57 protein-coding genes (1 of these 57 only partly in view) are annotated in these 54,996 nt (G+C 67.7%); 33 read left to right on the top strand and 24 right to left on the bottom strand.

Annotated features, from left to right (window positions below; translation table 11 throughout):
- Positions 1 to 26: 26 nt before the first annotated feature.
- Together ACKY0W_RS13370 and ACKY0W_RS13365 are read right to left on the bottom strand one after the other, a co-directional pair.
- On the bottom strand, positions 27 to 1,109 hold the full coding sequence (locus ACKY0W_RS13370; protein ID WP_409434447.1) for an IS110 family transposase: 1,083 nt from the start codon (positions 1,107 to 1,109) through the stop codon (positions 27 to 29).
- A gap of 199 nt (positions 1,110 to 1,308) precedes the next feature.
- On the bottom strand, positions 1,309 to 2,463 hold the full coding sequence (locus ACKY0W_RS13365; RefSeq protein WP_409434446.1) for a DUF222 domain-containing protein: 1,155 nt from the start codon (positions 2,461 to 2,463) through the stop codon (positions 1,309 to 1,311).
- A 58-nt stretch (positions 2,464 to 2,521) separates the two neighbouring features.
- Between ACKY0W_RS13365 and ACKY0W_RS13360 the strand changes: the two genes are divergently transcribed.
- The 10 genes from ACKY0W_RS13360 to ACKY0W_RS13315 are packed head-to-tail and all read left to right on the top strand — an operon-like array spanning position 2,522 to position 12,219.
- Positions 2,522 to 2,950 carry a VOC family protein gene (locus tag ACKY0W_RS13360; protein WP_409434445.1) on the top strand — a complete coding sequence of 143 codons (429 nt, stop codon included), beginning with the start codon at positions 2,522 to 2,524 and terminating at the stop codon, positions 2,948 to 2,950.
- Between the two features lie 46 nt (positions 2,951 to 2,996).
- Positions 2,997 to 3,446 carry a hypothetical protein gene (locus tag ACKY0W_RS13355; protein WP_409434444.1) on the top strand — a complete coding sequence of 150 codons (450 nt, stop codon included), beginning with the start codon at positions 2,997 to 2,999 and terminating at the stop codon, positions 3,444 to 3,446.
- Between the two features lie 10 nt (positions 3,447 to 3,456).
- Complete coding sequence (locus ACKY0W_RS13350; protein WP_409434443.1) at positions 3,457 to 4,989, top strand: class I adenylate-forming enzyme family protein; 1,533 nt, start codon at positions 3,457 to 3,459, stop codon at positions 4,987 to 4,989.
- A gap of 37 nt (positions 4,990 to 5,026) precedes the next feature.
- Complete coding sequence (locus ACKY0W_RS13345; RefSeq protein ID WP_409434442.1) at positions 5,027 to 6,274, top strand: DNA recombination protein RmuC; 1,248 nt, start codon at positions 5,027 to 5,029, stop codon at positions 6,272 to 6,274.
- A 9-nt stretch (positions 6,275 to 6,283) separates the two neighbouring features.
- The gene (locus tag ACKY0W_RS13340) at positions 6,284 to 6,940 is read left to right on the top strand and encodes a TetR/AcrR family transcriptional regulator (protein ID WP_409434441.1); all 657 of its coding nucleotides are present in this window, start codon (positions 6,284 to 6,286) and stop codon (positions 6,938 to 6,940) included.
- A gap of 56 nt (positions 6,941 to 6,996) precedes the next feature.
- Positions 6,997 to 7,818 carry an SDR family oxidoreductase gene (locus tag ACKY0W_RS13335; protein ID WP_409434440.1) on the top strand — a complete coding sequence of 274 codons (822 nt, stop codon included), beginning with the start codon at positions 6,997 to 6,999 and terminating at the stop codon, positions 7,816 to 7,818.
- A 13-nt stretch (positions 7,819 to 7,831) separates the two neighbouring features.
- Positions 7,832 to 9,052, top strand: a complete 1,221-nt coding sequence (locus ACKY0W_RS13330) for an acyl-CoA dehydrogenase family protein (RefSeq protein WP_409434439.1) — start codon at positions 7,832 to 7,834, stop codon at positions 9,050 to 9,052.
- Positions 9,049 to 9,822, top strand: a complete 774-nt coding sequence (locus ACKY0W_RS13325; protein ID WP_409434438.1) for an SDR family oxidoreductase — start codon at positions 9,049 to 9,051, stop codon at positions 9,820 to 9,822. Before ACKY0W_RS13330 ends, ACKY0W_RS13325 begins: the two co-directional genes overlap by 4 nt.
- Positions 9,819 to 10,847, top strand: coding sequence for a phosphotransferase family protein (locus ACKY0W_RS13320; protein ID WP_409434437.1), 1,029 nt, complete (start codon positions 9,819 to 9,821; stop codon positions 10,845 to 10,847). Before ACKY0W_RS13325 ends, ACKY0W_RS13320 begins: the two co-directional genes overlap by 4 nt.
- A 1-nt stretch (position 10,848) precedes the next feature.
- Complete coding sequence (locus ACKY0W_RS13315; RefSeq protein ID WP_409434436.1) at positions 10,849 to 12,219, top strand: MFS transporter; 1,371 nt, start codon at positions 10,849 to 10,851, stop codon at positions 12,217 to 12,219.
- Between the two features lie 164 nt (positions 12,220 to 12,383).
- Here ACKY0W_RS13315 and ACKY0W_RS13310 read toward each other — a convergent pair whose 3' ends face one another.
- The gene (locus ACKY0W_RS13310) at positions 12,384 to 13,124 is read right to left on the bottom strand and encodes a dienelactone hydrolase family protein (RefSeq protein WP_409434435.1); all 741 of its coding nucleotides are present in this window, start codon (positions 13,122 to 13,124) and stop codon (positions 12,384 to 12,386) included.
- 42 nt (positions 13,125 to 13,166) lie between these two features.
- On the opposite strand from ACKY0W_RS13310, the gene ACKY0W_RS13305 reads away from it, so the two are divergent.
- From ACKY0W_RS13305 to ACKY0W_RS13295, 3 genes are read left to right on the top strand one after another with little or no spacing between them, the layout of a single operon-like run.
- Positions 13,167 to 13,967: a thymidylate synthase gene (locus tag ACKY0W_RS13305; protein ID WP_409434434.1), complete on the top strand. Its 801-nt coding sequence runs from the start codon at positions 13,167 to 13,169 to the stop codon at positions 13,965 to 13,967.
- Complete coding sequence (locus ACKY0W_RS13300) at positions 13,964 to 14,458, top strand: dihydrofolate reductase (RefSeq protein ID WP_409434433.1); 495 nt, start codon at positions 13,964 to 13,966, stop codon at positions 14,456 to 14,458. Before ACKY0W_RS13305 ends, ACKY0W_RS13300 begins: the two co-directional genes overlap by 4 nt.
- Positions 14,446 to 15,672, top strand: a complete 1,227-nt coding sequence (locus tag ACKY0W_RS13295; RefSeq protein ID WP_409434432.1) for a winged helix-turn-helix domain-containing protein — start codon at positions 14,446 to 14,448, stop codon at positions 15,670 to 15,672. The genes ACKY0W_RS13300 and ACKY0W_RS13295 overlap by 13 nt, the downstream gene beginning before the upstream one ends.
- Positions 15,673 to 15,676: 4 nt before the next feature.
- Here the strand turns inward: ACKY0W_RS13295 and ACKY0W_RS13290 are convergent, their stop codons facing one another.
- Entirely contained in the window at positions 15,677 to 16,402 is a 726-nt protein-coding gene (locus ACKY0W_RS13290; protein ID WP_409434431.1) for a DoxX family protein, read from the bottom strand.
- A 230-nt stretch (positions 16,403 to 16,632) separates the two neighbouring features.
- Here ACKY0W_RS13290 and ACKY0W_RS13285 point away from each other — a divergent pair, with 230 nt between their 5' ends.
- Positions 16,633 to 17,331: a sensor domain-containing protein gene (locus tag ACKY0W_RS13285; RefSeq protein ID WP_409434430.1), complete on the top strand. Its 699-nt coding sequence runs from the start codon at positions 16,633 to 16,635 to the stop codon at positions 17,329 to 17,331.
- Between the two features lie 3 nt (positions 17,332 to 17,334).
- Here the strand turns inward: ACKY0W_RS13285 and ACKY0W_RS13280 are convergent, their stop codons facing one another.
- From ACKY0W_RS13280 to ACKY0W_RS13265, 4 genes are read right to left on the bottom strand one after another with little or no spacing between them, the layout of a single operon-like run.
- On the bottom strand, positions 17,335 to 19,413 hold the full coding sequence (locus tag ACKY0W_RS13280) for an FAD-dependent oxidoreductase (RefSeq protein ID WP_409434429.1): 2,079 nt from the start codon (positions 19,411 to 19,413) through the stop codon (positions 17,335 to 17,337).
- Complete coding sequence (locus ACKY0W_RS13275) at positions 19,410 to 22,586, bottom strand: adenylate/guanylate cyclase domain-containing protein (protein ID WP_409434428.1); 3,177 nt, start codon at positions 22,584 to 22,586, stop codon at positions 19,410 to 19,412. Before ACKY0W_RS13275 ends, ACKY0W_RS13280 begins: the two co-directional genes overlap by 4 nt.
- A gap of 2 nt (positions 22,587 to 22,588) precedes the next feature.
- Entirely contained in the window at positions 22,589 to 23,098 is a 510-nt protein-coding gene (locus tag ACKY0W_RS13270) for a hypothetical protein (protein WP_409434427.1), read from the bottom strand.
- Positions 23,098 to 24,474, bottom strand: a complete 1,377-nt coding sequence (locus ACKY0W_RS13265) for a hypothetical protein (protein ID WP_409434426.1) — start codon at positions 24,472 to 24,474, stop codon at positions 23,098 to 23,100. The genes ACKY0W_RS13270 and ACKY0W_RS13265 overlap by 1 nt, the downstream gene beginning before the upstream one ends.
- A gap of 129 nt (positions 24,475 to 24,603) precedes the next feature.
- On the opposite strand from ACKY0W_RS13265, the gene ACKY0W_RS13260 reads away from it, so the two are divergent.
- From ACKY0W_RS13260 to ACKY0W_RS13240, 5 genes are read left to right on the top strand one after another with little or no spacing between them, the layout of a single operon-like run.
- On the top strand, positions 24,604 to 25,269 hold the full coding sequence (locus ACKY0W_RS13260) for a hypothetical protein (protein ID WP_409434425.1): 666 nt from the start codon (positions 24,604 to 24,606) through the stop codon (positions 25,267 to 25,269).
- On the top strand, positions 25,266 to 26,315 hold the full coding sequence (locus tag ACKY0W_RS13255) for a polyprenyl synthetase family protein (RefSeq protein ID WP_409434424.1): 1,050 nt from the start codon (positions 25,266 to 25,268) through the stop codon (positions 26,313 to 26,315). Before ACKY0W_RS13260 ends, ACKY0W_RS13255 begins: the two co-directional genes overlap by 4 nt.
- A 31-nt stretch (positions 26,316 to 26,346) precedes the next feature.
- Positions 26,347 to 27,099 (top strand): FAD-dependent thymidylate synthase, encoded by a 753-nt coding sequence (thyX, locus tag ACKY0W_RS13250; protein WP_409434423.1) that lies wholly within the window; start codon positions 26,347 to 26,349, stop codon positions 27,097 to 27,099.
- Positions 27,100 to 27,131: 32 nt separating this feature from the next.
- Positions 27,132 to 28,034: a 4-hydroxy-tetrahydrodipicolinate synthase gene (dapA, locus tag ACKY0W_RS13245; RefSeq protein ID WP_409434422.1), complete on the top strand. Its 903-nt coding sequence runs from the start codon at positions 27,132 to 27,134 to the stop codon at positions 28,032 to 28,034.
- A 7-nt stretch (positions 28,035 to 28,041) separates the two neighbouring features.
- Positions 28,042 to 29,718 carry a ribonuclease J gene (locus ACKY0W_RS13240; protein ID WP_409434421.1) on the top strand — a complete coding sequence of 559 codons (1,677 nt, stop codon included), beginning with the start codon at positions 28,042 to 28,044 and terminating at the stop codon, positions 29,716 to 29,718.
- A 13-nt stretch (positions 29,719 to 29,731) separates the two neighbouring features.
- On the opposite strand, the gene ACKY0W_RS13235 is transcribed toward ACKY0W_RS13240, so the two are convergent.
- From ACKY0W_RS13235 to ACKY0W_RS13225, 3 genes are read right to left on the bottom strand one after another with little or no spacing between them, the layout of a single operon-like run.
- Positions 29,732 to 30,598 carry an SAM-dependent methyltransferase gene (locus ACKY0W_RS13235; RefSeq protein WP_409434420.1) on the bottom strand — a complete coding sequence of 289 codons (867 nt, stop codon included), beginning with the start codon at positions 30,596 to 30,598 and terminating at the stop codon, positions 29,732 to 29,734.
- A gap of 3 nt (positions 30,599 to 30,601) precedes the next feature.
- Positions 30,602 to 31,435, bottom strand: a complete 834-nt coding sequence (locus ACKY0W_RS13230; RefSeq protein WP_409434419.1) for a mycofactocin-coupled SDR family oxidoreductase — start codon at positions 31,433 to 31,435, stop codon at positions 30,602 to 30,604.
- The gene (locus ACKY0W_RS13225) at positions 31,432 to 31,746 is read right to left on the bottom strand and encodes a putative quinol monooxygenase (RefSeq protein ID WP_406759143.1); all 315 of its coding nucleotides are present in this window, start codon (positions 31,744 to 31,746) and stop codon (positions 31,432 to 31,434) included. Before ACKY0W_RS13225 ends, ACKY0W_RS13230 begins: the two co-directional genes overlap by 4 nt.
- Positions 31,747 to 31,879: 133 nt before the next feature.
- Here ACKY0W_RS13225 and ACKY0W_RS13220 point away from each other — a divergent pair, with 133 nt between their 5' ends.
- A complete protein-coding gene (locus ACKY0W_RS13220; protein ID WP_409434418.1) occupies positions 31,880 to 34,456 on the top strand; it encodes a DNA translocase FtsK in 2,577 nt (858 codons plus the stop codon).
- 125 nt (positions 34,457 to 34,581) lie between these two features.
- Here the strand turns inward: ACKY0W_RS13220 and ACKY0W_RS13215 are convergent, their stop codons facing one another.
- Positions 34,582 to 35,913 carry a wax ester/triacylglycerol synthase family O-acyltransferase gene (locus tag ACKY0W_RS13215; RefSeq protein ID WP_409434417.1) on the bottom strand — a complete coding sequence of 444 codons (1,332 nt, stop codon included), beginning with the start codon at positions 35,911 to 35,913 and terminating at the stop codon, positions 34,582 to 34,584.
- A gap of 182 nt (positions 35,914 to 36,095) precedes the next feature.
- On the opposite strand from ACKY0W_RS13215, the gene ACKY0W_RS13210 reads away from it, so the two are divergent.
- The gene (locus ACKY0W_RS13210; RefSeq protein ID WP_406759140.1) at positions 36,096 to 36,605 is read left to right on the top strand and encodes a DUF421 domain-containing protein; all 510 of its coding nucleotides are present in this window, start codon (positions 36,096 to 36,098) and stop codon (positions 36,603 to 36,605) included.
- Here ACKY0W_RS13210 and ACKY0W_RS13205 read toward each other — a convergent pair.
- Entirely contained in the window at positions 36,602 to 37,150 is a 549-nt protein-coding gene (locus ACKY0W_RS13205) for an amino-acid N-acetyltransferase (protein WP_409434416.1), read from the bottom strand. The genes ACKY0W_RS13210 and ACKY0W_RS13205 overlap by 4 nt on opposite strands.
- Positions 37,151 to 37,180: 30 nt before the next feature.
- On the opposite strand from ACKY0W_RS13205, the gene pgsA reads away from it, so the two are divergent.
- From pgsA to pspM, 4 genes are all read left to right on the top strand, one after another.
- Entirely contained in the window at positions 37,181 to 37,777 is a 597-nt protein-coding gene (gene pgsA / locus ACKY0W_RS13200) for a CDP-diacylglycerol--glycerol-3-phosphate 3-phosphatidyltransferase (protein ID WP_409434415.1), read from the top strand.
- Positions 37,778 to 37,992: 215 nt separating this feature from the next.
- Positions 37,993 to 38,343: a transcriptional regulator ClgR gene (gene clgR / locus ACKY0W_RS13195; RefSeq protein WP_406759137.1), complete on the top strand. Its 351-nt coding sequence runs from the start codon at positions 37,993 to 37,995 to the stop codon at positions 38,341 to 38,343.
- Positions 38,344 to 38,449: 106 nt separating this feature from the next.
- Entirely contained in the window at positions 38,450 to 39,274 is an 825-nt protein-coding gene (gene pspA, locus ACKY0W_RS13190; RefSeq protein ID WP_409434414.1) for a phage shock protein PspA, read from the top strand.
- 4 nt (positions 39,275 to 39,278) lie between these two features.
- Positions 39,279 to 40,115 carry a phage shock envelope stress response protein PspM gene (pspM, locus tag ACKY0W_RS13185; protein ID WP_409434413.1) on the top strand — a complete coding sequence of 279 codons (837 nt, stop codon included), beginning with the start codon at positions 39,279 to 39,281 and terminating at the stop codon, positions 40,113 to 40,115.
- On the opposite strand, the gene ACKY0W_RS13180 is transcribed toward pspM, so the two are convergent.
- Together ACKY0W_RS13180 and ACKY0W_RS13175 are read right to left on the bottom strand one after the other, a co-directional pair.
- A complete protein-coding gene (locus tag ACKY0W_RS13180) occupies positions 40,112 to 40,534 on the bottom strand; it encodes a DUF5313 domain-containing protein (RefSeq protein ID WP_409434412.1) in 423 nt (140 codons plus the stop codon). The genes pspM and ACKY0W_RS13180 overlap by 4 nt on opposite strands.
- A gap of 10 nt (positions 40,535 to 40,544) precedes the next feature.
- Positions 40,545 to 40,991: a limonene-1,2-epoxide hydrolase family protein gene (locus tag ACKY0W_RS13175; RefSeq protein ID WP_409434411.1), complete on the bottom strand. Its 447-nt coding sequence runs from the start codon at positions 40,989 to 40,991 to the stop codon at positions 40,545 to 40,547.
- A gap of 42 nt (positions 40,992 to 41,033) precedes the next feature.
- On the opposite strand from ACKY0W_RS13175, the gene ACKY0W_RS13170 reads away from it, so the two are divergent.
- Positions 41,034 to 42,206 carry a glycosyltransferase gene (locus tag ACKY0W_RS13170; RefSeq protein ID WP_409434410.1) on the top strand — a complete coding sequence of 391 codons (1,173 nt, stop codon included), beginning with the start codon at positions 41,034 to 41,036 and terminating at the stop codon, positions 42,204 to 42,206.
- Between the two features lie 9 nt (positions 42,207 to 42,215).
- The gene (locus tag ACKY0W_RS13165; protein WP_406759131.1) at positions 42,216 to 42,410 is read left to right on the top strand and encodes a DUF3046 domain-containing protein; all 195 of its coding nucleotides are present in this window, start codon (positions 42,216 to 42,218) and stop codon (positions 42,408 to 42,410) included.
- On the opposite strand, the gene ACKY0W_RS13160 is transcribed toward ACKY0W_RS13165, so the two are convergent.
- Entirely contained in the window at positions 42,401 to 43,051 is a 651-nt protein-coding gene (locus ACKY0W_RS13160; protein ID WP_409434409.1) for a TetR/AcrR family transcriptional regulator, read from the bottom strand. The genes ACKY0W_RS13165 and ACKY0W_RS13160 overlap by 10 nt on opposite strands.
- Before the next feature lie 71 nt (positions 43,052 to 43,122).
- Between ACKY0W_RS13160 and ACKY0W_RS13155 the strand changes: the two genes are divergently transcribed.
- From ACKY0W_RS13155 to recX, 3 genes are all read left to right on the top strand, one after another.
- Complete coding sequence (locus ACKY0W_RS13155) at positions 43,123 to 44,349, top strand: oxygenase MpaB family protein (protein ID WP_409434408.1); 1,227 nt, start codon at positions 43,123 to 43,125, stop codon at positions 44,347 to 44,349.
- Between the two features lie 178 nt (positions 44,350 to 44,527).
- Complete coding sequence (gene recA / locus ACKY0W_RS13150; RefSeq protein ID WP_406759128.1) at positions 44,528 to 45,577, top strand: recombinase RecA; 1,050 nt, start codon at positions 44,528 to 44,530, stop codon at positions 45,575 to 45,577.
- Positions 45,546 to 46,082, top strand: a complete 537-nt coding sequence (gene recX / locus ACKY0W_RS13145) for a recombination regulator RecX (protein WP_409437775.1) — start codon at positions 45,546 to 45,548, stop codon at positions 46,080 to 46,082. The genes recA and recX overlap by 32 nt, the downstream gene beginning before the upstream one ends.
- 9 nt (positions 46,083 to 46,091) lie before the next feature.
- Here the strand turns inward: recX and ACKY0W_RS13140 are convergent, their stop codons facing one another.
- From ACKY0W_RS13140 to ACKY0W_RS13120, 5 genes are all read right to left on the bottom strand, one after another.
- Positions 46,092 to 46,316, bottom strand: coding sequence for a hypothetical protein (locus ACKY0W_RS13140; RefSeq protein ID WP_406759127.1), 225 nt, complete (start codon positions 46,314 to 46,316; stop codon positions 46,092 to 46,094).
- Between the two features lie 63 nt (positions 46,317 to 46,379).
- The gene (locus ACKY0W_RS13135; RefSeq protein ID WP_409434407.1) at positions 46,380 to 47,264 is read right to left on the bottom strand and encodes an amino acid ABC transporter permease; all 885 of its coding nucleotides are present in this window, start codon (positions 47,262 to 47,264) and stop codon (positions 46,380 to 46,382) included.
- The gene (locus ACKY0W_RS13130; RefSeq protein WP_409434406.1) at positions 47,261 to 47,938 is read right to left on the bottom strand and encodes an amino acid ABC transporter permease; all 678 of its coding nucleotides are present in this window, start codon (positions 47,936 to 47,938) and stop codon (positions 47,261 to 47,263) included. Before ACKY0W_RS13130 ends, ACKY0W_RS13135 begins: the two co-directional genes overlap by 4 nt.
- The gene (locus tag ACKY0W_RS13125) at positions 47,935 to 48,756 is read right to left on the bottom strand and encodes a glutamate ABC transporter substrate-binding protein (protein WP_409434405.1); all 822 of its coding nucleotides are present in this window, start codon (positions 48,754 to 48,756) and stop codon (positions 47,935 to 47,937) included. Before ACKY0W_RS13125 ends, ACKY0W_RS13130 begins: the two co-directional genes overlap by 4 nt.
- Entirely contained in the window at positions 48,756 to 49,514 is a 759-nt protein-coding gene (locus ACKY0W_RS13120) for an amino acid ABC transporter ATP-binding protein (RefSeq protein WP_409434404.1), read from the bottom strand. Before ACKY0W_RS13120 ends, ACKY0W_RS13125 begins: the two co-directional genes overlap by 1 nt.
- A 116-nt stretch (positions 49,515 to 49,630) precedes the next feature.
- Between ACKY0W_RS13120 and miaB the strand changes: the two genes are divergently transcribed.
- Together miaB and ACKY0W_RS13110 are read left to right on the top strand one after the other, a co-directional pair.
- The gene (miaB, locus tag ACKY0W_RS13115; protein WP_409437774.1) at positions 49,631 to 51,073 is read left to right on the top strand and encodes a tRNA (N6-isopentenyl adenosine(37)-C2)-methylthiotransferase MiaB; all 1,443 of its coding nucleotides are present in this window, start codon (positions 49,631 to 49,633) and stop codon (positions 51,071 to 51,073) included.
- Positions 51,070 to 51,660, top strand: a complete 591-nt coding sequence (locus ACKY0W_RS13110; protein ID WP_409434403.1) for a hypothetical protein — start codon at positions 51,070 to 51,072, stop codon at positions 51,658 to 51,660. Before miaB ends, ACKY0W_RS13110 begins: the two co-directional genes overlap by 4 nt.
- On the opposite strand, the gene ACKY0W_RS13105 is transcribed toward ACKY0W_RS13110, so the two are convergent.
- From ACKY0W_RS13105 to ACKY0W_RS13095, 3 genes are all read right to left on the bottom strand, one after another.
- Positions 51,626 to 52,339: a phosphodiesterase gene (locus ACKY0W_RS13105; protein ID WP_409434402.1), complete on the bottom strand. Its 714-nt coding sequence runs from the start codon at positions 52,337 to 52,339 to the stop codon at positions 51,626 to 51,628. The two genes, ACKY0W_RS13110 and ACKY0W_RS13105, sit on opposite strands and share 35 nt — an antisense overlap.
- The gene (locus ACKY0W_RS13100; RefSeq protein ID WP_409434401.1) at positions 52,336 to 52,791 is read right to left on the bottom strand and encodes an SRPBCC family protein; all 456 of its coding nucleotides are present in this window, start codon (positions 52,789 to 52,791) and stop codon (positions 52,336 to 52,338) included. The genes ACKY0W_RS13105 and ACKY0W_RS13100 overlap by 4 nt, the downstream gene beginning before the upstream one ends.
- Positions 52,792 to 52,871: 80 nt before the next feature.
- Positions 52,872 to 54,215 carry a DUF349 domain-containing protein gene (locus ACKY0W_RS13095; protein ID WP_409434400.1) on the bottom strand — a complete coding sequence of 448 codons (1,344 nt, stop codon included), beginning with the start codon at positions 54,213 to 54,215 and terminating at the stop codon, positions 52,872 to 52,874.
- Positions 54,216 to 54,576: 361 nt separating this feature from the next.
- Here ACKY0W_RS13095 and ACKY0W_RS13090 point away from each other — a divergent pair, with 361 nt between their 5' ends.
- A protein-coding gene (locus ACKY0W_RS13090) for a DMT family transporter (RefSeq protein ID WP_409434399.1) crosses the window boundary here: on the top strand, positions 54,577 to 54,996 show its start. The gene runs 459 nt beyond the window's last position; the window shows 420 of its 879 coding nt (coding positions 1–420); its start codon is at positions 54,577 to 54,579; the stop codon falls past the right edge of the window.

Below are 54,996 nucleotides of genomic sequence, written 5' to 3'. Positions count from 1 at the left end.
GCGGGTGGGCCACGGCATGGATGCTCCTATGCAGCGTCAAGGGCCCCGTTTTGAGGGTTGAGATCGGCTTGGAGGGCTCGGTATAGCTCACGGACTACCGCTCGTTTGAGGCAGCGCATGATTTCCTTTTTCGACTTGCCCTCTTCGGTGCGGCGGGCTGCGTAGATTCTGGTCGGTTGGTGCCAGCGCAGCCGGTTGACCACGACCAGGTGGATCGAGCTGTTGGCTTGCCGGTCGCCGCCGCGGTGCAGTCGGTGCCGTGTGGTGCTACCAGTGCTGGCCGGGATGGGGGCCACGCCGCACAGTCGGGCCAGCGATGCTTCGGATTTGAGACGGTCGATGTTCTCGCCGGCGGTGGTCAGGATTTGTCCTGCGGCCTCGGTACCGACGCCGTTGACGGCCAGCAGATTCGGAGCGTGGCGGGTGAGGAGGTCGTGAAGTTCATGGTTAGCCTTGGCGATTTCGTCGTCGAGCATCTGGATACGTTTGGCCAGGCGGCGCAGCATGCGGCGGGCGTTCATCGCGGGGTCTTCCAGGGTGGCGCTAGCGGGAATGCGCAGCCGTGCGCATCGCGAAACCAGGGCGGCTCGGTCATAGCTGCCCAGTTTGGCGCGTAGCTCTTCGGGGGCGCACCACAGTAGACCGTGCATCTGGTGCAATGCGGCCCGGCGAGCTTTGGTGGCGCTGCGCCGGGTGGCGCGAATTTGGCGCACCGATTCGACGTACCCGTCGCGGTCTTTCGGGGTAGTGGTTGCCGACTCACTCAACACCGCACGCGCGGCGTTGATCGCATCGATCGGGTCAGATTTGCCTTGTCGGCGTCGATCTTGGCGGTTGGGTCGAGCCACTTCGATCACCGTCACCGCGTGTGTTTGCAGATACCGGTGCAGCCCAGCGCCGTAGGAACCCGTGCCCTCCAGTCCCGCCTTGACCACCTCGCCGTACGAGCGCATCCAGGACAGCATTTTCCGGTAGCCGGCGCGGGTTGCCGGAAACTCCTGTTCTGTCAGTAGCTTTCCCGTGTTGGCGTCGAGGAGGGCGCCATGATGGGTCAATTTGTGGGTATCAACCCCGGCGACGATGTGACGCGACCCTGCCTTACTTGTCATGCTTGTTCTACCGTCCTCAATTTCCGGTGGATGGGTGGCATCACCGGCGTTGGCGGTTGGACAAGACAGAGATGGGTGCTTGTGGCGCAAGCTCCTATGAAGTCACAGCCGTCACGTCGGTGACGTCGAGCGCGTCACCCACGACGGCGGTCGACAGATCCACACAAGGACAGCCCACCGGCGCCAATCGAGGTCAGAGTCAGGCCGCCGTCGCGGGTGACACCTCATCATCTCTGTCAATATCGCAGTGGGTGGCAGGACGGTCGCAGCCCGGGAAACGACAGGTGAGGTCGCGGGCGCGAATGAAGGCAGCCAGCGCTCGTGAGGGACGGTACTGAGGCTCGGCAGGCAGATCAGACGGGTGCCGGAGAGGTTTGACGCCGGCGCCCCGGTTGACCAGGTGCGCCAGTAACTGCGAGGGAACGGTACCCCCGCCGATGATGTGTCCGGAGGCTGCTGTGCGCGTCTGGGATGCCGGAGCGACGGGCCCTTCGCCGTCGCCGAAACGCGAGTCGGCCGCGGTGTTCAGGGCGGCTTGTTCGGCGAGAACGTAGACGGTGACGTTGCTCGCGCGGGCGTCTGCACCGGCGGCGGGGCATTCGGAGTTGCCGCAGGCGCAGGCCAGGGTGTCGGCACCGGTGGCCAGGGCACCGAGGGCGTCGGCGCGGCGCTGGGCGATCGTGCGGGGATCGTCGTCGCAGACGGTGTGGGCCAGTTGCGTCAGGCGCCGATCGAGCGCTGTGCCATCGGTGGAGAGCAACCGGCCCCACAGCGCAGTGGTGCCGTTTTCACTGTTGCGGGTATCGACAACCACTTCGCGCCCTCGGGCACCCCGCTGGTAACGCCGAATGGCTTCGGGGTCGAACCGGTCGATGAGGGCATCGATGGCGGCAGCGGTCTTGGCCGCGGACAGCGGGCCGAGGCTGGTGGCGATCCCGGCGAGTTCGGTGTCCAGGGCTTGCAAGACGTAGGGGTCGGTGATCAAGGTGGTGCGCCAGACAATCGTGGCGACCAGACGGATGCTGATCGCCCCGTCGAGAAACAGTGCGGCGACCTTCGGCAGGCGGTCACGCAATGCGGAGGCGAGATACATCTGCGAGGACGCCATACCGTGGCTGATCTGCTCGGCCGCGGCGACCTCGGAGGCCGCGGCGTCCCAGTAGTCGCACGACCAACGTGACCGGTTGACCGCATCTACCCCGCGGGTGCGCCGCGCCACCAATTCGCCGATGACGGCCAGCCGGCGCGCAGCGGCGGCGGCCTCCAGCCGGGCCCATTCCGAGATGGCCGTCACCAGGGCCTTGTCGTCGGCCTCGGCCAACGACTCCGGCTCCAGCACGTTCGGATCGAACATACGTGCGATTCTACCGAGGGGGTCTGACACGAGGCCCCGCCGTTCTAGGCTCGGCCGCATGGAGCAACAGGTGCACTTCGTCACCATCGCGGCAACCGATCTGGGCGCGACCAGGAATTTCTACGGTGCGCTGGGCTGGCGGCCCCTGCTGGACGTCGAGGGCGAGATCGTCTTCTACCAGGCGGCGCCGGGTCAGGTACTGGGTTTTTTCGACGCCGACAAGTTCAACCAGGACCTCGCGCTGCCCGGTGATCATTCCCGGGTCTCCGGAGTCACCGTGGCACACAACGTCGGCAGTCCCGACGCCGTCATCGCGCTGGCCGACGCCATGGCCGTCGCGGGTGGCACGGTGCTCAAGTCGCCGCAACCGGGCCAATTCGGCGGCGTATTCCACGCCCACATCCAAGACCCCAACGGACTGATCTGGGAGATCGCCCACAACCCGGGCTGGCGGATCGCGCCCGATGGCACGGTAAATCTGGGCTGACGTCGTAGGGTGGCCGGGACGTAACGGGAAAGGAACACCCACCACGATGCCCTCTATGCTGAGCATGGCGTTGGGCGCGGCACCGGTCTTCGGTGGAGCCCTGTTCGCCGCGGCCGCCGGGCAGCTCAAAGGCCCGGACGTACGCGCCCTGATCAAACAGGACCTCGATCTGCTCGACCGGCTTCCCGCGGAGCAGTCGCAGCGGCGCGCGGATTTGCAGCGCACCATCGACGAGCGCATCGACGACTTGGTCGCCGCCTCCGACCGAACGAGGGCGCTGCGGGCCGCGGCGCTCTCCTATCAGGGCAACTGGCGCGACGTGGTCTTCTTCGTGTCCTCGGTGCTGTTCACCTACGTCTGGTGGCATATCAACCACGACCGCGGCAATTGGCTGCCGATGTTCATCGTGCTGATCCTCGCGTCCATGGTGTCCGCGGCCTACGCACTGCGCGGGACGTTGCGGGTGGTGACGCACAACTGGCGACGCCGGCGATGACGGGCCGCTCATGACACACGTCGTCGAAATCGCCCGGCACGACAACCCTTTTCCGGCGACCGGGGTGATCCGCGACCGTGGCGGTGTCGCGCACTACGAGCAGCTGCCGGCGACGCTGCTCGATGTGCTGGCCGAGCAGGTCGAGCAGCGGCCCGACGGTGAGGCCGTGGTCGAACTCGGGGGCGACCGGCTGACCTACCGGCAGCTGTGGCAGCGGGCCGCGCGGGTGGCCGGCGGGCTGCGCGCTGACGGTCTGGCGCGCGGTGATCGGGTCGCGTTGCGCTACCCGGCGGGACTGGACTGGGTGCTGGCGTTCTGGGGAACGTTGATGGCCGGTGGAATACCGGTGGCCGTCAATACCCGTTCGGCCGCACCGGAAGTCGACTTCGTGCTCACCGATGCCGGCGTTCGGGTGGACCTGGCGCCCGGCAGTGCACTGCCCGATGGCCAACCGTATGTGGTGGACGGCCTCGATGCGGGCGACACCGCGGCGCTGTTCTACACCTCCGGCACCACCGGCAGCCCCAAAGGGGTGCCCACCACCCACGAGGCGTTTGTGACCAACGCCGAGAACATGATGCGCACCTTGGGCCGGACCCGGGCCCTGGGTGAGGAGTACCGCACGCTGATCTCGGTGCCGCTGTTCCATGTGACCGGCTGCAACTCCCAGCTGCTGGTCGCCGCCTACACCGGCGGCACGGCGGTCATCATGGGATCCCTGAGTCTTCCCGAGTTGATCGCAACACTTCCCGCGCAACGGATCTCATCGATGGTGACGGTGCCGGCGATCTACTCACTGCTGCTGCGGCATCCCGACTTCGCCAAGGTCGACGTGAGCGGGGTGCGGTGGGTCGGCTACGGCGGGGCGCCGACGGCACCGGCGCTGGTGCGCTCGCTGCGCGAGGCATTCGGCGGGGCAACGGTGTTCAACGGTTACGGCATGACCGAAACCGCCTCGCTCATGACGGTGCTGCCGGACTCCGACGCGGTGGCGCACGCGGACTCGGTCGGCTACGCCGTGCCGTCGGGAGACATCGGCGTCGTCCCGCTCGGGGACGATCCGGGCACCGGTGAACTGGTGGTGCGCGGGGCGAATGTGATGCGGGGCTACTGGAACCGGCCCGAGGCGACCGCCGCGACGATCATCGACGGCTGGCTGCACACCGGCGACGTGGTGCGCGTCGACGACGCCGGCCGGGTGCACATCGTCGACCGGCTCAAAGACATCATCAACCGAGGCGGCGAGAACGTCTCCAGCGTCGAGGTGGAAGCCGCCCTGCTGTCGGCTCCCGGCGTGGCCGACGCGTGTGTGCTCGCGGTGCCCGACGAGGTGATGGGGGAGAAGGTCGGCGCGGTGCTGCTCGGCGACCAGGGCGAGATCGACGTGGCGGCAGTGCTGGAGTACTGCCGCGGCCAATTGGCGGACTTCAAGGTGCCGCAGTACATCACCGTGGTGACCGAGGCGCTGCCACGTACCGCCAGCGGCAAGCTGCTCAAGGCGCAGCTGCGTAACCAGGTGCAATGGGGCTCGCCGCTGCGGTAACGCCGGACTTGTCGGTGGCGCGCGCTACCTTGCCGGCATGGACACAGCACTGCTGATCCTCCTTACCTCGCTGGCGCTGCTGGCGGTGATCCTCCAGGTGGTGGTGCTGGTGCGCCCCGCCGGCGGGGCGATCTCGCCTGCGCAGCTCTCCGCGCTGCGCGGGGACAGCGAGCGCGTGGAGCGGACCCTGCGCGAAGAGCAGCATGCCGGGCGGGCCGAACTCGCCCAGGCCTTTCACCAGTGGCAGCTGACCCTGCACCGCTTCGGATCGACCCTGCAGGGAACGCAGGACAAGCTGGGCGCCACGCTGGATCGGCAGCTGCGGAGCCTGCAGACCGAGAACACCGCGCAACTGGAGAAGATGCGCGCCACGGTGGACGAGAAGCTGCAGGCCACGCTGGAAACCCGGTTGGCGCAATCGTTCACGCAGATCTCCGAGCGACTGGAAGCGGTGCAGCGGGGGCTGGGGGAAATGCAGAAGCTGGCCACCGGGGTGGGTGATCTGAAGCGGGTGCTGACCAACGTCAAGACTCGCGGCATATTCGGCGAGACGCAGTTGGCGGCGCTGCTTGCCGAGACACTGACGCCCGAGCAATACGCCACCAACGTCATTACCGTGCCGGGCTCGAACGCTCGGGTGGAATTCGCGATCCGCCTGCCGGGCGCCACCGGCGCCCGCGAGGTGTTGTTGCCGATCGACGCCAAGTTTCCGCGTGAGGACTTCGAGCGCCTACTGGACGCGCAGGAACACGCCGACTCGGCGGGGGAGGCCGCCGCACGCCAGGCGCTGATCCGGCGGATCGAAGCCGAGGCCGGCGATATCCACGACAAGTACCTCGATCCACCGCAAACCACCGACTTCGGGATCCTGTTCCTGGCCACCGAGAGCCTGTACGCCGAGGTGCTGCGCCAGCCTGGGCTGTTTGAGCAGATTCAGGCCAAGTACAACGTCACCCTGGCCGGCCCGACCACGCTGGCCGCGCTGCTCAACAGCCTGCGGATGGGTTTTCGCACCCTGGCGATCGAACAGCGCAGCAGCGAGGTCTGGCAGGTGCTCGGCGCGGTCAAGACCGAGTTCGGAAAGTTCGCGGCGGTGCTGGAGAAGACCCGCAAGCAACTCGACACCGCCCGCAACACCATCGATACCGCCGGGGTCCGTACCCGCGCCATCGAACGCAAGCTGCGCGGGGTGGAATCGCTGCCCGAGACGGAGGCTGAAGCCATGCTCGGCGAACTCGGCACCGGCCTCGAAGAAGTCAGTGAAGTTGACATCGAATTCAGTTAGTCTGCCCGGATGGATGCCGTCCCGGCCGCCCCGGTCCGCCAGTTGCCGGCGACGGTGCGCGGGGCGCGCACCCGGGCGGGGCTGGTCGCCGCGGCCCGCAAGGTCTTCGAGCGTGAAGGCTACCTCGACGCCAAGCTGACCGACATCACCAAGGCCGCCGGGTGTGCCACCGGGTCGTTCTACACCTACTTCGCGAACAAAGAGGAGATCTTCGCCGCGGTCCTCGAGCAGGCCCAGCAGGACATGATGCATCCGGGCATGGGCCGGGTGAGCGATTCCGACGACCCGTATGCGGTGCTGGAGGCGAGCAATCGCGCCTACTTGGAGGCGTATCGGCGCAATGCCCAGCTGATGGGCCTGCTCGAACAGGTGGCCCAGATCGATCCGAAGTTCCGCGCCTTCCGTGCGCGACGAGCCGACGCGTTCGTCCAACGCAACGCCGCCGGCATCGCCGATCTGCAGGCGCGGGGCATTGCCGGCGCCGACGTCGATCCGCTCCTGGCGTCGCGCGCTCTGTCGGGGATGGTCAGCCGGCTCGCGTACGGCACCTTCGTGGGTGAGGAGGCCGCGCACGGCTCGAGCGCCGACTTCGAGACCCTGGTCGCCACGGTCACCCGGCTGTGGGCCAATGCCCTGCAATTCCGCATCGCCAACAATCGAACATGAAATCGGATTCAACTAATGTCACAGCTGTTGCGCACTGAAGAACGGGGACGTTGCATATGAAGGTTGCCGAGCGGGTCGCGATCGTCACCGGCGGCGGTGGCGGCATCGGTGGAGCACTGGCCGCGGCGCTGGCCGAGGCCGGAGCCAAAGTGGTGGTGGCCGACCTCGACGCGGAGGCCGCGGCGGCGGTGGTCGAGGCGATCAACGCCGCGCATCCCGGCGCCGCGGTCGGTCGCGGCGGCGACGTCTCCGACACCGAGACCATCCGGCAATTGATCGCGTTGGCGCAGGAGCGCTACGGCCCGGTCGATTTCTACTTCGCCAACGCCGGGATCACCGGTGCCCCCGGTTTGCCCGGCGAGGCCGACTGGGACCTGGCCATCGACGTCAATCTGCGCTCGCACATCCGCGCCGCCCAGCTGCTGATTCCCGACTGGGTGAGCCGCGGGGAGGGATATTTCGTCTCCACCGCATCAGCCGCCGGCCTGCTCACCCAACTCGGCGGTGCCACCTATGCGGTCACCAAGCACGCGGCCGTCGGATTCGCCGAATGGCTCAACATCACCTACGGCGACCAGGGCGTGCGGGTCAGTTGCCTATGCCCGATGGGCGTCAACACCAAGTTGCTCTATGCCGGTGAACAATCCGGCGATCCGCTGGGCGATCTGGCCACCCGCGCGGTCACCACCGCCGGCGAAGTGCTGGAGCCCGCCGACGTCGCCGCCCAGGTGCTCGCCGCCATCGACGACGAGCGTTTCCTGATCCTGCCGCACCCGGTGGTGCTGGAGATGTTCCGGCACAAGGCAGGCGACTACGACCGCTGGCTGCGCGGCATGCGCCGCTACCAGCGCGGCCTGCTCGACTCAGAAGTGTCCTAGGTGAGGAGCCTGTATGTCCCTGTTTGAAATGTCCGAGCGTGCAACCAAATACCAGACCGATCTGCTGGCGTTCATGGACGAATGCGTCTACCCGGCCGAGGCGGTCTACGAGACGCAGATGGCCGAAGCCGGCAACCCGCACTTCCAGCCTCCGATCCTGGAGGAGTTGAAGACCCAAGCGCGTGAGCGTGGCCTGTGGAATCTGTTTCACCCCCACCCGGAATGGGGTCCGGGGCTGACCAACCTCGAATACGCGCCGCTGGCCGAGATCATGGGTCGCAGTCCGCATCTGGCGCCGGAAGCGACCAACTGTGCAGCCCCCGACACCGGAAACATGGAGGTGTTCACGCTGTTCGGCAGCGACGAACACAAGGAGAAATACCTCAAGCCCCTGTTGGAGGGCACCATCCGCTCTGCGTTCGCGATGACCGAGCCGCAGGTGGCCAGCTCCGATGCCACCAACGTTCAGCTGTCGATGGCGCGTGACGGTGACGGGTATGTGCTCAACGGCCGCAAATGGTTCGCCTCCAACGCCTTGCACCAGAACTGCAAGGTGATGATCGTGATGGGCAAGACGGACCCCACCGCGGCGACTCACCGACAGCAGTCGATGATGGTGGTTCCCATCGACGCCCCGGGCGTCACCATCATGCGAGGACTGACGGTGATGGGCTACCAGGACCGCGAGGGCCACGCCGAGATCGACTTCAAAGACGTACGAGTGCCCGCCAAAGACGTCCTCAAGGGTGAGGGCGAGGGATTCGCGATCGCCCAGGCCCGGCTCGGCCCCGGCCGCATCCACCACTGCATGCGGGCCATCGGCATGGCCGAGCGGGCCCTGGAGCTGCTGTGCAAGCGCGCACAGTCCCGCGTTGCCTTCGGCCGGCCGATCTCCGACAACGCCAACATCCGCGACTGGATCGCCGAGGCGCGCATCGACATCGAGATGATCCGGCTGCTGACGCTCAAGACCGCGTACCTGATGGACACCGTCGGCAACAAGGCGGCGCAGGTCGAGATCGCCGCGATCAAGGTTGCCGCGCCCAACATCGCGCTAAAGATCGTCGACCGGGCCATGCAGGTGCACGGCGCCGGTGGACTCACCGAAGACTTTCCCCTGGCCGGCTTCTGGGCGCACCTGCGCACCCTGCGCCTCGCCGACGGCCCCGACGAAGTGCACAAGCGTGCCATCGCCCGCCAGGAGCTGCGCAAGTACCGCGAGGACGCCCGATGACGACACAGGATTTCGCGGGGCGCACCGCGATCATCACCGGCGCGTCGCGGGGGATCGGTCTGGCGATCGGGCAGCGGCTGGCCGAAGCGGGCGCCAACGTGGTCCTGACCTCGCGCGACCAGGAAAGTGCCGACGCGGCGGCGGCCCAGGTCACCGGCAACGCGCTGGGCGTGGCCGCCCACGTCGCCGACGACGACGCCGCCCAGCGCTGCATCAACGCCACCCTGGAACGGTTCGGCAGCATCGACATCCTGGTCAACAACGCCGGAACGAATCCGGCGTTCGGACCGCTGATCGACCAGGACCACGCCCGGTTCGCCAAGATCTTCGATGTCAACCTGTGGGGGCCGCTGCTGTGGACGTCCTGCGCGGTCAAAGCATGGATGGGCGATCACGGCGGCGTGGTGGTGAACACGGCCTCCATCGGCGGCATGAGTTACGCGCCGCTGATGGGCATGTACAACGCCACCAAGGCGGCGCTGATCCATGTCACCAAACAGCTCGCGCTGGAGCTGTCCCCGAGGATTCGGGTCAACGCGATCTGTCCGGGTGTGGTGCGCACCAAGCTGGCCGAGGTGCTGTGGAAGGAACACGAGCAGGGGCTGTCGACTGGCATACCGCTGGGCCGGATCGGCGAGCCGGTCGACGTGGCCGACGCGGTGGCGTTCCTGGCGTCCGATGCGGCGAGCTGGATCACCGGGCAGACCCTGGTGATGGATGGCGGCCAGATCCTCGGTGACGCAACCGGATTCCGGGGCGGTCTGGCGTGACTGACGAGCCCCTGGGCATCGACCCGGCGGCCGCGACCGCGTGGATCACCGAACTGGGCCTGCCCGTGGCCGGGCCGTTGAGCTTCGAGCGGATCGGAATCGGCCAGTCGAACCTGACCTACCTGGTGTCCGACGACGCCGGTCACAGCTGGGTGCTGCGCCGCCCGCCGCTGGGAACGTTGCTGGCCTCGGCCCACGATGTGGCCCGGGAAGCGCGGATCCTCGCGGCGCTGGGCGACACCGACGTCCCCACACCGAAGGTGTACGGGCTGACCCGCGATCCCGAGGGCACGCCGCTGCTGCTGATGGAGTTCGTCGAGGGCGTGGTGGCCGACCGGATGTCGGTGGCGCAGGCGCTTTCTCCCCAGCGGCGCCGACAGATCGGGCTGTCGATGCCCACGACGCTGGCCAAGATTCATGCCGTCGACATCACCGCGGTGGGCCTGGGTGATCTGGCCAGCCACAAGCCGTACGCGCAGCGTCAGCTCAAGCGGTGGGCCGGGCAGTGGGAGAAGTCCAAGACGCGCGAGCTGCCCGCACTCGATGATCTGACCCGGCGTCTGACCGCCGCGGTGCCGCCGCAGCAGGAGCTCACGCTGGTGCACGGGGACTTCCACCTGCGCAACGTGATCACCTCACCCGAGAGCGGTGAGGTGATCGCAGTACTGGACTGGGAACTGTCCACCCTCGGCGACCCGCTGGCCGACATGGGCAGCCTGCTGGCGTATTGGCCGCAGGTCGGCGAAGAGCACATCGCCGGGGAGTTCGTCATCAGCACCCTGGAGGGCTTCCCGGACCGGGCGGAGCTGGCCCGGGTGTACCTGGAAGTGACCGGGCGAGACGCGGCGTCGCTGCAGTTCTGGCATGCGCTCGGGTTGTGGAAGGTCGCGATCATCGCCGAGGGCATCGTGCGGCGGGTGCTCGACAACCCGGCGAACAAGGCCGCCGCCGGCACTCCGATCACCGCGTGGATCGACGCCTTGGTAGACAAGGCGCGTGAGGTCGCCCACGAAGCAGGCATCTGAGATGAGCACGTCGTATCGCGCCGGCGCCGCCGCCGGCGGGACCGACCTCGTCGGCGGTGTTCCGCGCCGGCGGATCGCGATGGCGGCGATGGTCGGCACCACGATCGAGTTCTACGACTTCTACGTCTATGCGGCCGCCGCGGTCACCGTCTTCCCGCACCTGTTCTTCCCGAAGGGCAATCCCACGGCGGCGCTGTTGGCCTCGTTGGCGACGTTCGGCTTGGCGTTCGTGGCCCGACCGGTGGGGTCGATCCTGTTCGGTCACTTCGGTGATCGGCTGGGCCGCAAATCCACCCTGGTCGCTTCCTTGCTGCTCATGGGTGTCGCCACGTTCCTGATCGGTGTGCTGCCCACCTACCACCACATCGGTCTGCTCGCCCCGGTGCTACTGGCCGCCCTGCGGTTCTGCCAGGGCTTGGCGCTCGGCGGCGAATGGAGCGGTGCTGCGCTGCTGGCCACCGAAACCGCCAAACCGGGCCGCCGGGCGACCGCGGGAATCTGGCCGCAACTGGGTGCGCCCCTGGGCTATCTGCTGGCCACCACGATCTTCCTGGTGCTGTTCACGTGGTTGGGCCCGGGCACCGCCGGCGCGGACGAAACCGGACCATTTCTCACCTGGGGCTGGCGGATTCCGTTCCTGCTGAGCGCCGTCATGGTGGCCGTGGGACTGTATGTCCGGCTGCGGCTCACCGAAACCCCGGTCTTCGCGCAGGCGAAGGCCACCGGTGCGCCGGTGAACGCGCCGATCGCGGCGCTCCTACGGGGCAGCTGGCGCCGGCTGGTCATCGGCACGCTGGTGATGGTGGTGCCCTACACGCTCTTCTACACCGTGACGACGTGGATCCTGAGCTACGGCACCGCCAAGCGTCCACCCGAGGGCGTCGGGCTGGGATACGGCTACGCCGAGTTCCTCGGACTGCAGTTGATCGCCGTGCTGTTCTTCGTGGCGGTGCTGCCGATCGTCGGCAGGTTGGCCGACCACTTCGGCCGACGCCCGCTGCTGCTGTTCTTCACCGCCGGAATCATGGTGTACGGAACCACCTTCGGCGCATTCCTCGCCCCGACCGCGTCCACCGGCGTGATGCTGGCGTTCCTGATCATCGGGATGACGTTGATGGGCTTGGCATTCGGTCCGATGAGTGCAGTGCTGCCCGAACTGTTCCCGACCAATGTCCGCTACACCGGTTCGGGTGTCGCCTACAACGCGGCGAGCATTCTGGGGGCGGCAGTGGCACCGTTCATCACCACCTGGCTGGCCACCAGCCACGGCGTGGCCTGGGTGGGCGGCTACCTGTCGATCGCGGCCGCGTGCTCGTTCGTGGCGCTGCTGGCGATGCAGGAGACCAAGGACGCCGAACTCGTCGACGTCTAACCGCCGGGGCTGGTTCGGCGGTCCAGCTTCGCCTCTCCTTCGTCGAGCCTCGCTAACCGCCGGGCCTGATGCGGCGGTCCAGCTTCGCCTCTCCTTCGTCGAGCCTCGCTAACCGCCGGGCCTGATGCGGCGGTCCAGCTTCGTCTCTCCTTCGTCGAGCCTCGCTAACCGCCGAGTGCGTCGCCGAACACGTCCCGCATCGCAGCCCAGTGCCGGGCCGCGGAGTCGACATCATAGGGCGCGTTGTCGGGCACCGCGAAGCCGTGCGCGGCCGGATAGAACTCGACGGTGTGCGTGACGCCTGCGGCGCTCAGCGCCTCGTCCAGGGCCGTGGCATGCGCCTTGGTGAACGAGGCGTCGTTCTCGGCACCGGCCACATAGACGGTGGCCGTCATCTGGTCGGCCAACAGGTGGGGGCTGTCGGGAGCGTCGGTGACCAGGCCGCCGCCGTGGAACGACGCCGCCGCTGCCACCCGGTCGGGCACGCGTCCGGCGACGATGATCGACGTGCGTCCGCCCATGCAGTAGCCGCACACCCCGAACTTCGCCCCGCGTACGTCGGGCCGGCCGGCCAGATAGTCGAAGAACGCCTGGGCGTCGGTGGTCATCCGGTCCGGGGTCACCTCGCCGATCATCGAAAACAGCCGCCCGCGCTCCTTGGCATCGGCGAACACCGTCGCCATGTCGAACGGGGCCCAACCGGGGTGCCGGTAGTACACATCGGGAAGCAGCACGGCGTAGCCATAGCTCGCCAACTCGGCGGCCATCTGGTCGAAGGTCGCCCGGACCCCGCCGGCGTCGGGGTACATGACAACGCCCGGCCAGGGCCCAGCGCCCTCCGGAGTGAACAGGCGAACCGGGCAGTCGCCGTCGGGCGTGGTGATGGTGTCGGTGATGGTGGGCATGGCCTCCGTTGTACTCCGCCGTCAACGTCGTAAGCTGGCGGCGTGCCGATCGCGACCCCGTACGAGGACCTGTTGCGGCTGGTTTTGGCCGAGGGAACCCCGAAGGCGGACCGCACCGGTACCGGCACCCGCAGTCTGTTCGGTCACCAGTTGCGTTATGACCTGGCCGCCGGATTTCCGCTGATCACCACCAAGAAGGTGCACCTCAAGTCGGTGATCTACGAGCTGCTGTGGTTTCTGCGCGGTGACTCCAACATCGCTTGGCTGAACGAACACGGTGTCACCATTTGGGATGAATGGGCGTCTGAGACAGGAGATCTCGGTCCGGTCTACGGAGTGCAGTGGCGCTCTTGGCCGACTCCGTCGGGTGAACAGGTAGACCAGATCTCCGCTGCGCTGCACCTGCTGCGCACCGACCCGGATTCTCGCCGCATCATCGTTTCGGCATGGAACGTCGGCGAGATCGGCCAGATGGCGCTGGCCCCCTGTCACGCGCTGTTCCAGTTCTACGTTGCCGACGGCAAGCTCTCCTGCCAGCTCTACCAGCGCAGCGCGGACCTGTTCCTCGGTGTGCCGTTCAACATCGCCAGCTATGCGCTGCTGACCCACATGATGGCAGCGCAGGCCGGGCTGGGCGTCGGGGATTTCATCTGGACCGGCGGTGACTGCCACATCTACGACAATCACGTCGAGCAGGTCAGCGAACAACTGAGCCGCGATCCGCGTCCGTATCCGCAACTGGTTCTGGCGCCGCGTGACTCGATCTTCGACTACACCTACGACGACATCGAGATCCGCGACTACCACCCGCACCCGGCGATCAAGGCGCCCGTGGCGGTATGACGATCAGTCTGATCTGGGCTCAATCGAAGTCCGGGGTGATCGGCCGCGCCGGCGGCATTCCCTGGCGGGTGCCCGAGGACCAAGCCCGCTACAAGCAGCTCACCGTGGGCCACACCGTGGTGATGGGGCGGCTGACCTGGGAATCGCTGCCCGCGAAAGTTCGGCCCTTGCCGGATCGGCGCAATGTCGTGCTCACCCGAGACTCGGATTATGTCGCCGACGGCGCCACCGTTGTGCCGACCCTGGAGCATGCCCTACGGGGCGACGACATCTGGGTGGTCGGCGGCGCGGAGATCTACGCGCTGGCGCTGCCGCTGGCCAGCCACTGCGAAGTGACCGAGATCGATATCGATCTGCCGGTGCAGGATGGTGACGCCGTGGCGCCGGTGCTTGACCAGTCCTGGCAGGCCAGCACGGGGGAGTGGCTGACCAGCCGAACCGGTCTGCGCTACCGCTATCTGACTTACCACCGGACTTCGTGCCAGTCCTGACCGCCGCGCAGGCGCGCCGGATAGCCGTTGCCGCACAGGGTTTCACGGATCTCAAACCTTCTGCCGCAGTCACCCGGGCGCACCTGAAGCGGCTGATCTCCCGCATTCAGGTACTGCAGCTCGACTCCGTCTCGGTGGCGGTACGCGCCCACTACGCGCCGGTGTTCAGCCGGCTCGGGCCCTACGACCGCACCGTGCTGGATCAAGCCGCGTGGAGTCGCAGTGCCCGCTCGCCGCGGTTGTTGGTCGAGTACTGGGCGCACGAGGCGGCACTGATGGCCGTCGAAGACTGGCCGCTGTTGCGCTGGCGGATGCGGCAGTGGCCGAACGGCCGGTGGGGCTCGCACATCGTGCGGGCCAATCCGCAGTTGGTCCGCGATGTCACCGCCGCGGTCGGCGAACTGGGTCCGGTGACCGCCGGCCAGATCGAAGAGCACCTGGCTGCCGCATCCGGGCGGGCCGGTAAGGGGCCGTGGTGGAACCGCAGTGACACCAAATGGGTGGCCGAGGCGCTGTTCGCGTCGGGCGTGTTGACCACGGCCACCCGGGTCGGGTTCGCCCGGCATTACGACCTGGTGGAGAACGTGCTGCCACCGCAGGTGCTGGCTGTCGAGGTCGATGACGACGAGGCGATCCGCGAGCTGGTCCGCCGCGCCGCCGGCGCCCTGGGCATTGCCACCGAGGCCGACCTGCGTGACTACTTCCGGCTCTCAGCAGCCCAGGTCAAACCGGCGATCGCGACGTTGGTGGCAGCCGGCGAGTTGGAACCGGTGGAGGTACACGGCTGGGACGCCGCAGCCTATCTGCGTGCCGGGCAGTCGATTCCGCGAACCGATCGCGGCACCGCGCTGCTCTGCCCGTTCGATCCACTGATCTTCTTTCGGCCGCGGGTGCAGCGTCTGTTCGACTTCTTCTATCGCATCGAGATCTATACCCCGGCGCCCAAACGCCAGTACGGCTACTACGTGTGGCCATTCCTGCTGGACGGGGAGCTGGTCGGCCGGGTGGATCTCAAGGCTGATCGGCAACAGGGTGCGCTGCACGTCGTCGGGGCGTTTGCCGAGGAGGGGCAGTCACGCGCACGGGTGGCCCAGGCACTGGTCGGTGAACTCAAGTCGATGGCGTCCTGGCTCGGGCTGAATCAGCTCAAGGTGGGGGAGCGTGGGGATCTGGCAGCCGAACTGCGCCGACGGGTGCGCGCCGGCTCCGCGTGACGGTCTACCAGTGGTGTTGACGAATGCGGCGGCGGGCGTTGTCCGCGAAAGTGGTCGCGCCTTCGCGGGCCGCCTGCGCCAGCTCGGTTCCGCGGTCGGCGGCGATGTCCGCGAGTTGTGCTCCCCGTTCGCCGGCCGACTCCAGTAGCGGTCCGGCCTTTTCCCCCACCATCTCGGCGAGTTCGCGGCCGTGTTCCACGCCGGCCTGCAGGCCCGCGCTCACCTTGTCGCCGACTGTCTCCAGCGCGGCATCACCGGATGTCGTGGGCAAGGCGGCGGCTGCACGGCGATAGGCCCGACGGGCCTGCCAGCCCAGCGAGGGTTTTCCTTCGGTGTCGGCGGCGGCGATCAACAATCCGCCGATCAGGCTGACGTCGGTCAAAAACGCTTTGCGTTGTTCGGTCCTGCGTTGCGGGTCGGGCTCGGTCCAGAACATGTGCGCCCCGGCGCTGCCGGGAATGACCGTGCACGCCAGCACCGCAGCCGCAACTCGGGGCAGTTTGCCACTAGCCAGCAAGACGCCACCGCCGATCTGCGCCAGCGCGTTGACTTTGGCGAACGACTCGACGTCGGACGGCACCTTCGCCGCTATCTCGTCGGGTAGCTGCTTGAGGCCATCGAACGCCGGACGGGCCGCTTGCCCGGCTTGCTGCGGTCGGCGCAATGCGTCCACTCCTTGACCGATAAACGCTGCCGCCAGCAGTGGACGGGCGATCTTCCGTAGCAACACTGGGCCCCCTATCGCCGGTGGGATTACTGGCCGGCACGCTCGCATGCCTGATCCGCAGCTCCCTTGGTGGCGCATACCCGTTGGGGCTTACAAGGTAAACGTCGATTGCCGGGGGGATCGATCGTCACCGGCGAAGCTGCCCGGACGGCGCTAGGGTGGCGAACGGGAGCTGATCGGCGGCGCTGATGACTGGCGCGTCGATCCGGGGTCGGGGATGTCGGGGTGATGGTATGCGGGTTTCTTCTGCATGGGTGCTTGTCCTCGCGGGGGCCGCGCTGGCCTCCGGATGCGGAACGCACGGCCTCAAGGTCCTGCCGAGCACCCCATCGTCGGTGCCCACCACCACCATCATGGCTGCGCCCGTCGCCGAGGACGCCCTGCGCGCCCTGTTGCTCACCCCCGAGCAGGTCAACCCGATCATGGAGGCGACCGATATGGCCGTCACCCGTACTCATACCGCCCTGTCGGACGACAGCGCCACCATGCAACCTCAGGAGTGTCTGGCCATCGACGGTGCGGCCCAGGCGCCGGTATACGCCGACAGTGGCTACATCGGGGTGCGGGAGCAGGCGCTCAGTGAGGGTGACGATTTCGAGCACTTCGCCGAACAGGCCGTCATCGCGTTTCCGTCGGCCAAGCGGGCCGCCGCCTTTGTCGCCAATGCGGCCCGACAATGGCCGGCCTGCCACGAATACAGCCATGTGCAGAGCGGCACGACCTGGACCGCGGGACCGATCGTCAACGCCGACGGCATGCTGAGCACCGTCGCGACCCAAGACAACGCGGGCAACGACGTGAGTTGGGCCTGCGGGCGGGCGTTGACCGTGGCCAACAACGTCGTGATCGACGTCAACACCTGCAGCGCGGACCCCAGGGACACCGCGGTGGTCATCGCCGGCCAGATCGCTGCGAAAGTGCCGACCAGCTGAGGTTCAGGGCAGATACCAGCCGCGAATGCGGTGGAATCGGTGCCGCCCCGCCACGGCGTTCGCGGCTTGCAGGCCCGACATGACCGCTGCCTCGATACACCCGGCGTTGATTCCGGAGTCGGTCCAATCGCCGGCCAGAACCACGTTGTCGTAACCGCTTTCGTCGGCGCGCAGTCGGTAACGGTCGGTGCCGGGGATGGACTGCACGTACCGGTCGGAGGGGTCGACGTTGACGCTGACGTGCTGGGTGTTCAGCGCCGCACGGCCGCGTTCGCCGTTGACACCACTGAGCAGGTGCCAGTTGAACCCCGCCTCGCTGACGGCGGCGGGAAAGAACCGGTACAGGTGATGATCGAGGTGGTCGGCGACCTGCGCGTGGACCCGCTGCTGATGTCGCCGCAGATAACCGGAGCCGACGTCGTCGGTGGGCCACGCCGCGTCCAGGGTGCCGCAGAAGTAGGCCACCGTACCGGGCCGATCGTGCTCGGGCCAGTCCTCGGCCCACAGCGTCTGCGGCATGGACGCCCAGGTTTCGAACGGGGGCAGGTAAGCGCTGAGCGTCACCCCCGGATCGTTCCAGCCCAGCTCGAGTTCGTTGGGGCGCAACCAGATCTGAAAGGCCTGGGTGGCGACGGTGCGTACCTCCGCGGTCATCCGGCGCCACTCCGGCCGGTCTTCGACCAGTTCGGCGGCGACCACCGGCAGCATGCCCAGGGACACGGCCAGTACGACGTGGTCGAAGTCGACTCCCCGGCGTAGCACCCGGGTCTCGGCGTCGGCGTGCTCTGACCAATGTGTTTCCAGCGCATGCCAACCGCCGTTGGGGATCTGATCGGGTGCGGCGAGTTGGGCGGTCACCGGGCTACTGGGAAATACCGGCAGTCCGCGCACCGTCGTCAGCGGCTCATAGTGGGTGCGGTCGTCGGCGAGGCGCACCTGCCGGGCAAGTGTGATCGCATCGACCGACTGCCGCCGGTCATCGAGGTGCAGCGCCTCGAGGCGGTGGAAGAACTCGAACTCGACTCCGCGCTGCCGCAACGCCTGATACAGCGGTGCGATGACGACATCGCCCATTCCGGCAGTCATTTTCCAGAAGATCGCGCCTTGGTGGCTGAAGAGCGCCGAACCGGTCATGAAGATGGCCAGTCCGGCGCCGAACGACGGCCGATCGGGGTCCGCGTCGGCATAGCCGAAGACAAGGTCGTACAGCCCTCGGATCAGAGAGAATTCGCCGACGTCGCGATGTGCACCATGGCGCAACAGCCAGGCGATGAAGTCTTCGTCGTTGATCGACCGGAAGCCCCGTGGATCGGTGACCAGATTGTCGGCCAGGATGCCGCGGATCACCGCGGTCATCATCGACAGTAGGAGCCAGTACCGCTTGTGGTCGGGCCGGTGGTCGTAATCGAGTGCCGTTCGCACCGCCGCCAGGGCGTCGTCGATCAGCTGCGGAACCGTGGCCTGCGCCGCTCGAGGTTCGGCCAGTACGGCCAATACGGCGAGGGCCGCGTCGACGACCGTCTCGCTCAATCGCGCGGTTCGCGGTGGATCGGGGGAGGCGGTCAGGGCAAACCCGACCCACGCGGTGCCGCGCTGCGATTCGGCGAAGTCACAGACCAGTTGCACTGCACGGCGGGTGAATTCCAGCACCGTCATCTCGCGGCCGGTACTGCCCGCCTCGCCGGGCAGGCCGTCGTTGCCGGTGAAGGTGGCCAGCCAGGTCAGCCAATGGCCGCCGAACTCATCGGCGACCGCAACATTGTCCGCCGGAATCAATGCCTGGTCCCAGGTGGCCAGTGGTGCCGTCGGATCGGTTGTGGCCCGGTCGAGTTCGGCGTAGCACTCGCGAAGCAGCCGGAAGGCGTTCTGGTAGCAGCCCAGCCAGACGTGTAGGCCATGTTCCTCCACCCGCCCGTGCGGGCCTCGGCTGGACGCGGCCTTTCCGCCGAGTCGCCAGCCGCGCTGGTAGACCGTGATGGAGTCGAAGCGATCACGCCAGCCCGGCTCGCTCAGTCGCCACGCGGCGCTCAATCCGGCCATGCCGCCGCCCAGGATGGCGACGCGGCCTCCGGTTCTACTCACCTGAGCAGCGTCCGGGCCCGGCGCAGCTCCGGCCAGCCGCTGTCGGCCGGAAATCGGTTGATCGCGTCGCGCAGTGTGCTCGTTGCGGTTTCGCCGCGCAGTTCGACGTTGTCCACCGCGGCACGCAACTCGAAAATCATGGCGCCCTGTTCGTTCGCGGTCGCGATTGCGGTGCGCAGGTCCGCCTCGCGCGCATCGGCGTCGTCGACCGTCTGCGCGCGCAACCGAAACAGTTCCGCGCGGTAGAAGTTCACGCCGGTGTCGTCGGCCGCCTGCAGTGCCGCAGCCAGGCGTTCGCGGGCCGCGTCGGTCCGGTCGGCGGCGAGCAAAAGCCGGACGAGCACCGCGTGGTAGAAGCTGGCGAAGATATTCCACTCGGTCTCGCCGAATTCGTCGACGATCCTTGCCATCGCGTCGATGTGAGGCTGTAACGCGGCCGGATTTCCATCGCCGGCCGCAAGTGCCGACACGGCGCGGATGGTGGCCCGTTGAATAGCCACCAACATTGCCGCGTACTCGAAGCCGTGACGTTCCACCTGCACCGCCGACTCGTCGGCGATATCGGCGGCGAGATCCAGTCTGCCGGTCTCGATGGACATCCAGATTTGGTAGAACCGTTGGTAGCCAAGGCTGAACGGACCCTGGGGGAAGCCGAGGCGGGCCACCCGATGGACGGTCGCGGCCAGTTGGTCTTCGGCGCCGGCCAGGTCACCTTGGACGAAACGGGTCAGCGCCAAATGGGTGTGCACCGAGGTGATCGGGTCGCAGGGAATGTAGTACACCGATTCATAGTCGATATTGGTGGTGGCGAGCACCGCTGCGACCAGTTCGAGCGCCGTGCGTGCGTCGTTGAACTCTCCGCCGAACAACGCGGCGGTGCCGAACGCGGAGCGAAACCAGCTCTGGCCGGCCAACCGACTCGACTTGGCGAGCTGCAGGCATCGGTGCAGGTCCCCCCGCGTCAGGTAGTAGGCCCACAGGGTGGCCAGGGTCGCCGAGCGGTCCTCTTCGCGCAGACTGGTGTTGGCCAGCTGCAGGCAGCGTTCGAGGTCGGCGGAGACCTCTGGGTACAGGGGCCCGTTCACTGCCGTGGTGAGGAATGCTCGCTCAAGGCGAAGGTTGGTCTCGCATCCGTCACGGGCCGGGGCTGGTGTCGCCCGTTCGATCTGGACGATGGCGCGGGTCAGGTTGGCGCGGGCTTCGTTGATGGCGCCTCGAAGCCGGGCATCGGATGCCGCCCGTCGGAGGGCGTCGGCGGCTGCGTCGAAGCGTTGTGCGTGTTCGTAGTGCAGCGCCACCAGATGCCAGTCCGGATTGTCCGAGGCGGCGACGATCGCGTCGGCGGCCCGGCCGTGCAAGGTGCGGCGCACGCTGGGAGGTGGCAGCTCGTAGGCGACCTCGCGGAGCAATTCGTGACGAAAACGCCAGCGGTCCTTGGCTGCGGGGAGGAAGACGCGCGCGGCCGCGAGGGCCTGAAGGGCCGCGTCGAGGCCGGACTCGGTCATCTCGACGACACTGGACAATATGGCGCGGTCAAACTCCCGGCCGATGGTGGCGGCGGCCTCGACCACTTCAATGGTGGTGTCGCTGGCCCGAAGCCGTGAGAAGAGCGGCTCGTAGAGCGCGTCGGGGGCGCGCGCCCACCCTGCTGCGTCGGTGGGTTGCTCGTGGAACTTGGCGACGACCTCCTCGATATAGAGCGGCACACCGTCGCAGCGGCGCTGCACTTCGGCCCGCTCGTCCCCGGACAATGCCGGGTCCAACGCGGCGACCAGCTGGTCGGTTTCCTGCGCGGTCAACGGTGCGAGGTCGAACACCTCGATCTGCGCCGCTATGGCGCGCAGTGGACGCGTGTCGCGCGCGGTGAGCACCGCGAGCAGCGTGCCGGTGTTGCCCCCGAGTAGCGCCGCGATGACGTCGAGTGTCGACGCATCGAACCACTGCAGGTCCTCGGCCAGGATCACGGCCGGACCGGAACCGACACAGGCACGCAGATATCCGACGATGGCCTCGATGATCTGCTGGTAGAGCTTGGTTCCCTCGGCCTGCACTGGTTGATAACCATGCTCGGCCGCGATGCCCAACACCGGCGCCAATAGCGGGACGGCGGCAGAAGGCTCAAAACCTCGCGCCTGCAACTCTTCTTCCAGCAACCGCATCCGGGCGCCTTGGGCGGTCGTCCGCTCGATCCCGCACCGTTGCTCGAGCAAGGCGCGGATCGGGTAGAGGCCCGCATCGGCCTGAAACGGTGATCCGATCAGCACCAGGGCCGGCCTGCCGGACTGTTCGGCCAGATCGACCGCCGTCGCGGCCAATCGACTCTTGCCCATACCCGCCTCGCCGCTGAAGCAGACCCCCGCAACGGCCAGCGCACCGCGTTGAGCCTCAATCCAGGCCTCCTGCAGGTGGGCCAGCTCGCGACCGCGGCCGACCAGAGGCCGCAGCGGAACCCGCGTCCGGCCGAGGTGTTCCTCAACGACTCGGTAGTGTTCGACCGGCTCCTCGATGCCTTTGACGCGTTGGGCTGCTCGGGCTTCGAGTTCGAAGTGGTCGCACACCAGTGGCGCGATCGCTCCGGAGACGACCACGCAGCCCGGCGGCGCCAGGCCGGAGACCCGGGCGGTCAGGTTGGCGCCCAGCCCGTACACGTCGTCTTGCGCGACATCCAGATACACCAGCCCCCGGTGGACGCCCACCCGCACCGAGATGTCGAAGCCGAATCGCGTTCGCACCCGATCGCTGAGCTGCGCGATCTCCCGGGTGATATCCAGTCCGGCCTGAACGGCTCGTCGCACGTCGTTCTCGTGGGCGATGGGATGGCCGAACACCGCGAGCAGTCCGTCGCCCTTGGTGGAGAAGATGTGGCCCTCGTAGCGCTCGACAACATCGGTGACCTGCTGTCGGTAGCGCCCGATCACCGTGCGGTAGATCTCCGGATCGATACGGGTCGACAATGCGGTCGAATCCACGACATCGGCGAAAAGTATTGTCATCCGCCGAAGTACGTCGCCACCGACGGCCGGTGCGGCGAGTAGATCTTCGGCGTCTTGATTGTCCCCGTCGATGGTGAGTACCTGCTCGGCCAGGGCGCTGGCGGTCATACGGTCGCCGGTGTTGATTGCTTGCACGGCGTGATCAAGCAATTCGTCGATCGTGCTCGAAGGATCGGACATGGTCACAGGTCTACGGTGACGGCCATCTCGTGCTGCCGCGAAACGCCGGCCTGCACACTGGTGAGCCGGACGCTGCCGCGATACGTGCCGCTGGAATAGTCCTGCCCTCTGACGCCCACCCGGAAACGAGTCGCGTGGACACGCAAGATACCCGGCACGAACACCAGTGAATGCGCGCCGATCGCATCGGATTCGGCGCCGAGCCGACGGAAGGGCTGGGCGACCGACAGCACCCGCTCGCAGCCGCTGTCGGGCTCGGCTTCGATGAACTCGGACAGCTCCACGTCGTCGGTTGACGCTGGGCTCCAGAACGAGAACATGGCCTGGGTCCACTGGAGGCTTGCGGCCAGCCCCAGATTGAGAAGCTCGCTCGCCGTCTTGGCGACGTGTTCGGAACCGTACGTACCGTTGCGGATCTGGTGGTCGACCCGCTGCATGAGCGCACCGGCTTCGTTGACCAGGCGCTGTGATGTAGTGGCGTACTGGGTGATCCAGCCGGCGGTATCGGTCATCATGCGCCCCCTTGGCTGGCCCGTAGTCGATCCAGATAACGCCAGGGATCGGAGGCAAGCCGGGCGGCCAGATCGGCGGCGAGCGTTATCGACTCCTCGATGGGCATTGCCCCGGCCGCCCATTTGGCGGCCAGCGCCGCGCTCCTGCCGGACATGTCGTCGATGCACTGGTTGACCATCTCGACGGCCAGCGTCACGGCGCTCGGGGCGCTGTCACCGGCTCCCGGCGACGTGTGGGCCGCCGCGATACCGGCGATCTGCGCGGGCGCCGACCGCTCCCAATCCGTCCAGCCCTTACCCCCGGCCTCAGCGCGCTTGGCCACGCCACCCAGCAGCAATTCCACGCCCTGATCGCCGTATCCCAGCACGCAGCCGAAGACGGCCGCGGGAACCCAACCCAGGTCCCGGAAACCGGCGACCTTTCGGGTGCGCACCCGCACGCCGGGGCTGGCGGCATCGCCGTCGGTTGCGGTCATCCTGATGAAGCCCTCGTCGATCACCATCCGGCCGTCGCCGTGCTCGCCTGTTGCCGGGTCGTCGTCCAGTGCGAAATCGACGCACGCGGTCGGCGCCGATGGCTGGCCCGGCACGCCGGCGCTTTTCCAGTACTTCAGCGGTGTCACCAGCTGCGGCGTTCCGGCGATCGGACAGGTGGTACTGCAATGTTCAAGTACCCGGCTCCAACCGTCCGGGCGGACAGGCCAGCCCTGCATGTAGCAGAAGAACGGCAGGCAATGATGCCAGTTGAGCGGGTCGACGACATTCTTCAACTCGTCGAGCGACACTGCGGGGCTGGTGAACTCGGTGTTGTACACCACGCACAGTCGGCCGCGTACAAACTTGGGTTTGACTTGGCACAGCGGCACCGCAGCGATATCGGCGCGGATCAATCCCGCACTGACAGCAATGTGCATGACGTCCGGCCAGTCGGAGCGATCGTGGAAAGCGCGTCGTAGCAGGCTGAGCAAATCAGTACCGTGCGCGGCGCCAACGATGGTCAAGGTCGCGGCGAACTGGTCATCCCACCGGTCGGGCGGGTAATACTGCGGCAGGTGGCTCAGGGCCCCGATCGCGAAAACCAAGCGGGACAACTGCACCGCGGTCAGGGGCTCTGACCGCGTGTCGGTGGCAGATCCGTTTGCCGTTTGCAGCGTCGCCAACGCCAGGCCCAGGTCCGGGGCCGCCGGCGCACCCACCTCGCGGTGGTCCAGACCGGCAAGGAAGCCGAGCAATTCTTCGTACCATCCGGCATTCGCCCCGGCGGTGTCCGGAAGATAACGCTCGACGGTGGCTTCGATTTCCGGGTCTCCGGTGTCGGTGACCGCTTGATCGAGAGCGCCGTAAAGCGCCAACAGAGATTGAATCGCAGTTGCCATATCGGTCGCCACCATTGGGCCTCCGATCTCCCGATTAAGCAGGTAGTATACGGCGTTCAGGTCGTTTATCGGCAAGCCCCGCAGCGTTAAATTCTCGGTAACACGGATAATTTCCACAAGGGGAAATTGGTGAATAAATCTTTCGATGACGGATCTATCGACGATTTACCGTGGGCGTCAATTTTCGACCCCGCCGCCAATGCGCGTGCGCTCAGCGCGATCCAGGCCGAAGGATTCCGTGCGGCCCGCAGAATCGTCGATCAATTCGCTAAAGCAGCCGAGATCGCGCCCGATTGCGCCTCCGCCAACCGCAGCAGCGGCGGCGCAGGCCCCGCCGGCCTGTCTGAATGGGAACAGCTGACACGGGCCTGGTGGTCGACCGCCGGGCAGTTCCTGCTTCGGTCGCTGCCTGCGCGGCAACACGGCGACGGCGCGACGGTGACGCTGGACGTCAATGATCCGTCGTCCAAGGGCGCCTTGACACTTCGGATCACCGGCCGGGGTTCGGCCACCGGCGAGGTCTGGTTACACAACCGGGAGACCGACGACCGCGCGGAGGTCCGGCTGCGCTGCAGTGAGCTGCTCGGCCACGGCGGCCAGGTGATCGGGGCCGACGCGGTGCGGGTGGAGCCCGCCGCGGTGCCGATGCCGCGCCGATCCAGCCGTGGCGTGCAGATCACCGTCGATGTCGGTCCCGAGGTCGGCCCGGGTACCTATCGCGGCACCCTGCTGGCCGTCGGCTATCCCGATCTGTGGCTGCCGTTGGTGCTCACCGTCGCAGCGCTGGAACCGTGACGGACATCGCCGACCGCGATTCGGTGGCAGCGGTCGATGAGCGCCTGGGCGAGGTCGCCCGGATGGTCCGCCGTTCGATGCTCGACGCGCTACCCGACGGCGAGCCCGCCAAGTGGCTGTACGCACCGCTGCGGGCCTATCCGCAGCGGCCGGGAAAGGCGCTGCGGCCGGCACTGTGCCTGTCGGCGGGCCGGGCCTTCGGTGCGGACACCGACGCACTACTCGGGATCGCCGTAGCGATCGAGTTGCTGCACAACGCTTTCCTGGTACACGACGACATCGCCGATGGCAGCGAGATGCGCCGCGGCAGGCCGACGTTGGGTGCCCAATACGGCATGGCGACGGCGATCAACACCGGCGACGCGTTGGCCCTGGTCGCCGGGCAGGTGCTGCGGCGAGCGACCCGCCAGCTCGACCGCGACCTGGCGGAACTGGTGTGGGCGGAGTTCGACACGATGGCGCTGCGGACCTTGGAGGGGCAGGCGATCGAAGTGGGCTGGCAGGCCGACAATGTCGACGACCTGCGTCCCGAGGACTATCTGAATCTGATCCTGCACAAGACGTGCTGGTACACCACCATCCATCCGCTGCGGGTGGGGGCGATGGTGGGATCGGGTGGCACCGCGGAGCTGGGGACGCTGGTGCGGTTCGGATTTCATTTCGGCGCCGCGTTTCAGATCCGCGACGATCTGCTGAACCTGGTCGGCGACGAACGGATCTACGGCAAGGAGATCCTGGGCGACATCTACGAAGGGAAGCGGACCCTGCCACTGGTCCATCTGCTGTCCGTGGCGCGACCAGCAGACCGGGACCTGCTGGCGGACTACCTGCGCCGCAGTCGATCGCAGCGCTCAGCGGCGCTGGTGCAGCGGGTGCGCACTCTGATGGACGACTACGGCAGCATCGCATTCACGCGCCAGTACGCCGAGGGCATTCTGCTGGCGGCCCAGGACTACTTCGAGGGTGCGTTCGCCAACGCCTGTCCCGGCCCGGATCTGGAGTTCCTGCGCTCGCTGGTGCCGTATGTGTGGGCGCGGTGGCGCTGACACCGGCCAGGCACGCCTTAAGGTGAGTGCCGTGGCCGAAACGGCGCCGCTGCGCGTGCAACTGATTGCCAGAACCGAGTTCACTCCGCCGCCGGACGTGCCGTGGAGCACCGACGCCGACGGCGGTCAGGCCCTGGTGGAATTCGCCGGCCGAGCCTGCTACCAGAGCTGGTCAAAACCCAACCCGCGAACCGCCACCAACGCGGCCTACCTCAGCCACATCATCGACGTCGGACATTTCTCGGTGCTCGAGCACGCCTCGGTGACCTTTTACATCACCGGCATTTCGCGCTCGGCCACGCACGAGCTGATCCGGCACCGGCATTTCTCGTTCTCCCAGCTCTCGCAGCGTTACGTCCCGGAACCGGACTCTCGGGTCGTGGTGCCGCCCGGCATGGAGGACGATCCGGAGCTGCAACAGATCCTGACCGACGCCGCGGACGCCAGTCGCGCCGCCTACGTCGAGCTGCTGGCCCGGCTGGAAGCCAAATTCGCTGACCAGCCCAATGCGGTCCTGCGGCGCAAGCAGGCCCGGCAGGCCGCTCGTGCCGTGCTGCCCAACGCCACCGAGACGCGCATCGTGGTGACGGGCAACTACCGGGCATGGCGGCACTTCATCGCGATGCGGGCCAGCGAGCACGCCGACGTCGAGATCCGCAGGCTGGCCGTCGAGTGCCTCCGGCAGCTCGCCGACGTGGCTCCGGCGGCGTTCGGGGACTTCCAGATCAGTGCGCTGGCCGACGGCACCGAAGTCGCGACCAGTCCGCTCGCCACCGAGGTCTGAGCAACTCTAGGGCGCCAGGTAATCTTGGGGCCGTGAGCAGCAGCGGATTCGACGCCAAGGCGCAGTTCGGCACCGTGCTGACCGCCATGGTCACCCCCTTCGGCGCGGACGGCTCGGTGGACACCGACGCCGCCGTACGCCTGGCCAATCGCCTCATCGACGCCGGTTGCGACGGTTTGGTGATCTCGGGAACCACCGGCGAGTCGCCGACCACAGCGGACTACGAGAAGCTCACGCTGTTGCGTGCGGTGGTCGAGGCGGTCGGTGACCGGGCTCGGATCATCGCCGGCGCCGGCAGCAACGACACCGAGCACAGTGTGCGTCTGGCCGAGGCGTGCGCCGGGGTCGGCGCACACGGCTTGCTGGTGGTGACGCCGTACTACTCGCGTCCGTCGCAGGCCGGCCTGTTGGCGCACTTCACCGCCGTTGCCGACGCCAGCGCGCTGCCCGTGATGCTCTACGACATCCCGGCCCGCTCGGTGGTGCCGATCGCGCCGGACACCATCTTCGAATTGGCCGAACACCCCAACATCGTCGCGATCAAGGACGCCAAGGGGGATCTGCATGCCGGAGCGCAGATCATGGCCGAGACCGGATTGGCCTACTACTCCGGCGATGACGCCCTCAACCTGCCGTGGCTGGCCATGGGGGCCACCGGATTCGTCAGCGTGATCTCGCACTTCGCAGCCGGTCAGCTGCGTGACATGTTGGCCGCCTTCGAGGCCGGCGACGTGGAGACCGCCCGCAAGATCAACGTCTCGATCGCCTCGCTGTCCAACGCGATGGGGCGCGTCGGCGGGGTGACTTTCGTCAAGGCCGGTCTGCGGTTGCAGGGTTTCGAGGCGGGTGACCCACGGTTGCCGATGGTGCCGGCGTCCACCGCCGAGGTCGACGAACTGGCCATCGACATGCGCGCCGCGTCCGTACTCGGGTGAGGTGCGGGTGACTGACGAACTCGTCCCGCCGGGGCCGCTGACCGAAGGCGGACTGCGCGTCACCGCGCTCGGCGGTGTCAGCGAAATCGGCCGCAACATGACCGTTTTCGAGCACCTCGGCCGACTGCTGATCATCGACTGCGGCGTGCTGTTCCCGGGCCACGACGAGCCCGGTGTCGACCTGATCCTGCCGGACATCCGGCACATTCAGGACCGCCTCGACGACGTCGAGGCACTGGTGCTGACCCATGCCCATGAGGACCACATCGGCGCCATTCCGTTCCTGCTCAAACTGCGGGCCGACATCCCGGTGGTGGGTTCGAAGTTCACCCTGGCCCTGGTTGCCGCCAAGTGCCGGGAACACCGCATCAAGCCGATGTTCGTGCAGGTGGCCGAGGGACAGCGCAGTACCCACGGGGTGTTCGAATGCGAGTACTTCGCGGTGAACCACTCCATCCCGGATGCACTGGCGATCGCGGTGCACACCGGCGCGGGCACGGTGCTGCACACCGGCGACATCAAGCTCGACCAGCTGCCCCCGGACGGACGTCCGACGGATCTGCCCGGGATGTCGCGCCTGGGCGACAAGGGCGTGGACCTGTTCCTGTGCGACTCGACCAATGCCGAGATTCCCGGTGTCGGTCCGAGCGAGAGCGAAGTCGGCCCGACCCTGCACCGGCTGATCCGCGGCGCCGAGGGCCGGGTGATCGTGGCCTGCTTCGCCTCGAACGTGGACCGGGTACAGCAGATCGTCGACGCCGCGGTGTCGCAGGGCCGGCGGGTGGCCTTCGTCGGCAGGTCGATGGTCCGCAATATGGGGATCGCCAAGGATCTGGGCTTTCTGCGGGTCACAGACCGCGATGTGATCGACATCGGGGCCGCCGAGGAGATGCCGCCGGAGAAGGTGGTGCTGGTCACCACCGGAACCCAGGGCGAACCGCTCTCGGCGCTGTCACGGATGTCGCGCGGCGAGCACCGGTCGATCACGCTGACCGCCGGCGACCTGGTGGTGCTGTCGTCGTCGCTGATCCCTGGCAACGAAGAAGCCGTCTACGGCGTGATGGACGCGCTGGCCAAGATCGGCGCCCGGGTGGTCACCAACGCTGCGGCGCGGGTGCATGTCTCCGGGCACGCCTACTCCGGCGAGCTGCTGTTCCTCTACAACGGGATCCGGCCGCGCAATGTCATGCCGGTGCACGGCACCTGGCGGATGATGCGCGCCAACGCCGCGCTGGCCGCCCGCACCGGGGTGCCCGAGGAGAACATCGTGCTGGCCGAGAACGGGGTCAGCGTCGATCTGGTCGCCGGGCAAGCCCGCATCGCCGGCGGGGTGCCGGTCGGCAAGATGTTCGTCGACGGGCTGGTGGACGGCGATGTCGGCGATGCGACGCTGGGGGAGCGGTTGATCCTGTCCAGCGGATTCGTCGCGATAACGGTGGTGGTGCGCCGCGGGACCGGCAAGCCGGTGGCTCCGCCGCACCTGCATTCGCGGGGCTTCTCCGAAGACCCCAAGGCCCTGGAGCCGGCGGCCCGCAAGGTCGAGGCGGAACTGGAATCCCTTGCTGCAGAGCAGGTCACCGATCCGGTACGGATCGCTCAGGCGGTGCGCCGCACGGTGGGCAAATGGGTGGGCGAGGTCTACCGGCGTCAGCCGATGATCGTGCCGACGGTGATCGAGGTCTGAACCGGCTCGCACCTCAGAGCTTTTCGGCGTACACCGACCATTCCAGGTCACTCGCGCCCAGGTTGCGGCCGGTGGGCTCGACGTAGCGCTGGAGGAATTGTTCTGGTCCGGCCTGCTCGATAAGTCGCCAGCCGTATCCGGCAAGAAAATCCGCCACCTCGGCAGGCTGCAGGCCGAAATGCCACAACTTGTTCACCGCCCTGCGGTACAACGTCGGCGAGCCATACAGGTTCGTACCGTCGATGAAGTCACGCCGGACGTAGGTGAACACCAACCGGCTGCCCGATGCCGCCGGGCGCAACCCCTCGAGGGTGCTACGGACGGCGCTCTCGCTCAGGTATTGGGTCACGCCTTCCCATACGAAGAACGTGCGGAACGCCGTTCGGTAACCGTGCTCGACGAGGGTGGTCAGCACGTCGTCGCGGGCGAAGTCCAGCGCCACCAGCCGTACCGACAGTGGCAGGCCACCGAGCACCCGGCGCACGGTGGCGGACTTGCGGGCGATGTTGACCGCCTGATCCACCTCGAAGACCGGCATAGGGGTATGCCGGGCGAGTCGGTAGGCGAGCGTGTCCAGGCCCGCACCGAGGACCACGACGGCTTGGACATCCTCACCGGCCTCATCGACCCGGTCGGAGATGAATCGCTTACGGCAGGTCAGGTTGACCCACAGGCCCGGCCCGGATCGCTCCATCGCGGCGATGAACCACCTCCGCAGCGGCGCGGGCCGCAACGCCGCCACAAGCCAGCGCAGGGCGGCCGGCAGGAACGGCGCCGCCAAGTCGTCGTCGACCAAGCGTTGCCCCGGCGGCTCATGGTGCTCGATAGCCGCGAGCACCATCGGGCCGTAGGCCGTCTGCGCTGCCGGGTTGCGTGCCACGGGCTACCTCTTGTTGATGAACCCGGCGTCGACGGGCAACGTGATGCCGGTGATGTAGCGGGCCGCATCGGATACCAGCCAGGCCACCGCGTTGGCGATGTCCTCCGGTTCCAGCACCGCCACCGGCAGCGCATTGCCCATGTCCGGTGGCTTCCCCGTCGCGGCGGTGAGCTCGGCCAGCCAGCCCCGGACGTAGTCGTTGTTGATCATCGGGGTGTCGACACCGGCCGGGTGTACCGAGTTCACCCGAATGCTGTGCTGCGCCAGCAGGTTCGCGTAGACCCGCATCAGTCCGACCAGCCCGTGCTTGGCCGCGGCGTAACCGATGGCCCCGGCGTCGTGGCTGCCGATGCCGGCCAGGCCCGCGGCCGAACTGATCAGCACGATCGACCCCCCGTCGCCTTGGTCGATCATCGTCGGAATCGCCGCCTCGATGGTGTGGTATACCCCGGTCAGGTTGACGTCGATCACGTCGTTCCAGCCGTCGGCCGCGGCCATGGGGGCGATCCCGGCGTTGGCCACCACGATGTCCACCCGGCCCAGCTCGTCGAGGCCGGCCTGCAGGGCGGCGCCCAACGCCAGCTGGTCACGCACATCGGCCTGCCGGGCCACGATGCGCGCACCGGTGTCCTCGACCAGCTTGACCGTGGCCGCCATGTCCTGGGCGTCCGCCAGCGGATAGGGCACGCTGTCGATCTGCTGACACAGGTCGACAGCGATGATGTCGGCTCCATCGGCGGCCAACCGCAGGGCATGGGCGCGGCCCTGGCCGCGAGCCGCGCCGGTGATCAGCGCGACCTTCCCCTGCAGGTTTCCGCTCGACGGCCGCGCTGTCACGGACGCAACTGCCCTTTGCCCGGGTCGCCGGCCGGGACCGCCTGCAGCATTTTGATGTCGGGTGCGCCGGCCAGGTGCTCGGTGAGGCTGCCGAACAGCTCACCGACCGCGGGCGCCGTCGAGTGCGCCTTCAACGCGTCGGCATCGGCCCATTGCTCGATGAACACGAAGGCTCCGTCGGCTTCGTGCAGGGAGTAGAGCTGGCAGCCCGGTTCTTCGTGCACCTGTCCCACCGCCTTGGTGCAGATTTCGCGGACGGCCTCGACAGATTCCGGCTTGACGGTGAAGGTGGCGACGACGACCACGGGCATATGCGGCTCCTTGGCTGATGGGGGATTCACGGGCCACCCTACCCAGCACTCGGCCGGATACGCGGTGAACCGACCGGCCGGGGCCAGTGTGGCTTATGGTGCAGATGGGGTAATTGCGACTAGGCTTGCCGATATGGCTAGTAAGACCGCTGCTAGTAGGGCTCCCGCGCGTTCCGGTACCCGAACGACCAGGGCAAAAGCCGGTTCCAAGGCCGCCAAGGGTGGTTCGCGGCCCGCGCGGTCACGCCCGGCAGCCAAGCCGCGCCGCGCCGCCCGGCAGCATTCGGGTCCCGTGGCGCTCGGGATGGCGTGTGGACGCCTGGCCCGCGCCACCTGGCTGATGGTCGCCAAGGGCGCCGGTAGCGCGGCACGCTCGGTGGGCCGCGCCCACGACATCGACCCCGGCCATCGCCGCGACGGCATCGCCCTGGCTTTGCTGGGATTTGCCGTGGTGACCGCCGCCAGCTGCTGGCTGGATGCCGCCCGGCCGGTCGGGGCGTGGATCGACACCGGTCTGCGCACCGTGATCGGCGGAGCAGTGGTGCTGCTTCCGGTGCTGGCTGCGGCCGGCGCCGTGCTGCTGATGCGCACCGAACCCGACCCGGAGAACCGGCCCCGGCTGATCCTCGGGTCAGCCATGATCGGGCTGCCGATCCTGGGGCTGTGGCACCTGTGGTCGGGCTCTCCGCAGAGTCCCGACGGCCGTCTGCACGGCGCCGGTTTCGTGGGGTTCGCGATCGGTGGCCCGCTGGCCGACGGACTCACGGCGTGGATCGCCGCGCCGCTGCTGTGCATCGGCGTGCTGTTCGGCGTGTTGTTGCTGACCGGTACCACCCTGCGCGAAGCACCCGAGACCCTGCGCACGATGTTCCGCGGCGACTACGACGAAGACGACTACTACGACGATTACGACGACTACGACGATCAGGACTACGACCAGGCCTACGACGATGGCGATGACGACGATGGCGATGACACCGGCGTCGGCGCCCCGGCAAGCGGAACCAGCCGGTTCGGCGGCATCGAGCCCGACACCCGAGTCGACGACAGTCCGGACTGGCAGTCGCGCACCCCGCTGGACAACTACCCGCTCGACGAAGAGCCTGCTGCGCCGCCGCCGGTCAAGCCCGTGCGCCGCAAGGCGCCCAAGGAGACCAAGGCGGCCAAGTCCGCTGCCACCACGGTCGTCCTCGACCGGGTGGTGGAGGGCCCCTACACGCTGCCGGCGCTGAGCCTGCTGGTCGCTGGGGACCCCCCGAAGACACGCACCGCCGCCAACGACCAGATGGCCGACTCGATCACCTCGGTGCTGGAGCAGTTCAAGGTCGACGCCGCGGTCACCGGCTGCACCCGCGGTCCCACCGTCACCCGCTACGAGGTGGAGTTGGGCCCCGGGGTGAAGGTGGAGAAGATCACCGCCCTGCAGCGCAACATCGCCTACGCGGTGGCCACCGAGAGCGTCCGGATGCTCGCGCCGATCCCGGGCAAGTCCGCCGTGGGTATCGAGGTGCCCAACACCGACCGCGAACTGGTGCGGCTGGCCGACGTGCTGACCGCGCCGTCCACCCGCGGCGACCACCACCCGCTGGTGATCGGGCTGGGCAAGGACATCGAGGGCGACTTCATCTGCGCCAACCTGGCCAAGATGCCGCACCTGTTGGTGGCCGGCTCCACCGGTTCGGGCAAGTCCAGCTTCGTCAACTCGATGCTGGTCTCCCTGCTGGCGCGGGCCACCCCCGAAGAGGTCAGGATGATCCTGATCGATCCCAAGATGGTGGAACTCACGCCGTATGAAGGCATTCCACACCTGATCACCCCGATCATCACCGAGCCGAAGAAGGCCGCCGCAGCGCTGGCCTGGCTGGTCGAGGAGATGGAGCAGCGCTACCAGGACATGAAGTCGTCCCGGGTGCGTCACATCAACGACTTCAACGACAAGGTCCGCTCCGGCGAGATCACCACCCCGCTGGGCAGCGAACGGGTCTACCGGCCCTACCCCTACATCCTCGCGGTCGTCGACGAGCTCGCCGACCTGATGATGACCGCCCCGCGCGATGTGGAAGACGCCATCGTGCGGATCACCCAGAAGGCCCGCGCCGCGGGCATCCACCTGGTGCTGGCCACCCAGCGGCCGTCGGTGGACGTGGTCACCGGCCTGATCAAGACCAACGTGCCGTCCCGACTGGCGTTCGCCACCTCGTCGCTGACCGATTCGCGGGTCATCCTCGACCAGCCCGGCGCCGAGAAGCTGATCGGCATGGGCGACGGGCTGTTCCTGCCGATGGGCGCCAACAAGCCGATCCGGCTGCAGGGGGCGTTCATCTCCGACGAGGAGATTCAGGCCGTCGTCAGCGCTTGCAAGGACCAGGCCGAACCGGAGTACACCGAGGGCGTCACCGCCGTGAAGCCCAGCGGGGATCGCACCGACGTCGACCCCGACATCGGCGACGACATGGACGTCTTCCTACAGGCCGTCGAACTGGTGGTGTCCAGCCAGTTCGGCTCGACTTCGATGCTGCAGCGCAAGCTGCGGGTGGGCTTTGCGAAGGCCGGCCGCCTGATGGACCTGATGGAGACCCGCGACATCGTCGGCCCCTCCGAGGGCTCCAAGGCCCGCCAGGTGCTGGTCAAGCCAGACGAGCTGGCGGGGACGCTGATGTTGATCCGCGGCGGCAGTGCCTCCGACGACGACGGCGACGACGAATTCTAGGTACCGGCGCCGAACTCTAGGCGCCTGCGCCGAGTGTGAATCTCCCGACGCGACACACCGAGAGTCCGTCGCGAGATTCACACTCGACGGGAGCCGGCCGGGAGCCGGCGGCCATCAGCCGCCGGCTACGCGCTGTGCACCAGGGCCAGTCCATGCCAATCGCGCAGCGGCTTGCGTCGCTTGCTGCGCGCCACCAGCCGGGCCACCGCGGCCTCCAGCCCGTGGGCCAGTTCGTCGACCGCCGCGAACTCGAAGTCGGCCAGGATCCCGATGAACAGTTCGCCGGCGTAGCTGAGGACCGCCACGCCGGTACGCAGCTGCAGCGCGATGGGCGGCACCGGCAGCACCTGGGTCACGTCGCAACCCATGATCTGCAGCGGCTCTGCCGGGCCGGGGACATTGGTGGCCAACGCCACGACGCCACGCTGGTGGAGCTGTCCCAGTAGCCGCGCCGCCCAGGCCGACCACGCGACAGGTAGTAGGCCGGCGGCCGACATGACCGCCGGTCCGGCGTGGCGCTGCCCGCCGGCTTTGGCCCGTGCCAGCCGGGACCGCACGTCCAGCAACCGCTTCACCGGGTTGGACTCATCGATCGGCAGACGCGGCAACAGCAAGGTCGACATTGTCGATTCCGGCACCAGAGTGCGCAGCGAATCAGGTTGGGGCACTTGGCCACGACGGATCATGAAGTCGCGATAACTCTCGGTCAGAGCCGCCAACACCACGTCATCGGCGGTCACGTCGAACACCCGACAGACCTGCTGGACGTCGTCGAGCGCAACCCGTGCCGCGCTGTAACGGCGGCGGCTGGTGAGCGGACCGTTCAGCGACGACGTGGCCGGTTGCAGCAAGCCGGCCGCGAGTTCCACGACACCGCGCAGGTTGTGCACCCAATGCACCGGGTTGAGGTCCAGCAGCGGGCGGTTGCGTGGCGGGCGCGCCGCATTGTGTGCCGGCGCGGCGGCATGGGCCGCCAGGTGGGCTAATCCGTTGTCGGACAAGCCGGTCAGCATGTGCGCGGCCGCGGTGCCGTCGGCGATGCAGTGGTGGACCTTCATCAACAGGGCCCACCGGTCACCGCTGAGCCCGCTGATCACCCAGATCTCCCACAGCGGGCGATTGCGGTCCAATCGCCAGGACATCACGTCGGCCACCACCGCGTGCAGTTCGGTGTCTCCGCCGGGCGAGGGCACCGCGACCCGACCGATGTGATGGGCAAGGTCGAAGTGGGGGTCGTCCACCCATTCGGGTGCGCTCAGATCCAAGGCGTGGCGCACCAGCCGCTGCCCGAACCGCGGGCATCCGCGCAGTCGTTCGGCCAGCGCTGCCTGCAGTGCTGCGTGGTCGGGAATCGGGCCGTTCAGAACGGCCAACGTCCCGGTGGCCATGCTGACGTTGTGGTCGGAATCCTCGACGCCCAGAAAGCCAGCGTCCAGGGGGGTCAGGTGCTCGGCCACGGCTGCCTCCAGTTGTCTGCAACTGTCAGTACCACTATCTCCTGTCCGGCTGTTCCGTGGCAGGGCCGGAAGTCCCCAGGTTCGGCCGCCGCGACACCCACCAGACACGCACTGGACACGGACCGGATACGGACCGGACACCGGCGGTTTTCCCGGGGCGGAAGAGCGCGTAATCTCGCCACGTGGATTGGGCACGACTTTTCGCTTTCGACACGCCGCCCTCGGAGATCTTTGTCCGTGGAACAGTCATCTACATCGCGATTTACGCGTTGCTGCGGGTGGTCTTGAAACGCGAGGCGGGCACCAACGGCATCACCGATCTCATCGTCGTGGTGTTGATCGCCGATGCGGCGCAGAACGGGATGGCCGGCGGCTACCGATCGATCAGCGACGGCATCCTGCTCGTCGGGGTGATTATCGGCTGGTCATACCTGCTGAACTGGATGGCGCACCGCTGGCCTTCGGTGGCGAGGCTGCTGCGGCCGGGCCCGTTGTTGGTGATCTACGACGGCGCATTCCTCTACGCCAATATGCGCAAAGAGATGATCACCGAGGAGCAGGTCCGCGAGCAGGCCCGCAAACAGGGCATTGCGGACCTTTCGGTAGTCCGTGAGGGCCGGATGGAATCCGACGGGCAGTTCAGCTTTCTCATCGGCGCCACGCGCCGGGCACGCGATCTGGTCGTCGACTAGAGGACCAGCAGCATCCGGGTATTGCCCAGAGTGTTCGGCTTGACGTAGCTCAGGTCCAGGAACTCGGCCACGCCGACGTCGTAGGAGCGTTGCATCTCCTCGAACACCTCGGCGGTGACCGGTGTGCCGTCGATCTCGGTGAAGCCGTGCCGGGCGAAGAACTCGGTCTCGAAGGTCAGCACGAACAGCCGCTGCAACTCCAACTCGCGGGCGACCTGCAGCAGACGATCGACGATCGCGTGTCCGATACCGCGGCCGGTCAGGGTCGGGTCCACCGCGATGGTGCGTACTTCGCCAAGGTCTGACCACAGCACATGCAGGGCGCCGCAGCCCACCACCTGCTCGTCGGCGTCGGTGGCAACCCAGAATTCCTGGACCGCTTCATACAGCGTCACCAGGTTCTTTTCCAGCAGAATCTTGCCCGCATAGACATCCACCAGCTGCTTGATCGCCGGCACGTCCGAAGTGCGTGCGCGCCGGACCGCGGGCCGTCCGGCCGGTCGATCCGCCGCAAGATTCACAGCTGCACAGTATCGGTTTCTCATTTCGGGCTGGGCAACAGATATTCTGAGCCCGTGTCGGGACAGCCAAAAACCGGTCCAGCGGTGACGCATGTCCCCGTGGTCAATCTTGCGAACGCGTTGACCGTCATGCGGATGGGGCTTGTCCCGGTCTTCCTGCTGGCGTTGTTCGCCGAGGATGGCCACGATCCGAAGACCCGTATCGCGGCGTTCGTCATCTTTGCCATCGCCATCATCACCGACCGGCTGGACGGCACCCTGGCGCGCAACTACGGCATGGTGACCGAGTTCGGCACGCTGGCCGACCCGATCGCCGACAAGGCGCTGATCGGCGCAGCGCTGATCGGTCTGTCGATGCTGGGCGACCTGTGGTGGTGGGTGACGGTGCTGATTCTGGCTCGCGAGATCGGGATCACCGTGCTGAGGTTCGCCGTGCTGCACCGCGGGGTGATCCCGGCCAGCCGCGGCGGCAAACTCAAGACCCTGGTGCAGGCGGTCGGCATCGGGCTGCTCATCTTGCCGCTGACAGGCCCCTGGCTGGTGACGGCCTGGACGGTGATGACCGCGGCGGTGATCCTGACCGTGCTGACCGGCGTGGACTACGTCGTCTCGGTGGTTACCGACCTGCGCGGCGGGCCAGTTCGACGCTGACCCGAATGAAACCGGCGGTTCAGCGAGGCTCGACGGAGGAGAGGCGAAGCTGGGACCGCCGCATCAACTCCGCGGTTCAGCGAGGCTCGACGGAGGAGAGGCGAAGCTGGGACCGCCGAATGAAACTGCCGAATCCGGGAACCCATTAGGGCGTCGCGCGCGTTGACCTTGGTGACTGTCGGTTTCCAAGGGTGACCCGTAAGGGGGAGTGCACGATGACGACATTGCTGCGGGAGTCGGTCGGCGAGGTGCTGCGCCAGGCCCGGACGGCTCAGGGGCGCACGCTGCGTGAGGTGTCGGACGCGGCGCGGGTCAGCCTCGGCTACCTCTCGGAGGTCGAACGGGGCCGCAAGGAAGCGTCCAGTGAGCTGCTCAACGCGATCTGCGCGGCATTGCGCATCCCGTTGTCGACGGTGCTCTTCGACGCCGGAACCCGGCTGGCTCAGGCCGAGCGGGCCGAACTGGCCGTGCGCAACGCACACGGTGGCGCGGTGACCCGCATCGATGCCGGTACCAAGGTGGTGATCCCGCCGATTCGTACGCTGGCATCGGCGGCCTCGGCGTGACGCGCCCGGCCTGAACACCCACCCGAGCAACCGTCGACCCGATAAATTGATCACCGGTACCGGCGGTAGCGCGACAACACTGGAAACAAGCAGACGGAGCTGACTGATGGCCAACCCGTTCGTCAAGGCGTGGAAGTACCTGATGGCGCTGTTCAACTCGAAGATCGACGAGCATGCCGATCCCAAGGTGCAGATCCAGCAGGCGATCGAAGAGGCGCAGCGTCAGCACCAGGCCCTGACCCAGCAGGCGGCACAGGTGATCGGCAACCAGCGGCAGTTGGAGATGCGGCTGAACCGGCAACTGGCCGACATCGAGAAGCTTCAGGTCAACGTACGCCAAGCCCTGACCCTGGCCGACCAGGCCACGGCTGCCGGAGACGCCGCGAAGGCCACCGAGTACAACAACGCCGCCGAGGCGTTCGCGGCCCAGCTGGTCACCGCCGAACAGAGCGTGGAAGATCTCAAGGCCCTGCATGATCAGGCGTTGTCGGCGGCCGTGCAGGCCAAGAAGGCCGTGGAGCAGAACGCCATGGTGTTGCAGCAGAAGATCGCCGAGCGCACCAAACTGCTCAGCCAGCTCGAGCAGGCCAAGATGCAGGAGCAGGTCAGCGCGTCACTGCGCTCGATGAGCGAGATCGCCGCTCCCGGAACCACTCCCAGCCTGGACGAGGTGCGCGACAAGATCGAACGGCGCTACGCCAACGCGATCGGGGCCGCCGAGTTGGCGCAGGGCTCGGTGCAGGGCCGGATGATCGAGGTCGAGCACGCCGGTGTGCAGATGGCCGGCCATTCCCGGCTGGAGCAGATCCGGGCGTCCATGCGGGGCGAGTCGCTGCCCGCGGGGGGTTCCGCCACTGCGCCCGGACAGGCCACCCCGGCATCCCCGCAGTCCGGCACCAATCCCACCCCCGAGAACCCGCTGGGACGGTAGTCAGGTGGCCGCGACACTCGGAGGCAGCGCTCGGCACCCACTGCTGCAGCGTGCCGTGGACCGGGCCAGCGAGGCTGCCGACCTGCTGGCCGACAAGCTGGGTGCGATCGCGGACCCGAGGGCCCGGATGCTGCGCAAGCGCCGGTGGGCGCTGCGGCTGGGTCTGTTCTTCACTGCCACCTGCGGATTCTGGACGCTGGTGACGGCCGTGCTGGCGTCCTGGTCGACCCCGGTATGGGTGCTGCTGATCACCGGGCTGGTCGCAGCGGGCGCGGCCGCGCCGGCGACACTGCTGTTGTTGCGCTACCGCTGGCTGCGTGCGGCGCCGCTGCCGGCAGTGCGCTCCACCGCGGTGCGGCGCCTGCCGCCGCCCGGCTCGGCGGCACGGCCGGCGATGTACGCGCTGGGTGCCTCCGAGCGGGGGATGGTCTCGCTGCTGGGTGTGCTCGAGAGGGGCCGGCTGCTGCCCGCCGACGAGATCACCGAACTGACGGCAGCGGTCAACCGCGCCGCGTCGACCATGGCGGCCACCGCCGCCGAGGTGGTGTCCATGGAGCGCGCCGTACAGCACAGCGCCCAATCACGTCAGTACCTGGTGCCGACGATCAACGCGTTCACCGCTCAGCTCAGTGCCGGCGTTCGCCAGTACAACGAGATGGTCACCGCCGCAGCGCAACTGGTGGCCTCGGCCAACGACGGCTCGACGACGTCGGCCGGCGATCCGGCGAATTCCCCGATGTCGCAAAGGCGCTACCGCGAGGAGCTGGTCGGTGCGACCGAGAAGATGCTGGGCTGGGCGCAGGCCTTCGACGAACTGGCCGAGTTGCCCCGGGTCGTCTAGATGTCGTCGCTGCGCTGATCGACCGATTGCGGCCGCGGCCCGTAGCGTTCCTCGTAGGACCGGTGAATGTGGGCGTCGCGCTCGCGCTTGCGTGCGTTGGCGAGCTCCGGGTTCAGGCCGTGCATCCGCAGCATGTGCGTGCGCCACACCTTGTTGAGTGCGTGCGCGAACAGGATCACCATGAACCAGATCGGGAACGTCATGCTGAAACGCGTCATGAAGTCTGTCGGAAAGAACCAGAACGGGATCAGGATGAGCGTCGTCGGCACGGCGGCGCGCAGGATCATCCGGACGGTGGCACCCGGGCCGGCCAGGTCGTTGCGGACCCAGTCCAGCAGTTCTGGGGGCAACGGGCGGCCGTAGCAGTAGCGGAGGTATTGGATCGGAGTTGGGCGCTGAGGCTTTGAAACTTGACGCACAGCGATGACCCTAGAACGTCGGCCGTAGCGCCGGGAACACGGTGGCCGCCACCGCGCGCAGCGTCGCCTTGAACATGTCCAGGAAGTCGAAGTAGTCACGCCACAACGTGATCCGTCCGTGGTGCACCTCGAAGACTCCGCACACCCAGAACTGCAGCCGCAGCGGTCCCAGCGTCAGCGCATCGGTGCGCTCGGTGAGCACTGAGGAGCCGTCGGCGGCGATGCGATGGATCTTCACGTCGAAAGCCGCCCGGCCGGCCATCCGCCCAAACACTCCGATGGTGGCGCTGCGGCCGTAGATGGTAGGCAGCCCGACGTTCTGGTACACCACGTCCTCGGCGAGCGCCGCCGCTGCGGTGTCGAGGTCCTCGTCGCGCAGGGCGTCGAGGAAGGTCTCTACGGTGCGGATGTTGGCGGCGCCCTCAACAGCGTTCTGCTGGCCAGTCAGTTCGGTCATGCCTGCCACCCTAGGCCTGAGGGGCTGTGGCACGGTAGGCCGATGCGAGTCGTAGTGGTAGCCGGCCCAGATCCCGGTCACGCGTTCCCGGCGATCGCGTTGTGCAAGCGCTTCGCGGCGGCCGGAGACACGCCGACGCTGCTGACCGGGGTGCAGTGGCTCGACACCGCGCGGGCCGCCGGGGTGGACGCCGCGGAGTTGCTGGGACTCGATCCCACCGCGGCCGATGACGACGCCGACGACGGGGCCAAGCTGCATCACCGTGCGGCGCGGATGGCAGTGGAAAACCGCGATCAGCTGCGGGCCCTGGCACCGGATCTGGTGGTCTCCGACGTCATCACGGCTTGTGGGGGAATGGCCGCCGAGCTGCTCGGCATCGGGTGGGTGGAACTGAGTCCGCACCCGCTGTACCTGCCGTCGAAGGGACTGCCGCCGATCGGCAGCGGGCTGGCGCCGGGCGCCGGGGTGCGCGGCCGGCTGCGGGATGCGGTGATGCGCTCGCTGACAGCACGGTCGGTACGTGGTGGCCTGCGTCAACGTGCCGAAGCGCGGGTGGGCATCGGTTTGCCGGGCGACGATCCGGGGCCGCTGCGGCGCCTGATCGCCACGCTGCCCGCACTGGAGGTGCCCCGGCCCGACTGGCCCGCCGAGGCCGTCGTGGTCGGGCCGTTGCACTTCGAGCCGACCGAGCAGGTGCTGGCGGTGCCGCCGGGCTCCGGTCCGCTGGTGGTGGTGGCACCGTCCACCGCCTCCACCGGCGCCGCCGGGCTGGCCGAGCTTGCCCTGGAGCATCTGGTGCCCGGTGCCGGACTGCCCGACGGCGCCCGGCTGGCGGTGTCGCGGCTGGGCGGCCCGCCCCTGGAGTTGCCGTCGTGGGCCGTCGCCGGGTTGGGGCGCCAGGACGAACTGTTGACGCACGCCGACGTGGTTATCTGCGGCGGCGGGCACGGCATGGTGGCCAAGACGCTGCTGGGCGGGGTGCCGCTGGTGGTGGTGCCCGGTGGCGGCGATCAGTGGGAGATCGCCAATCGCGTGGTGCGCCAAGGCAGTGGGCGGCTGATCCGCCCGCTGACCGGGCCGGCTTTGGCCGAGGCGGTGGGCGCGGTGTTGGCGTCGCCGAGCTGCCGAGATGCCGCGCGGCGCGCCGCAGGCACGGCCGCTGACGTCGCCGATCCGGTACGGGTGTGCCACGAGGCACTGTCGGGCACTGGGTAGGTTGGGTAGGTGCGCCTGACCGAATTCCGCGAACTGGTCACGATGCGTTTCGGTGCTGCCTACGGCACCTCGGTGCTCTCCGACCACGTGCTGGCCGCGGTGGGTGGCCGGACGGCGGCGCAGGCCATCGAGGACGGCGTGGAGCCGCGTGACGTGTGGTGGGCGTTGTGCTCGGACTTCGACGTGCCGCGCGATCAGTGGTGAAGCTGGTCGTTGCGCGCCACGATGCTGCGGACCAGGGCGACGGAGAGGTCTGAGCAGATCGCGGCCAGTTCGGTCGTGGTCTCGACTGGATTATCGAGCCAGGTTTCGATGATCTGGTTGACACCGCCGACGATGAACAGGGCACCCCGGCGCAGTTCTTCCGGCCCAAGATTCTGACCGTCCAAAACGCCCGGGGCATGTTCGACGATGGCGTCGGTGATCAAGTCGAGGATGCCCGCACGGTGCTCGTTGAGCCCCGGAATCGCGGAGAGGTCACTGGTGGCGATGCGGTGGATGCAGGGGTCGGCGGCGATCAGGTCGAGAAAGGCCGTCAGCGCGGACCGGAGTTTGTCCGACAGCGTGCCGGGGTCGCCGATCCCGGCGGTGACCATCGCCTCGAGCAACTGGTCGCGGACGTCGTCGGAGACCGCGAAGAACAGCGCGTCGCGATTGGGAAACTGTTCGTAGAAATAGCGCGGGGTGAGCCCCGCGGCGGTACAGACGCCGCGGACTGTGACGTCGCCGATGCCCGATTCGCCCCAGATCTGGCGGCCGGCGGCCAGCAACTTGCTACGGCGCTCGGCGCGGCGGTCCACCGCGCTGATTCCGCCGTAGTCACGCACCACCTCAGGGCGTTTCATTGACATCACCCTACTAGCGACCGTAAATTCGGACTACGGATGTTATCCAAAATAGCGCTGGAGGCCGCCCGATGAACGCGCCCGCACCGACCGTCCCCGCCCGGCACCCGGCTGGACCGGGCGCCGTACCGGTCAGCATTCGGGTGCTGGCGACGGCGCTGGCGATCACCAAGCCCACGCCGCAGCGGTGGCGCCAGATCGGCGAAGACCTGACCGCCGGCGACGAGCCGATGCGGCGGCTGGTCGAGTGGATGTCGAGCGTGGGGGCCCAAGAGACGCGCCCGATCTTCGAGCAGATACTGGCCCGCGGTCTGGACAGCGTGCCGGATGCGCCTGCGCCGCTGCGGGAGTTCTTCGGCGAGTTCGAGCCGATCCCGGGCTGGGTCGACATGGCCCGAGTGCGCCGCGGCCAACGGGCTCTGCGGCGCGGCGGCGCCGACGGCACGTACATCGCCCGGGACGTGTCGTTCCTCGGTGGCTACCAGTTCTCCTCGTTCAACAAGACGCTGCTGCGCACCGGTGTGCTGGAGAAGGGCTCGAACAAGCGCTTCGCCGAGACCCTGCAATGGGCGCTGGACGTCAGCGGCGAAGGTGGGCTGGAGCCACTCGGGGCCGGCTATCAGGCCACCATCCGGGTTCGGCTGATCCACGAATACGTTCGCCGGCACGTCGCCGCGCTGCCGGACTGGCGCAGTGACGAATGGGGCCTGCCGGTCAACCAGACCGACATGGCCGCCACCCTGGTGGGAGCGCTGATCGCGCCACCGGCAGGCGGGCTGGCGCTGGGAATCGTGATGTCTCCGGGCGAACTGGAGGACATTGCGCACCTGACGCGCTATGTCGGCTGGCTGATGGGGGTCCGCGACGATTGGTTGCCCACCAGCTTCCGGGACGGCATCCGCATCCTGTATCAGACCCTCGGTGCGCTTTCGGCGCCCGACGAGACCACCAAGCAGTTGGCGGCCCCGATGGCCGACGATCCGCTGGAATGGCAGTTCGGTGCCATGGCCGGCGTGCGACGCCGTATCGCACGCGCCCAGCATCTGTCGTTGACCAGCAGCTTTCTCGGGCCGCGCACGATGCGAAAGCTGGGCCTGCCGGTCTTCGTGCTGCCGTGGTACCCGCTGCTGCGGCTGCCGGTGAACCTGGCTCGCAGCGCCGCGGCCCTAGCCCTGCCCGGCGGCCGGGGTCGCGCGGCGCGGCGTGGGCGGCGCGAGCAGGAGGCGTTCATGCGCACCATGATGGGCGCCGAAGACACCACGATCGGGGCGTCCGCGCACGTCATGGCGGTGGCCTGACCGGGCGTCAAAGTCCGACACGCCGACACACCGCGTGTCGGACTTGATTCGAACATTCGTTCGCCTACTGTGAAGGCAGTTCGTTCGGCCTGACGGGTTTGTCAGACCCCGTCGCTAGCGTCACGGCCAATCGACCGAGAACCGGTCAACCGAACTACCGAACCACAGGAGAGGCATCATGGCGCAAGCGCCCGATCGCGAAAAAGCACTCGAGCTGGCGATGGCCCAGATCGACAAGAACTTCGGCAAGGGCTCGGTGATGCGCCTCGGAGACGAGGTGCGCCAGCCGATCTCGGTCATCCCGACCGGCTCGATCGCCCTGGACGTGGCGCTGGGCATCGGCGGCCTGCCCCGGGGCCGGGTGGTCGAGATCTACGGCCCGGAGTCCTCCGGTAAGACCACCGTGGCGCTGCACGCAGTGGCCAACGCCCAGGCCGCCGGCGGGATCGCGGCGTTCATCGACGCCGAGCACGCGCTGGACCCCGAATACGCCAAGAAGCTCGGCGTGGACACCGATTCGCTGCTGGTGTCCCAGCCCGACACCGGGGAGCAGGCGCTGGAGATCGCCGACACGCTGATCCGCTCCGGCGCGCTGGACATCCTGGTCATCGACTCGGTGGCCGCCCTGGTGCCGCGCGCGGAGATCGAGGGTGAGATGGGGGACAGTCACGTCGGCCTGCAGGCCCGGTTGATGAGCCAGGCGCTGCGGAAGATGACCGGCGCGCTGAACAATTCGGGCACCACCGCCATCTTCATCAACCAGCTGCGGGAGAAGATCGGGGTGATGTTCGGCAGCCCCGAAACCACCACGGGTGGAAAGGCTTTGAAGTTCTACGCCTCGGTGCGCCTGGATGTTCGGCGGATCGAGACCCTCAAAGACGGCACCGACGCGGTCGGCAACCGCACCCGGGTCAAGGTGGTCAAGAACAAGGTGTCGCCGCCGTTCAAGCAGGCCGAGTTCGACATCCTGTACGGCCGGGGCATCAGCCGTGAGGGGTCCTTGATCGACATGGGCGTGGACCAGGGCTTCATCCGCAAGTCCGGCTCCTGGTTCACCTACGACGGCGAACAGCTGGGGCAGGGCAAGGAGAACGCCCGCAACTACCTGCTGACCAACCGCGACGTGGCCAACGAGATCGAGAAGAAGATCAAGGAGAAGCTCGGTATCGGCGCCGTGCTGACCGATGAGCTGGCCGATGATGTTCTGCCCGCCCCCGTCGACTTCTGAGTCGGTCGAGGCAGCAGAGCCCAAGCGCGAGGAGCAGGCGAAGACACTGTGCCTTCGCCTGCTCACCGTCCGGGCCCGCACCCGCGCCGAGCTCGCCGGCCAGCTGACCAAGCGCGGCTACCCCGACGAGGTCAGTGACCGGGTGTTGGACCGGCTGACCACCGCCGGATTGATCGACGACACCGACTTCGCCGAACAGTGGGTGCGATCCCGGCGCGAGCACGCGGGCAAGGGCCGCAAGGCGTTGGCCGCCGAGCTGCGCACCAAAGGTGTCGACGAGGACGTGATCGCCGGAGCGCTGGAGGGCATCGACGCCGCCGCCGAGCGCGACCGAGCCGAGCAATTGGTGCATGCCAAGCTTCGCCGGGAGACACTGGGCGCCGACGACGTGAAGGTCACCCGTCGACTGGTGGCGATGCTCGCCCGGCGCGGCTACAACCCGTCGATGGCTTATGACGTGGTCAGTACCGAATTGGCTGCTGAACGAGAACGCCGCCGGGTGTGAAGGGGCGGACTAGGCGTCTTCCTCGACCTCGTCCGTGCTGGTGAAGACTTCCTTGGTCCGCTCGACGGCATGAGTGGCGATCTCCATAGAGTCCTGGACGATCGCGCTGACGCCACCGGAGATGTCCCCGCGAATGATGTCGCCGGCGTCCTCGACGATGTCCGAGGCCTTCTCGACGGCGTGCGCGGCGATGTCGCGCGCAGCGTTGAATGCGTCCTTGGGGGTGATGGCCATCCGAGTCTCCTGTCGTTAGCTGTCGAGTCCGACTCTAGACGGCGGACACCGTGCGCGCAGTCCCTAAACGACCCGGGCTCCCGGGGTGCCCTCCGGCTCAATTGTGGCTGCGCCCAAGGGGGAGTGGCGGGCCCGCCGCAGCCGCCGCTCAAGCCCGATGGCGCCGGCCGAGAGCACCATGTTTCCGGTGATCATCAGCGCCGCGATCACCAGGAGCGCGGGCAGGTAGTTGCTGTACTGGGAGCCGACGACGGTGCCTTGGCGCACCATCTCCACGAACGTGATCTGGTAGCCGATCGCAGTGTCCTTGAGCACCACCACCAGTTGTGACACCAGCACCGGCAGCATCGCGGTGACGGCCTGCGGCAACAGGACCAGGCGCATCGAGGTGCCCCAGCCCAGTCCCAACGCAGCGGCCGCTTCCGACTGCCCGCCGGGCAGGGCTTTCACCCCCGCCCGCACGATCTCGGCGATGACGGCGCCGTTGTAGAGGGTCAGGCCGGTCACCACCCCGGCCAGCGCGATCTGTTGCGGTGGAAATGCGCCCAGCAGCCCATAGACGAAGTAGGCGAAGATCATCATGATCAGCACCGGAATCGCCCGGAAGAACTCCACGGCCACCGCGCAACTGAAGCGAATCGGCCGGATCTGCGACAACCGGCCGACCCCGAGCCCGACCCCCAGGATCAGCGCAAGCCCAATGGACCAGGCCGCCGCGGTCAGCGTGCCCGCCACCCCGGGCAGCACGTAGGTCCGCCACAGATCCGCAGTCAGAAAAGGCGCCCACTTCTCCGCGGTCAGCTGCCCTTTGGCCGACAACCGCGAGTACACCATCCAGCCGAGCAGCCCCGCAGCCAGCACCGTCACCAGCGACAATGCCTGGTAGCGGGCGCGGGCTCGGGGTCCCGGGGTGTCGAACAGCACCGTCGCGCGGGGCGCGGACCTCATCGCGACACCGCCCAGCGCCGGTCCAGATAGCCGAACAACAGGCCCAGCGGCAGGGTGAGCACGACGAAGCCCGCGGCGAACACCGCGCCCACCCCGAGCAGCGCCGCGGTGTTCTCGGTCATCGACTTCATCAGCAGCGCCGCTTCGGCGACCCCGATCGCTGAGGCCAGGGTGGTGTTCTTCGTCAGCGCGATCAACACTGAGCCCAGCGGGATGATCACGGCCCGAAAAGCCTGGGGGAGCAAGATGATCCGAAGATTCTGGGTGAAGCTCAATCCCAGCGAACGAGCGGCCTCGGCCTGCCCGATCCCCACCGTGTTGACGCCGGAGCGCACCGCCTCGCACACGAACGATGCCGTGTACACACTTAAGCCCAGCACCGCCAGGCGAAAGTTGCTGTCGTCGATCGACGTCGGCGACTGCGGATCGGTCAGCGAGACCCCCAGCGTCTGGGCCAGGCCGAACGAGCACAGCAGCAACAGCAGAGTTAGCGGGGTATTGCGCACCAGATGGACGTAGCCGCCGCCGAGCCATCGCAGCACCGGTACCGGAGCCAGCCGCATCGCAGCCAATCCGGTGCCCAGGATCAGCGCCAGCGTGCCGGACAACACCGCCAACTCGACGGTGACGGTGAAGGATTGGAGGATCTGGCCCCGATACTCGGCGAACATCATCGTTCGATCGGCGGAGGCTCGGGCACTGCGAACCCGGCGGGGCCGAAGTTGTCCACGAACGCCGCCCGCCAGGAACCGTCGCGTTCCATCTCGTCGAGGGCGTCGTTGATCCGCTGCCGCAACCCTTCGTTGCCCTTTTGCACGCCTATCCCGTAGAGCTCTTCTGAAAATCGTTCGCCGACCAGCTTGAAGGCCCCGGGGCTCTGGGCGGAATAGCCGGCCAGGATGACGTCATCGGTGGTCACCGCGTCGATCGCACCGTTGCGCAGGGCCTCCACGCACGCCGAGTAGGTGTCGTAGCGCTGCAGCTGTACGCCCGGATAGCGGTCCTTGATCCGTTGCGCGGGGGTGGAGCCCGACACCGAACACAGCTTCTTGTGTCGCTGCAGCGATGCGGTACCGGTGATGTCGGTGTTGTCGGCGCGCACCAACAGTGACTGCCCGGTGAGCAGGTAGGGGCCGGCGAAGTCGACCTTCTGGCGCCGCGAATCGGTGATCGAATAGGTGGCCACCAGGTAGTCGACCTGGCCGTTGCGCAGCAGCATCTCGCGCTGCCCGGATGGGGCCTCGATCCAGGCGATGCGGTCGGGCGGGTACCCCAGTCGGGCCGCGACGTAACGGGCCACGTCGACATCGAATCCGCCGAGCGTGCCGTCGGGTTTCTTGACGCTCAACCCGGGCTGGTCGAACTTGACGCCTACGGTGATCTTGCCGCTGTCGTGAGCGGTACACCCCCCGCAGGGCGCAGTCAGTGCGGCCGCGATCGTCAGGACGGCACAGGCTCGCGCCAACGCTGCCAGGGCTCGCACCGTCAGCATCAGTGGTCGAGGACCTTGGCGAGAAAGTCTTGGGCCCGTGCGGATTTCGGGTTAGCAAAGAACTCTGCGGGAGCGGCTTGTTCGACGATGGCACCGTCGGCCATGAACACCACCCGGTCGGCTGCGCGGCGGGCGAAGCCCATCTCGTGGGTGACCACCACCATGGTCATCCCGTCGTCGGCCAGCGTGGACATCACATCGAGCACTTCACTGATCATCTCCGGGTCCAGGGCACTGGTCGGCTCGTCGAACAGCATCACTTTCGGGTTCATCGCCAGCGAACGTGCGATCGCCACTCGCTGCTGCTGTCCGCCCGACAACTGTGCGGGATGTTTGTGGGCTTGATCGGCCACCCCGACCCGCTCCAGCAGTGCCATCGCCTGGCGCTGCGCCTGCGCTCGGGGCATCTTGTGCACCTTCATCGGTGCCAGTGTGACGTTGTCCAGGATGGTCTTGTGCGGAAACAGGTTGAACGACTGGAACACCATGCCGACCTGGGCCCGGAGCCGGGCCAGCGCCGCACCTTCGGCCGGCAGCGGCTGTCCGTCGAGGGATATGGTGCCGGAGTCGACCACTTCGAGTCGGTTGATGGTGCGGCACAGCGTGGACTTACCCGAGCCCGACGGGCCCAGGATCGCCACCACCTCGCCGCGAGCGACCTCGAGGTTGATGTCTTTGAGCACATGCAGGCCGCCGAAGAACTTGTTGACGTCGTGGATGGCGATCATCGGCACCAGATCCGGCCCGCCGCTGGTCATGGGATCTGACCCTACCCAGGAAGCTACCGTGCGGGCGCCGCTATCGGCCTGGTCACTCCGATCTGCGCAGCCGCCGTACCATAGTCCGGGTGAGTTTGCCGGTGATTTCCGAACAGATGCGCACCTACGAGGTGCGTACCTACGGCTGTCAGATGAATGTTCACGACTCCGAACGCATTGCCGGCATGCTCGAGCAGGCCGGTTATCGCCGAGCCCCCGACGACGCCGACGCCGACCTGGTGGTGTTCAACACGTGCGCGGTGCGGGAGAACGCCGACAACAAGCTCTACGGCAATCTGAGCCACCTGGCGCCCAACAAGCGCAGCAACCCCGACATGCAGATCGCCGTCGGCGGCTGCCTGGCGCAAAAAGACAAGGACAGCGTGCTGAGTCGCGCGCCGTGGGTGGACGTCGTCTTCGGCACCCACAACCTGGGGTCGTTGCCGGCGTTGTTGGAGCGCGCCCGGCACAACCGGAGCGCCCAGGTGGAAATCGTCGAATCGCTGCGCGAGTTTCCGTCGTCGCTGCCCGCCGCGCGGGACTCGGCCTACTCGGCCTGGGTCTCCATCTCGGTCGGCTGTAACAACAGCTGCACCTTCTGCATCGTGCCGTCGTTGCGGGGCCGCGAAGTGGACCGCAGCCCCGACGACATCCTCGCCGAGGTGCGGGCGCTGGCCGCCGAAGGCGTACTCGAGGTGACCCTGTTGGGTCAGAACGTCAACGCCTACGGTGTCTCGTTCGCCGACCCGGAACTGCCGCGCGACCGCGGGGCGTTCGCCTCGCTGTTGCGGGCCTGCGGGGACATCGACGGACTCGAGCGGGTCCGCTTCACCTCTCCACATCCTGCGGAGTTCACCGACGATGTGATCGAAGCGATGGCGCAGACCCCGAACGTCTGTCCTACGTTGCACATGCCGCTGCAGTCCGGCTCGGACACGGTGCTGCGGGCGATGCGCCGCTCCTACCGGGCCGAGCGCTATCTGGGCATCCTCGACAGGGTCCGGGCAGCCATCCCGGACGCGGCCATCACCACCGACCTGATCGTCGGGTTCCCCGGTGAGACCGAGCAGGACTTCGAGGAGACCCTGGAGGTGGTGGCCGCCGCGCGGTTCTCGGCCGCGTTCACCTTCCAGTACTCCAAGCGGCCCGGAACGCCGGCCGCTGAGCTTCCCGATCAGCTGCCCAAAGAGGTTGTCCAGCAACGCTACGACCGGCTGATCGAGCTGCAGGAACAGATCTCGTGGGACGAGAACAAGGCCCAGATCGGGCGCACCGTCGAACTGCTGGTGGCAGTCGGTGAGGGCCGCAAGGACGCCCAGACCGCGCGGATGAGCGGTCGAGCGCGCGACGGCCGATTGGTGCACTTCGCGCCGGGGACCGCGCAGGTACGTCCCGGCGACGTGGTGACCACAACGGTGACCGGCGCGGCGCCGCACCACCTGTTGGCCGACGGGGCTCTGTTGAGCCACCGGCGTACCCGGGCCGGTGACAGCCATGCCGAGCCGGCGCCCGGTGTCGGACTGGGCATGCCGAAGATGCCGGGGGTGGTGGCGCGATGAGCGGCAGTGGGGACAACAACTTCGAGGCCTACCGCGCCGATATCGAAGCCGCCGAGCGGCGCGTCGCCGGCGAAATCGACCCCGGCGGCAGGGGTCTGGTCGTCGCGATCTGCGTATTCGTGCTGCTGGGCTCGTTCCTGTTGCCGCACACCGGCTCCGTTCGCGGCTGGGATGTCCTGTTTCCCGGCGAGGGCACCGACGAAGCTCTGGTGACGTTGCCGTCACAGCTGTTCATGTGGCTGGCGCTGGTGTTCGGGGTGGGGTTCTCGCTGCTGGCCTTGCTGACCCGGCGCTGGGCGGTGGCCTGGGTGGCACTGGCGGGCTCGGCGGTGGCCAGCGCCGTCGGACTGCTGGCCGTGTGGTCTCGGCAGACCGCGGTACAAGGTCACCCCGGCCCGGGCGTCGGACTGATCCTGGCCTGGATCACGCTGATCGTGCTGACGTTTCACTGGGCCCGCGTGGTGTGGTCACGCACCGCGCTGCAACTCGCCGCTGAGGCAGAGCGCCGGCAGAGCACCGCGCAACTGCAGTCGCGGAACCTGTTGGACGATCTCAACCGTCCCGAGGACCCGCCACCGGACGAGTAGCGTTCGTCGCGGCCCGGCCTTCCCGGCTTCCGCGGTAGGCGCTGGCTCGCAAGTCGGCGAGCCAGCGCGGACGCAATTCAACTCCCGCTGCGCTGTTCACGGTCGGGTCGAACGAGACGTCGTGGCCCGTTCCGTCGGCCTCATCGAGGTCGTTGAGTACCAGGTAGGCCAGCGGGCGGAATTCTCCTGTGCCGCGGGCCTGATCGAGTTCGAACCCGATCTGGTCGGTGGCGAGCTGCTTGCGAATGCTGCTCAGCGCCACTCCGAAACCCTCGACCGGCGTCGTCAGTCGAGCTCGCAGCCACCACGTCTGCTCTCGGTAGTGCAGCGGCATGAGCGTGGTCAACGTCAGGCCTGACCAGGACGCCACCGGGTGCACGCCCAGTGTCCGGCCGAACACGCCCGAACCTGCCGAGACCAGCAAGATGTCCCAGCAGCGGTGGTCGTGCTGGGGCGCCGGTATCCGAAGCGCCAGTCCGACGGCGTCGGGCAGGGGGCCAGGTGTGCCGGTCGCCTTGGAGATGCGAGCGTTGACGGTGGCTGACGGCACCGGCAGACCGTCGTCTGCCGGTGCGTCTCGCTGCAGAAACCCGGTCGTCAGCACACCGTCGGGGTGGAAGAACCGGCGATGCCGCACCGCGGCTCCCCACCGAAACAACCACCCGGCCGGATCGATCATCGTCGCGGTACGTCGCCGCGCCAGGCACCGGTTTCGGCCGGCTGGTTCTCGATGAACTCCTTGAACCGCTTGAGATCCGCATGGACCCGGTGGTCGAGGATGTTCAGCTTGTCGGCCACGTTTTCCAGGACGCCGTCGGGGTCGATGTCCATCTGAGTGGTCACTCGGGTAGTACCGTCGTCGATCTTGTGGAACGTGACCACACCACCGTGGGTCGGACCGGTGTCGGATCGCCAGGCGACCCGCTCTTCGGGATGTTGCTCGGTGATGGTCGCGTCGAACTCCCGCGACGCGGCGCCCACTTTGATCTTCCAGTGCAGGTGCGTGGGGTCGCGCTGCTGTACCTGTTCGACGCCCTCCATGAACTTGGGGAACGACTCGAACTGGGTCCACTGGTTGTAGACCGTCCGGATCGGGCGCTTGACGTCGAGTGCTGCGGTGATATTGCTCATGCGTCACCTCCAGTGAGTTGGTTGTTGCTCTCACTGGGGTGGTAGCCCGACGGTGCCGATGCTCAAACATCGGCCGTTCATCAGCGCCGGTTGAGCGCCTGTTCTGCAGCCTGTGCCCATTGCCGCCACTGCTCGGCGCTGGCGGTGGCTTCGGCGGCCTCTTTGTCGCGGCCCGCGGCCTGGGCCTTGAGCGCTTGGCGTTCGAATTGCTCTGCTCGGGTACGGAACTGGGCGGCCCGGGCCTCGGCTTCGGGGTCCACCACCGCTGCCTCGGCGGCGGCACCGGCGTCGCGCACCTTCTTCTCCACCGCCCGCAGGCGCCGTTCCAACTCGGCGGAACGTTCCCGCGGTGCCTTGCCCAGCGCGTCCCACTTGTTGACTATCGAGCGCAGTGCGGCGCGCGCGGCGTTCTGGTTGGTCGGGTCGATCCGTTCCGCCTCGGCCAGCAGGGCCTCCTTGGCGGTGGCGTTGGTCTCCAGCTCGGCGTCACGTTCGGCGTTCGCGGCATTACGGGCGGAGAAGAACGTGTCCTGGGCGGCCTTGAACCGCTGCCACAGCGCCTCGTCGACGTCCTTGGAGGCCCGCCCGGTCGTCTTCCAGGTGGCGAGCAACTGGCGGAATGTGGCGCTGGTGCCCGCCCAGTCGGTGGAACCGGACAGTTCCTCAGCTCGCTTGCACAGCCGTTCCTTCTCCTCACGCGCCCCGGCCCGGCCCCGGTCGAGGTCGGCGAAGTGCGAACCGCGCCGCCGGTTGAAGCCGTCGCGTGCAGCGGCGTAGCGCTTCCACAGCGCGTCATCGACTTTGCGGTCCAGGCCGGTGATCGTGCGCCATTCGTCGAGAATGGCGCGCAGCCGATCGCCGGTGGTCTTCCACTGCGTCGAGTTCGCGGCCAACTCCTCGGCTTCGGCGGCCAGCGCTTCCTTGCGTGCGGTCGCCGCCGCCCGCTGCTCATCGCGTTGCGCACGGCCGGCCGCGGCGACGGAGGCGGCGTGCTCGCTGACCGCCGCGATCCGGGCTGCCAGCGCCTCCACGTCACCGAGGACGCTGGCCGTAGGCAACTGCTCGGCCAATGCCGCCGCGGATGCCTTGATCTTGCGGGCGTCGCCGCTGCCGGACGACAACCGCTCCTCGAGCAGGGTCACTTCGGTGCTCAGGTCGTCGTACCGGCGGCCGAAGTGGGCGAACGCGGCCTCGCGGTCGCCGGCCTGCCAGGAGCCGATCTGTCGCTCACCAGCCGAGGTGACCAGCCACACCGTGCCGTCGTCGTCGACCCGCCCGAATCGGTGCGGGTCAACACTGGGCGGCCCGATAACGGCCGGGGCAGGCCGGGCACCGGGCTTGGGCCCGATGTGGGCCCCAGGCCTGGGACCTGGACGGGGACCCGGCCGTGGGGTGGGGGCGGACGAACCGCTATCAGTGGTCATCGCTGTCGTCACCTAACCCTTCGCGGGATAACCCGCGCATCTGCCGCGCACCGCGGCGCCTTCGATCTGCCTAGCAGCATTCCAGAGTATTCAAGCAGTTACCCGCCACACCGCGCCGCCAACTCGGAGGTTCAGCGAAGCTCGACGCAGGAGAGGCGAGGCTGGGACCGCCGCATGATGGCGCGGTTCAGCGAGGCTCGACGCAGGAGAGGCGAGGCTGGGAGGGCCGCATGATGGCGCGGTTCAGCGAGGCTCGACGCAGGAGAGGCGAGGCTGCGGCTGCCGGCCGAGCTGGGCTGTAGCCTGTCCGATCGCTGCCGGTGTTGCCCGCGGCGCACCGCAGATTCGTAGGAGGCCGGCAATGGCGAAAGAGACCATCGCCGTGCTGTTTGCGCTCGGTGCGGCGCTGTTCAGCGCGATCAGCGACGTGATTCAGCAGCGCAGTGCCCACCGGGTCGGTGACCAGGGGATCGGGCCCGCCGCGCTGTTCGCTCGGCTGCTGACCGACCGGCAGTGGTGGGTGGGCAGTCTGTCGGGTCTGGCGGGTCTGAGCCTGCAGGCGGTGGCGCTGGGCCTCGGGTCGGTGCTGCTGGTGGAGTCAGTGCTGGTCACATCACTGTTGTTCGCGCTGCCACTGAGCGCGCGCCAATCCGGTCGTCGCCTGGGGCGTTCGGTCTGGCTATGGTCGGCGCTGCTGGTCGCGGCCGAGTCCATCATCATCACCGTCGGTCATCCCACCGCCGGGCAGGCGCGGGCCTCGCTGGAGGCCTGGGTCTGGGTG

The sequence above is a fragment of the Mycobacterium sp. SMC-14 genome (assembly GCF_046250075.1).
In the GTDB taxonomy this organism is placed as follows: domain Bacteria; phylum Actinomycetota; class Actinomycetes; order Mycobacteriales; family Mycobacteriaceae; genus Mycobacterium.
Note: the sequence above shows the minus strand (reverse complement) of the source record. Positions and strands in the feature narration are given on the sequence as shown.

Excerpts from the sequence above, each read along its gene's own strand:
- ACKY0W_RS13370 (WP_409434447.1), bottom strand. The coding sequence starts at position 1,109 with ATGACAAGTAAGGCAGGGTCGCGTCACATCGTCGCCGGGGTTGATACC.
- ACKY0W_RS13365 (WP_409434446.1), bottom strand. The coding sequence starts at position 2,463 with ATGTTCGATCCGAACGTGCTGGAGCCGGAGTCGTTGGCCGAGGCCGAC.
- ACKY0W_RS13360 (WP_409434445.1), top strand. The coding sequence starts at position 2,522 with ATGGAGCAACAGGTGCACTTCGTCACCATCGCGGCAACCGATCTGGGC.
- ACKY0W_RS13355 (WP_409434444.1), top strand. The coding sequence starts at position 2,997 with ATGCCCTCTATGCTGAGCATGGCGTTGGGCGCGGCACCGGTCTTCGGT.
- ACKY0W_RS13350 (WP_409434443.1), top strand. The coding sequence starts at position 3,457 with ATGACACACGTCGTCGAAATCGCCCGGCACGACAACCCTTTTCCGGCG.
- ACKY0W_RS13345 (WP_409434442.1), top strand. The coding sequence starts at position 5,027 with ATGGACACAGCACTGCTGATCCTCCTTACCTCGCTGGCGCTGCTGGCG.
- ACKY0W_RS13340 (WP_409434441.1), top strand. The coding sequence starts at position 6,284 with ATGGATGCCGTCCCGGCCGCCCCGGTCCGCCAGTTGCCGGCGACGGTG.
- ACKY0W_RS13335 (WP_409434440.1), top strand. The coding sequence starts at position 6,997 with ATGAAGGTTGCCGAGCGGGTCGCGATCGTCACCGGCGGCGGTGGCGGC.
- ACKY0W_RS13330 (WP_409434439.1), top strand. The coding sequence starts at position 7,832 with ATGTCCCTGTTTGAAATGTCCGAGCGTGCAACCAAATACCAGACCGAT.
- ACKY0W_RS13325 (WP_409434438.1), top strand. The coding sequence starts at position 9,049 with ATGACGACACAGGATTTCGCGGGGCGCACCGCGATCATCACCGGCGCG.
- ACKY0W_RS13315 (WP_409434436.1), top strand. The coding sequence starts at position 10,849 with ATGAGCACGTCGTATCGCGCCGGCGCCGCCGCCGGCGGGACCGACCTC.
- ACKY0W_RS13310 (WP_409434435.1), bottom strand. The coding sequence starts at position 13,124 with ATGCCCACCATCACCGACACCATCACCACGCCCGACGGCGACTGCCCG.
- ACKY0W_RS13300 (WP_409434433.1), top strand. The coding sequence starts at position 13,964 with ATGACGATCAGTCTGATCTGGGCTCAATCGAAGTCCGGGGTGATCGGC.
- ACKY0W_RS13285 (WP_409434430.1), top strand. The coding sequence starts at position 16,633 with ATGCGGGTTTCTTCTGCATGGGTGCTTGTCCTCGCGGGGGCCGCGCTG.
- ACKY0W_RS13275 (WP_409434428.1), bottom strand. The coding sequence starts at position 22,586 with ATGTCCGATCCTTCGAGCACGATCGACGAATTGCTTGATCACGCCGTG.
- ACKY0W_RS13270 (WP_409434427.1), bottom strand. The coding sequence starts at position 23,098 with ATGACCGATACCGCCGGCTGGATCACCCAGTACGCCACTACATCACAG.
- ACKY0W_RS13265 (WP_409434426.1), bottom strand. The coding sequence starts at position 24,474 with ATGGCAACTGCGATTCAATCTCTGTTGGCGCTTTACGGCGCTCTCGAT.
- ACKY0W_RS13225 (WP_406759143.1), bottom strand. The coding sequence starts at position 31,746 with ATGCCCGTGGTCGTCGTCGCCACCTTCACCGTCAAGCCGGAATCTGTC.
- ACKY0W_RS13220 (WP_409434418.1), top strand. The coding sequence starts at position 31,880 with ATGGCTAGTAAGACCGCTGCTAGTAGGGCTCCCGCGCGTTCCGGTACC.
- ACKY0W_RS13205 (WP_409434416.1), bottom strand. The coding sequence starts at position 37,150 with ATGAGAAACCGATACTGTGCAGCTGTGAATCTTGCGGCGGATCGACCG.
- clgR (WP_406759137.1), top strand. The coding sequence starts at position 37,993 with ATGACGACATTGCTGCGGGAGTCGGTCGGCGAGGTGCTGCGCCAGGCC.
- pspA (WP_409434414.1), top strand. The coding sequence starts at position 38,450 with ATGGCCAACCCGTTCGTCAAGGCGTGGAAGTACCTGATGGCGCTGTTC.
- ACKY0W_RS13175 (WP_409434411.1), bottom strand. The coding sequence starts at position 40,991 with ATGACCGAACTGACTGGCCAGCAGAACGCTGTTGAGGGCGCCGCCAAC.
- ACKY0W_RS13170 (WP_409434410.1), top strand. The coding sequence starts at position 41,034 with ATGCGAGTCGTAGTGGTAGCCGGCCCAGATCCCGGTCACGCGTTCCCG.
- ACKY0W_RS13160 (WP_409434409.1), bottom strand. The coding sequence starts at position 43,051 with ATGAAACGCCCTGAGGTGGTGCGTGACTACGGCGGAATCAGCGCGGTG.
- ACKY0W_RS13155 (WP_409434408.1), top strand. The coding sequence starts at position 43,123 with ATGAACGCGCCCGCACCGACCGTCCCCGCCCGGCACCCGGCTGGACCG.
- recA (WP_406759128.1), top strand. The coding sequence starts at position 44,528 with ATGGCGCAAGCGCCCGATCGCGAAAAAGCACTCGAGCTGGCGATGGCC.
- recX (WP_409437775.1), top strand. The coding sequence starts at position 45,546 with ATGATGTTCTGCCCGCCCCCGTCGACTTCTGAGTCGGTCGAGGCAGCA.
- ACKY0W_RS13140 (WP_406759127.1), bottom strand. The coding sequence starts at position 46,316 with ATGGCCATCACCCCCAAGGACGCATTCAACGCTGCGCGCGACATCGCC.
- ACKY0W_RS13135 (WP_409434407.1), bottom strand. The coding sequence starts at position 47,264 with ATGAGGTCCGCGCCCCGCGCGACGGTGCTGTTCGACACCCCGGGACCC.
- ACKY0W_RS13130 (WP_409434406.1), bottom strand. The coding sequence starts at position 47,938 with ATGATGTTCGCCGAGTATCGGGGCCAGATCCTCCAATCCTTCACCGTC.
- ACKY0W_RS13125 (WP_409434405.1), bottom strand. The coding sequence starts at position 48,756 with ATGCTGACGGTGCGAGCCCTGGCAGCGTTGGCGCGAGCCTGTGCCGTC.
- ACKY0W_RS13120 (WP_409434404.1), bottom strand. The coding sequence starts at position 49,514 with ATGACCAGCGGCGGGCCGGATCTGGTGCCGATGATCGCCATCCACGAC.
- miaB (WP_409437774.1), top strand. The coding sequence starts at position 49,631 with ATGCGCACCTACGAGGTGCGTACCTACGGCTGTCAGATGAATGTTCAC.
- ACKY0W_RS13110 (WP_409434403.1), top strand. The coding sequence starts at position 51,070 with ATGAGCGGCAGTGGGGACAACAACTTCGAGGCCTACCGCGCCGATATC.
- ACKY0W_RS13105 (WP_409434402.1), bottom strand. The coding sequence starts at position 52,339 with ATGATCGATCCGGCCGGGTGGTTGTTTCGGTGGGGAGCCGCGGTGCGG.
- ACKY0W_RS13100 (WP_409434401.1), bottom strand. The coding sequence starts at position 52,791 with ATGAGCAATATCACCGCAGCACTCGACGTCAAGCGCCCGATCCGGACG.
- ACKY0W_RS13095 (WP_409434400.1), bottom strand. The coding sequence starts at position 54,215 with ATGACCACTGATAGCGGTTCGTCCGCCCCCACCCCACGGCCGGGTCCC.